This window comes from Amycolatopsis pretoriensis, from assembly GCF_900107925.1.
GTDB lineage: Bacteria > Actinomycetota > Actinomycetes > Mycobacteriales > Pseudonocardiaceae > Amycolatopsis > Amycolatopsis pretoriensis.
Window position 1 is genome coordinate 779,683 of record NZ_FNUJ01000005.1, and the last position, 49,242, is coordinate 828,924.

Sequence of the window (49,242 nt, forward strand, 5' to 3'; positions counted from 1 at the left end):
ACGGCCGCGAGCAGCTCCTCGCACTCCTCGGCGGTCGGCCGGTGCTGGACGTCCGGGTGCAGCAGCACGGCCAGGACGCTCGCCAGCGGCCCGGACTGGCGCGGCGGGATGATCTGTCCGGCCGCGACCGCGTGCAGCAGGCTCAGCGTGTTCTCCGACAGCCCGAACGGCGGCTGGCCCTCACAGGCCGCGTACAGCGTCGAACCGAGGGAGAAGACGTCGGACTCCGGGCCCGGGTCGCCGCCGATGGCGACCTCGGGGGCCAGGTAGGCGGGGGTGCCGGCGATCATCCCGGTCTTGGTGACCGTGACGTCGTCCTTGGCGCGCGAGATGCCGAAGTCGGTGATCTTCACGGTGCCGTTGGCGGCGAGCAGGATGTTGCCCGGCTTGATGTCGCGGTGCACGATGCCGACCGCGTGCGCCTCGCGCAGCGCCGCGGCGACCTGGGCGCCGATGCGCGCCACCTCGGTCGGCGGCAGCGTGCGGCGTTCCTGCAGCACGGCGGCCAGGCTGGTGGAGTTGAGGTACTCCATGATCAGGCACGGCTGCCCGTTGTCGTCGGTGACGACGTCGAACACCGAGATCGCGTTCGGGTGGTGCAGGCGGGCGGCGATGCGGCCCTCACGCATCGTCCGCTGGCGCGCGTCCTCGGCGTCGTGCTCGTCCAGGTGCGGCTGCAGGAGCAGCTGCTTGATGGCGACCGTGCGGCCCAGGACCTCGTCGTGCGCCTGCCAGACGGCCCCCATCGCGCCCGTGCCGATCCGGCCGACGATGCGGTACCGACCGGCGACCAGACGACCCTCGTCGCTCACGCGACCTCCCTTTGGGCTCCGACTTCACCAGGGCGTGAGGATCGGTGCCTGGTGACGCGGCCACGCGCACGCCGCTTCGCTGGAGCGTATGCACATGTCGTGGGCTGTGTGCCGGCTTCACTGAGACCGGCCCGTGACAAGGCTAGGCGCTCACTCTGCGCACACGAATCCGGTACAGGCACTTGAACCACGGGTGAAGGGGTGATCGCCGAGGGCTACATGTACTGGGCCGAGACGAGCTCGGCTTCGGTGATCAGCCCGCCGCTGTCGGCGACCCGGAACAGCTGGGTCACGCGGACCAGGGCGCCGTCCGGCCGGTGCAGCGTGGCGACCGCGAGGATCGAGCCGTCCGGCTTGATCTGCGTGTCGGCCTCCTGGACGTCGATGGCGTCCATCGAGCTCCAGGTGCGGACCAGCTCGCCCGCCGCGCCGTCGGCCAGGGTCGGGCTCAGCAGCGCCAGCGCGCCCGTCGAGTCCTTCGCGATGGCGGCGTAGAAGTCCTTGACGGCCTGGATCTTCCGGGCGGCGCTGCGTGCGTCGGCGGCCTTGTCCGGCACCGCCTGCGCGGTCGCCGCCGCGGCTTCGGTCCGCGGGCTCCCGCCGGTCGACTCCGACGCCGACGGCGCGCCACCGGAGTGCGTGCCGGGCGCGGGCGTGCTGGGCTGCTCGGGCGCACCGCCGCCGGCCTGGTGCTGCGGGACGGCGAGGCCGCCGAGCTCCGCGGCGCCGCTGAAGCCGGCGGGCGTGGACTGGCCGCCTTCGGACACCGCGCGGTGCGCGCTGGTCAGCATCGGCGCGGCGACCACCGCGCCGGCGACGAGCGCCCCGGCGGCCACGAGCCCGGCCAGCTTGGCGCGGCGGACGAAGCGGCTCTCGGGCTCGCCGTCGTCTTCGGCTCGTTCCGGCTCACGGACGGGTTCCGGGCGCGGCGGCAGGAACTTCTGCGGATCGCGGAAGACCTGCTCGAGATAGTCGCGGTCGGCGTCGCCGACGCCGTCGAGTATCTCGGCCGGGATCACGTCCTCGACGCGGACGGCGTTGGGTACCTCACGCCGTGTGCGCTGCCGATCAAGCACGAATGTCCTCGCTCTGGGGTTCCGGGGACGGTCACTCGGCCGTTCGGCCGGGTTCCCGTTGGTCCGGGTGGCCGACTCGTGGCCGGTTCCGGATCCGCTGTCGTCAGGTAACCCTGTGCGGACGGGCACCACCAGGCTCTGTCGCCGGAATGCCGTCGCGATACGACGAGCGGCAGCATATGTCACCCACCCGGACCAGGGGTAACCGTTCGGCGCACCGCACGTGCATCGGAACGGGCGAACCGCACGTGCAGGATCGGTTACTGGCCGTCAGCGGCGATCTTGTCGCCGTCCCCGAACGTCAGCGTGCGCTCCTCGATCGTCTTGGAACCGTCGGTGTGGGTGATCTCGACGGTGTTGACCGTGACGCCGCGTTGCTGGTCGATGCTGATCTTGCGGACCTCGAAGTAGGCGACGCCGGCGTACCGGTCGGCGAGGGCCTGCGGACCCTGGTCGTGCAGCTCACCGGTGGTCACCGCGGACGCCGCGGCGGGATCGGTGGTGACGGTGTTGAAGAACTTCTCCGAGTTGTCGCCCATGGTCTGGGCGTCCGGCGGGAAGGAGTACCACCACGGCGACTTGACCGGGGTTTCGCGCTGGGCGGGCGTGACGGGGGGCTTCTGCGGCCGCGCGCTCGTCCCCGGCGTGGCCGTGCCGGTCGTGCCCGGCGCGGCGCTGCTGTCGTCGGCGGGCGGCGGGGCGGAGCCGTCGACGGGGCCGGCGCCACCGCCGCTGGTCCGCCCGGCCGGCTGGTCCGGCGAGGACGAGGTGTCCGGGCCCGGCGCGGACCCGCCCTGCCGGGACGTCCGCTCGCCGGGGCCGGTGGGGTCGATGACGGTGGGCGCGCCCTGGTAACCGGGCCACGCGCCCTGCACGGCCTGGTCCGCCGCCGGTTTTCCGACCAGGTAGGACCCGGCGAACAGCAGCCCGACGACCACGGCGCCGGACGCGCCGGTCGCGAACCAGGCCGCCTTCTTCCAGGTCTTGGGCGGGGTCACGGAGGCGGGCACGGAGCCGATGGTGAAGCCACCGAGCCCGTCGAGCGGCGGCGCGGCGTAGATGAGGACGTCGTCGTCTTCGGTGTCCGCGCGCCGGGGCTGCGGGGAGGCCAGCGAGACGCGGGTGCGCCGCGCGGCCTGGTCGGCGGGGGATTCGGTGGCGGGCTCGGCCTCGTCGTCGAGGGGGAGGTCGCCGTGTGCGGCGGGGAAGAGCGGGGGCGCGGGCCGCCGGTCGCGCGGCTGGGGCAGCGACGGCTGGGGGAGCGTGCCGGACACCGGCTGCTCGAAGGACCCCGGTTGCGCGACGGGCAGGGACCCGGACACCTGCTGGGGCAGGGTGCCCGGCTGCGCGTAGGGGAACGACCCCGGGATCGGCTGGGGCCGGGCGCCCGGCCGCGCGTAGGGGAACGACCCCGGCAGCGTCCCGGACCTCGAGTAGGCCTGCGGGACGGGATCCGCTCCCGACCGCGGCTGGGCGAGGGGGAGCGACCCGGACACGGGCGGGTCGACCGGCGCTTGGCCGGCCGCGTGCCGCCGTCCCGCGCGGTTCGGGGGCAGCGGCGGGGTCCAGCTCTCCGTGCCGCCGAGCCGGTGCCGCCCGGGATGCGCGGGCGCGCCGCCGCGTCCGTGGAACTCCGTGCCGTGGGTCATGTCGGTTCGACCACCCGGCGGCCCGGCTCTGATGCCGTTGGGGGGCAACAGAACCCGATCGGAGCATCCTCACGCGCGGAATCGCGTTCGGAATCCTGCGCAAATGCACGCGCATGCGAGACCGGACGCGCGGGGCCAGTGCCCCCGCGCGTCCTCCGGGCTCCGCCCGACCCGAACGCAAGGGTCCTCACGGCGTCAACCCTAGGAGCATCCGGCGTAGAAAGTCCCGCCCAAACCTGCAAGTTGCACAGGTTTCACTCGGTCGGGCGCGACCGATCGGGGGAGGGTGACGCTGCGCAGTCTCACCCAGCGCCATCGGCCCAGTTCAGGGAGTTCAGCCTCCCGTGCGGTAACGGTCGCGCGTGGACTGCAGCGCCTTCGTCGCCACCACACCGCTACCGGCGGCGACGAGAATCGCCACGATGTCGAGCGTCGGTCCCCCGGCCGTGAGCAACCACGCGAACAGAGACGCCGCCGTGGTACCACCGGCCACGGCCCAGCGGCTGCGGACGTACTGCCCGACCGGGGCGCCACTGGCACCGCGCTTACCCGCCGCGTTGTTCAGCATCGCCAGATACCCCACATGGCCCAGCGCGGCCAGCACGCTCGCGAGCGCGACGATGACGGCGATGAGGTTCACGAGCCAGTCCATGACCCCAGTCTGCCCGCAGCGGGGCCACCGGTGCCTCAGGGAAGACCCGGAATTCGGACAACCGTTACCGGCCGAGCTTGCCCCGGCCCAGCTCCAGCAGCGCCATCGCCAGCTGACGGCCTTCCGGGCCCAGCTCGCGGTAGCGCGCGAGCACGTCCATCTCGCGGTTGTAGACGATCCGCGTCCCGCCGGCGGCCATCCGCGCGGCCCCGATCGTCTTGGACACCTCGACCCGGCGCTTCACCAGCCGCAGGATCTCCTTGTCCAGCCAGTCGATCTCTTCGCGGAGCGACGCGATTTCGTCCGCGGTGGGCGTGTGCTCGGCGGGCTGGCCGTCGGCGTTCGTCGCTTGTGCGTTCATCGGGACCTCTCCCTCGGTGCCCGGACCCGGCCCCTGGGACGGCGACAGCCCCGGGTCCGTGGACTCCGGGGCTGGCGTGATGGCGGTTCGGGCACTACGCGATCACGGGAGCCGGAGTCCGGGTCCCGTAAAAAAATCGCTCTGCGTGGTGCCGCATGCGCTCAGTATGGCACAGCCGTCCCGGGGCGCTCCCGGAACGAGCGCACCCGGGCATGAACGAAGAGGCTGACGGCCAGCCAGAACACCGGGAACGCGGGCCAGAAGAAGCCGGCGCCCAGCACCGCCCACCGGACGACGAGCAGCACACCCAGCGCCACCACGACGGCGAGGTGCAGCCGCAGCGCGGGGTGCCGTCGCAGCGCGGCGCGGGTGAGCGGGAAACCGGGCCGGGGCGGGGCGGGCCGCGGCAGGTCGGTGGTCAACGCGGCCAGCTCGTCGGTGAACCTGGCGGCGTAGACGTGGGTGAGGCGCTCTTCGACCTCTTCGAGGGTGAGCCGGCCTTCGGAGCCGGCGGTCTGGACGGCGGAGGCGACGCGTTCACGGTCGGCGTCGGCGGCGCGGATGCGGTGGTCTTCCATGTCCGCCGATGCTCCGCGCGGACTTCCCGCGGCGCGTCGGACGTCAGGCGACACCTCGCGCTACGCCCGGCGCGGTAGCCCGGGATCGCCCGCCTCGGCACGCTTCCGCCGCCCTCCTACCCGCCCGGGGTAGCGTGGACAGACGATGGACACCCTCTTCGATCTCCCCGCCGAGACCCCCGCGCGCAAGCCCGCTTCCGGCGGGCAGGCCGATCTGCTCGACGACCTGAACCCGTCCCAGCGCGAAGCCGTCACCCACGCCGGTGGTCCGCTGCTGGTGGTGGCGGGCGCGGGATCGGGCAAGACCCGGGTGCTGACCCGCCGCATCGCCTACCTGCTCGGGCAACGCCGCGTGCACCCCGGCGAGATCATGGCGATCACGTTCACCAACAAGGCGGCCGCGGAGATGCGCGAGCGCGTCGCGGCGCTCGTCGGGCGGCGCGCGAACGCCATGTGGGTGTCGACGTTCCACTCGATGTGCGTGCGGATCCTGCGTCGTGAGGCCAAGACGCTCGACATGTCGTCGAACTTCTCCATCTACGACTCCGACGACACCAAGCGGCTCATCACGCTCGTGGCGCGGGACCTCGACATCGACCCGAAGCGCTACGCGGCCCGCACGCTCGCCGTGCACATCTCGAACCTGAAGAACGAGCTGACCGACCCGGAGACCGCGTCGGCCAACGCGGCCAACGACCTGGAGCGGCGCGTCGCCGAGGTCTACGTCGAGTACCAGCGGCGGCTTTCGCTGGCCAACGCGTTCGACTTCGACGACCTCATCATGCGGACTGTTTCGCTGCTGCAGGCGTTCCCGGCCGTCGCCGAGTACTACCGCCGGCGGTTCCGCCACGTGCTGGTCGACGAGTACCAGGACACGAACCACGCGCAGTACACGCTGGTCCGCGAACTCGCCGGGACCGCCCCGAACGAAGCGGGCATCGACCCGGCCGAGCTGGTCGTCGTCGGTGACGCGGACCAGTCGATCTACGCCTTCCGCGGCGCGACGATCCGCAACATCGAAGAGTTCGAGCGGGACTTCCCCAACGCGCACACCATCCTGCTGGAGCAGAACTACCGCTCCACGCAGACGATCCTGTCCGCGGCCAACGCCGTCATCGAGCGGAACCCGAACCGCCGCGCCAAGCGGCTGTGGACGGATTCGGGCGAGGGCGAGAAGATCGTCGGCTACGTCGCGGACAACGACCACGACGAAGCCGCGTTCGTCGCGGGGGAAATCGATTCGCTGGCGGAGAAGGGCGAAGCCGACTACTCCGACGTCGCCGTCTTCTACCGCACCAACAACCAGTCCCGCGTCTTCGAAGAGATCTTCATCCGGCTCGGCCTGCCGTACAAGGTCGTCGGCGGCGTGCGGTTCTACGAGCGGCGCGAAGTCCGCGACATGATCGCGTACCTGCGCGTGCTGGCGAACCCCGACGACACGGTCAGCCTGCGGCGCGTGCTGAACGTGCCCAAGCGCGGCATCGGCGACCGCGCGGAGGCCGTCGTGGCGACGCACGCCGAGCGCGAGCGGATTTCGTTCGCCGCGGCGCTTCGCGACGCCACCGAAGACAAGGTGCCGCTGCTGAACCCGCGCTCGGTCAAGGCGATCAAGGGGTTCGTCGCGATGCTCGACGAGCTGGGCACGCTGGTTTCCGAAGGCGCCGAAGTGCACGACGTCCTCGAAGCCGTGCTGGACAAGACCGGCTACCGCATCGAGCTCGAAGAGTCCGACGACCCGCAGGACCACACGCGTGTGGAGAACCTGGACGAGCTCGTCACGGTCGCCCGCGAATTCACCGAGATCACCGCCGAGGTGGCCGCGGACGAGAACGCCGAGCTGGTCGTCGAACCCGGCGTGCCGGCACCGGGTTCGCTGCCCGCGTTCCTGGAGCGCGTGTCGCTGGTCGCGGACGCCGATTCGGTGCCTTCGCCCGACGGCGGCGAGGAAGGCGACGGCGGCGCGGGCGTGGTCACGCTGATGACCGTGCACACCGCGAAGGGCCTGGAGTACCCGGTGGTGTTCTGCACCGGTTGGGAGGACGGCGTTTTCCCGCACATGCGCGCGCTGGGCGACCCGACCGAACTCGCCGAGGAACGGCGGCTGGCGTACGTCGCGATCACGCGGGCGCGGCAGCGGCTGTACGTCTCGCGCGCGATCACGCGCTCGGCGTGGGGCCAGCCTTCGATGAACCCGGCTTCGCGGTTCCTGGACGAGCTGCCGGGCGACCTCGTCGACTGGCGGCGGCTGGAGCCCTCCAGCGCGGGGTTCGGGTTCGGTTCCGGTTCGCGTGGCGGCGGCACGCCGCGGGCGGCGACCACGTGGGGCGGCCGGCGGACTTCGTCGCCGGCGTCCTCGGGCACGCCGTCGTTCGGCAAGGGCTGGAAGGACACGGTGGCGCTGAAGCTGGACGTCGGCGACCGCGTCAGCCACGACAAGTACGGCCTGGGCACGGTGATCTCGTGCGACGGCGTCGGCCCGCGCGCCACGGCGACGATCGACTTCGGCGCGGCCGGCAAGGTCCGCCTGATGCTGATCGGCAGCGTCCCGATGGTGAAGCTGTAACACCCGTCCGAGTGAACCCGGCGCCGATCCCCCCGATCGGCGCCGGAATCGTCGTACCCCGCCGGTAGAACTGACCCCGTCATCGAACACGAGTTCGACGGAGGGGGAGACCCGGTGTGGACGTGGTGCTGTTTCACCTGCTGGCCGAAGGGGTACAGAAATACCTGCGAGGAGTCCTGGGGTCGAGGGTTCCGGATCGGGGTCCGGGCCTTTCGGGGGCTTCAGGAAATCCTTCGCGTGCGGGAGCGGAGGCGTGCCGGCTGGCCGCCGCCTGGCGAGCGCTGCTCAGGCAGCACGAGCTGGGAGCCGACGGCCGATGTGTCACCTGCGGCCGGGGACGCCGCTGGACGACACGTCGAGCCGCGCGTGTCCGCTCCGCGGGGGGCGCAGGGGAGAGCGTGGCCTGGGGCTGGCTGCCGGTGCGCAGGTCCGCGGAGCTGTGCACGGTGTGGCAGGTCGCGGTGGCGTACTTCATCCGGCGGTTGCCGGGCGGGCAGCGGTAGCCGTTTCCGGGCGCTGAGGCCGGTTCTGGCGGCTTGGGCCGGGCCGGGAAGGGTTCCGGGCGGCGGGAGAGGTCTGGACCGGTCTGAGGAGTCTCCGGCTCGCGGGCGTCCCGCGTTGATCCAGCAGTACCGGATGGCCGTCCGTCGTGGCGTGAACCGGCGCTTCCGCGGTGTCCCGGCCGGAGCGGATGCTCACCGAACGAGGGGCGTCGTCGGCCCTCGGTGGCGAATCATGGCTCTACAGCCGGGTTTTCGTGCGTGGTGTCCCGTAAGTGCGGGCCGCCGGTGGGGAGCGAACGGATCAGATCACGATGCCGCGCGCGGCGAGCCACGGGCGGGGGTCGATCTTCTTGGTGCCGTTCTGCCAGACCTCGAAGTGCAGGTGCGGGCCGGTGCTCTGGCCGCGGTTGCCGATCTCGGCGATCTGCTGGCCGCACTTGACCTTCTGGCCCTCCTTGACGGAGAAGCTGTTCATGTGGCCGTAGACCTGGATCGTGCCGTCGTCGAGCTGCACGCGGACCCAGAGGCCGAAGCCGCTGGCCGGGCCGGCCTCGATCACGGTGCCGTCGGAGGCGGCGTAGATCGGGGTGCCGATCGAGTTGGCGATGTCGATGCCGAGGTGGCTCGTGCCCCACCGGGCACCGAAGCCCGAGGTGAAGGTCCCGTGGGCCGGGAGGCAGGTCTTGGGGCGAGCGGCTTCTTCGGCGGCCTTCTTGGCGGCGTCGGCTTCGCGCTGCTCACGGGCCTGCGTGATGGAGGCGCTGTCGGAGAGCTTCGCGGCCTCGGCGGAGGCGTCGACGGCGTGGCCGGTCGGCAGGAGCTCGGGGGCGCCCCCGGTGCCCGCACCTCCCGCGGTGAGCGACGCGCTGGCGTCCTGGCTGTTGGCCAGCGGCGTGTAGGCGGCGTCGGAGTCGGTGACTGTCTTGAGCGTCGAGCCCGCAGCGGCAGCGGCGAAGGCACCGGCCGCGACAGCGGCAACCACGACACGGCCGCGAAGGGCCGAAGAGGGCGGGGCGATGCGGTGCGCACCCCGGACACGAACGACCGCACCTTCGAGTGCGTCCTTCAGTGCCGGGGAAGGAGCTTGGCCGCCGGGGGAGCGGTGTGAAGCCAAGACAGGGCCTTCCATCGTCGGGGAGCCGGGTCGAGGACTGCGGGCGGGGGAACCCGGTGAGCCAACCTCGGGGGTGGTTCGCTCGTCGTCCTACTTCGTGACCTGACTGTAATGGGGACCGGGGGACAGTAACCAAGGGGCACCGCTGTAAGCAAGATCTGCCCCCGGCGGCGGCCGATCGGGTGGACGAGATCTTGCGTTCACCTGTGGCAATTACCCAAAGTTAGACAGGGTTTACTGCTTTGGTTGTGACTTGCCTTACAGCTCTTGCGGGCGGTTATGGACCTACTGAAGGGCGGAGGGGCCGGAGGGGCCGGAATAAGGGTTTGCCAGGGGATGTTTAAGCATCTTCGACGCGCAGATCGCACTCGGCGGGCTTCGGCACCGCTCAATGACGCGAGCCTCGAGGGGTCAGGTCGAGCGGAAAGTTGACCGTTCGTCGACGCACGCGAACCGTTCACCGACTCGCACGTGTAGACGGCTCGGTGGCGCCAGATTTGTCCGAATTCCGAGACGCTTTCGACTCCGCCTACGGCCTCAGGCCGATTACGACGGGTCTCGGAGGCCTGCGGCTAACCCGGTCCCGCTCGGCCACCCGCAGCCCACTGCGGGCTTCGGCCGCCCGGCCGATCAAGGCGGGCTTCGGCGCAAGCCCGCGGGCTTGCCCGGTCCCGTTCGGCTACTCGCGCTCCACTGGGCCTCAGTCGGCGGCCGCAGGCCGACCGTGGCGGGCCTCGGCTGCCGGCCGATCCAGGCGGGCTTCGGCGCCCGGCCGATCCAGGCGGGTTTCGGCGCAAGCCCGCGTGCCCGCGGCTAACCCGGTCCCGCTCGGCCACCCGCGGCCTCCAGCCTCGGCCGCCCGGCCGATCAAGGCGGGCTTTCCGCGCCGCCCGCGGGCCCGGGGCCCGCCCGGTCCCGTTCGGCTACTCGCGCCCCGCTGGGCTTCGGCTGGCGGCCGAAGGCCGACCGTGGCGGGCTTCGGCCGCCACCCGCGGCCAACTGGGGCCTCGGCCGCCGGCCGATCAAGGCGGGCTTCGGCGCAAACCCGCGTGCCCGCGGCTCACCCGGTCCCGTTCGGGCGGCCGTCGCCGGCCGCAGGTCGATGCGGTCGGTCTCGGCGCAGCCGTGTCCCGCTCCCCGTCGCCCTCCCCGGCCACTCGGCGACTCGCGCCCCGCTGGAGCATCCGCCGCAGCCGGACCTTGCTAGCGTCGCGGGCAATGCCCCCACGCTCAGAGCCCCCGGCCGGCGACACCCCCGGCTCGCCGGCCTCCCCGCAGGACCCCGCGGCCACCCGTCCCACCGGCAAGCGGAAGCCTCCTCGCGCTCAGACTTCCCGGCACGTCCCGGCCGAAACCCCCGAGCCACCAAAGGGTGAAGCCGCCGGTCAGGCCGGTTCGGAGCCGGCGCCCACCGAGCCCCCCGCCGACCCGGCGCCAAGCCGCACCGCTGCCCCCAGGGACACCCGGGCTGGTGCCGCGACCACCGCGACCCGCTCCGAAGGTGCCTCCACGACCGGCGCCGCGGCCCGCCCCGCGACCACCGCGACCGGCTCCGATGGCGCCTCCGCGACCGGCGCCGCGGCCCGCCCCGCGACCACCGCGACCGGCTCCGAAGGCGCCTCCACAGCCGCCGCGGGCCGCCCCATGACCACCGCGGGCCGCCCCGAAAACTCCTCCACGACCGCTGCCGCGGCCCGCCCCGCGGCCACCGCGACCCACCCCGAAAACTCCTCCACCACCGCCGCCGCGGCCCGCCCCGAAGGGGCCTCCGCCGCCGCGGGCCGGCCGGGAGGCGCCGCCCCAGCGGCTACCCCAACCCACCCCCGAGGCCCCGCGACCGACCACCCCGACCCCGTCCCCACCTGGGCCGAGGACGACATCCCCAAACCGACCGTCCCCGTCGCCCTCACCGCCCTCGGCGCCCTGGCTCTCACCGTCGCGGCGATCGTCCACATCTCGCCGGCCGCCGCCCCCGGGTTCACCAGCTGGCCCTGGCTCGCCCTCCTCGCCTTGGCCCCCGCCGCGGCCGCCGCCGGGCTCGCCTCCCGGCGACCCGGCCTCGCCAACGGTCTCGTCCTCGGCCTCGCCGCCCTCGCGCCCGGCCGGCTGGTCCTCGACCTCCAGTTCGCCGTCAACGGCCCCCTCGCCATCCGGCCGGAGCTCTACTTCCCGGACCGCTTCATCGGCGGCTCCGCCGTCGGCGCCGGGTTCTGGCTGCTCGTCGCCGGGCACCTGCTCACCGGGGCCGCCGGCGTCGCAGCCGCGCGGGCCGGCCGGAGCTACGAAGAACCCGAACGGCGACGCTGGCGCCTGCTCGCCCCCCTCCTCGCCGTCACCGCGTCGGTCGGGCTGCTCACCGCTCCCGTCGGCTCCGACAACGGCTTCCTCCTCGCCCGCGCCGCCTTCGAAGGACCCTGGCCCGCCCTCGGCGGCTACCTCCTCCTCGCCGCCGCCCTGCCGCTGGCCGCCGCGCTCGCGCTCGCCGCTCCCTCCGAACGCACCGGGCGGGGCATGCTGCTCGGCCTCGCCGCCGGTGCCGCGGCGGTCGCCGTCCCCCCGGTTCTCGCCGGCCTCCTGCGAGACGACCTGCACGTCACCTGGGGACCCGTCCTCGCGCTCGCCGCGACCGCCCTCGTCGGCGGCCTCGCCTTCACCCGGCTCAGCGAAAAACCGCAGGACACCGAACGCGACGTCACCATCCCCGGCGTCTTCTGGTGGCGCCTGACGACCGGGCTGCTCGGCCTCGCCACCGCCGTCGCCGCCCTGGTCGGGACCTTCGCGCCGCAGGTCGCCGTCAGCGCGCTCAACCCCGGCGCCACCACCCCCAGCACCGCCGCCGCCGAAAGTCCCGCGCGGTGGTTCCTGCTCGTCGCCGCCCTGCTCGTCGCCGTGGTCGCCGCGCTCACGCTCGTTCCGGGGACCGCCGGGAAAGCCCGGCCCGTGCTCGGCGTGACCTGGGCCGGGATCGTCCTGGCCGGCACCGCCGTCCTCAACACCGCGCTCACCGCCACCCAGGCGGGCAACCTCGCCGGCTTCGGCGGGGCGGACGTCGGCGCCACCCCCGTCTTCACCTACGACCTCGGCGCCGGCGCCGCCTGGACGTTCGCCGCGCTCGTGCTGGCCGCCCTGACCGCGCTCGCCGCCGTCGGGACCGGCGTCGTCGAACGCGAGGACGCCGGCGAGCGCACCGAGGCCGGCAAAGACGTACTCACCCCCGTCGTCGCGGGCGCGGTGCTGGCCGTCGCCGGGTTCGGGCTCCCCGTTTTCAACGTGCCCGGCTACGTCGCTCCCGGCCTCTGGTCGAACCTCGACACCCCGTCGTGGGGACTCTGGACGACCGTCGTGGTCGTCGTCGGGGCCGCCGCGCTCGCCGTGCGGTCGCGGCCCAAGCCCGCGGCCGCTCTCCTGACCGGCGCCGCCCTGCTGGCCGCGCTGCACGCCGCGGAACTGCCGCTCGTCGGCGGCGGCCTCGGCGACGCGAGCCCGGCGACCGGCTTCTGGCTGACCCTCGCCGCCGCGGCCGCGCTGCTCGTCGCGGCCGGCCTGTCCGCCGCCGGGGGACGCCGTGGCGCGTGAGCGCCTCCGGGTGCTCCTCGTCGAGTTCGGGACGCCCGACCCGGCCGCCGTCGCGTTGGGCCGCGTCCTGCGCGACGAAGGCATGGAAGTCGTCCACGCCGGCCCGCTGGACACCCTCGAGCAACTGCGGAGCACCGCCGAGCAGGAGGACCCGGACGCCGTCGGCGTGCTCGGCGACGGGCCGCCGCCCGGGCTCGCCGAAGCGTTGAACGGCGTTCGCGTCTTCTCCGGCAGCGACCTCGGGGACCCCGGAAAAGCGGTGGAATGGTTGCGCGGTGGGCGGTCTCACACCGTGGACGTACCGCCTGACCGCGCACGGTGACCGACTTCACCAGGTGCGGAGTCCCCTGCGTCTGCGCAGGTCGCTAACCTCGACTGGTCCGACAGCGCGGTCCGGCAACGGACCACCACAGTGGCGTGTCGTCAGGAGACTGGAGTAGTGGACCTCTACGAGTACCAGGCGAGGGATCTCTTCGCCGCCCACGGAGTACCGGTTCTGCCGGGCTCGGTGGCTAGCACCCCCGAAGAAGCCAAGACCGCCGCGGAGCAGATCGGCAACCAGGTCGTCGTCAAGGCGCAGGTGAAGGTCGGCGGCCGCGGGAAGGCGGGCGGCGTCAAGCTGGCCCAGACGCCCGACGAGGCGAAGGAGAAGGCGGAAGCCATCCTCGGCCTCGACATCAAGGGCCACATCACGCGTCGCGTGCTGGTGGCCGAAGCCTCGGACATCGCGTCCGAGTACTACTTCTCCTTCCTGCTGGACCGCGCGAACCGCACGTTCCTGGCGATGGCGTCCTCCGAGGGCGGCATGGAGATCGAGCAGCTCGCGGTCGAGCGGCCGGACGCGCTCGCGAAGATCCCGGTCGACGCGATCGCCGGCGTCGACAAGGCGAAGGCGCTCGAGATCCTGAAGGCCGGCAACTTCCCGGCCGACATCATCGACGAGGCCGCCGACGTCGTCGTGAAGCTCTGGGAGACCTTCGTCTCCGAGGACGCCACCCTCGTCGAGGTCAACCCGCTGGTCCGCGACCCGCAGGACAAGATCATCGCCCTCGACGGCAAGGTCACCCTCGACGAGAACGCGGACTTCCGCCAGCCGGGCCACGAGGCCCTGGTGGACAAGGACGCGGAGAACCCGCTCGAGGCGAAGGCCAAGGCCAAGAACCTCAACTACGTCAAGCTCGACGGCCAGGTCGGCATCATCGGCAACGGCGCGGGCCTGGTCATGTCCACTTTGGACGTCGTGGCGTACGCGGGCGAGAAGCACGGCGGCGTGAAGCCGGCGAACTTCCTCGACATCGGCGGCGGCGCGTCGGCCGAGGTCATGGCGGCCGGGCTGGACGTCATCCTCAACGACACCGACGTGAAGAGCGTCTTCGTCAACGTCTTCGGCGGCATCACCGCCTGCGACGCGGTGGCGAACGGCATCGTCGAGGCCCTGAAGATCCTGGGCGACGAGGCCTCCAAGCCGCTGGTCGTCCGCCTGGACGGCAACAACGTCGTGGAGGGTCGCAAGATCCTGGCGGACGCGAACCACCCGCTGGTCACCGTGGTGGACACAATGGACAACGCGGCCGACAAGGCTGCCGAGCTCGCCGCGGCAGGTGCGTGAGATGTCGATCTTCATCAACGAGAACAGCAAGGTCATCGTCCAGGGGCTCACCGGCTCCGAGGGCATGAAGCACGCGACCAAGATGCTGAAGTCCGGCACGAACATCGTGGGTGGCGTCAACGCCCGCAAGGCCGGCCAGACCGTCACCATCGAGGGCAAGGACCTCACCGTGTTCGGCACGGTCGAGGAGGCCATCAAGGAGACCGGCGCCGACGTCTCGGTCATCTTCGTGCCGCCGAAGTTCGCGAAGGACGCGGTCATCGAGGCGATCGACGCCGAGATCCCGCTGGCCGTCGTCATCACCGAGGGCATCCCGGTACACGACTCGGCCTACTTCTGGGCGCACGCCGTTGCGAAGGGCAACAAGACCCGGATCATCGGCCCGAACTGCCCCGGCGTGATCAGCCCGGGCAAGTCGAACGCCGGCATCATCCCGGCCGACATCACCGAGGCCGGCGCCATCGGCCTCGTGTCGAAGTCGGGCACGCTGACCTACCAGATGATGTACGAGCTGCGGGACATCGGCTTCTCCACCGCCGTCGGCATCGGCGGTGACCCCATCATCGGGACCACCCACATCGACGCCCTCGCGGCGTTCGAGCAGGACCCCGAGACCAAGGTCATCGTCATGATCGGCGAGATCGGCGGCGACGCCGAAGAGCGCGCCGCGGCGTACATCAAGGAGAACGTGACGAAGCCGGTCGTCGGTTACGTCGCGGGCTTCACCGCGCCCGAGGGCAAGACCATGGGCCACGCGGGCGCCATTGTGTCGGGCTCCTCCGGCACGGCCGCCGCGAAGAAGGAGGCCCTCGAGGCCGCCGGCGTCAAGGTCGGCAAGACCCCGAGCGAGACCGCCGTCCTCGCGCGTGAGCTGTACAACAACCTCGGCTGAGTCCGAGGCGTAACTCCTGGTGAGGCCGGGCACCCGTGTGGGTGCTCGGCCTCACCTGGTTTGGGGACGAAACCTCCTGAGGTATTCACGCGTCTGATGGGTCGGTGGCTCCGGAGTGCGCTAGCGTTCTGCGCACACGAGCCGCCTTGTCTTCCCGGGTGTCCTGGTACCCCGGAGTGCCGGTCGAACCGACAGGAGTGCATCCGATGACCTTCCCCAGCGGTGGGCCTGGCTACCCCCAGCAGGGTGGCGGCCAGCAGCCCCCCGGACCGCCGTCCAGTGGCTTCCCGGCGCAGCAGCCGCCGCCCCACTCGCACCAGGCGCCGGCGGGGGGTGTCGCGAACCTGACGCACAACCTGCCGCTGATGCTCTCGCTCGGCGTCGCGGTCTTCGGCATCGTCCAGTACTTCCTCGGCTTCTCCGACTCCGGTGACGTCGGCCTCGGCGGCGTGTTCCTGCTGGGCGGCGGCCTGCTCGCCGCGATGTACGCGCTGCCCAAGGGCCCGAAGACGCTGCCGTTCGCGGCGCTGTTCAGCGTCCTCGGCGCGCTCTACGTCCTCGACCAGCTGATCGGGATGCAGACCTCGCCCGGCATCGTCACCGTCATCCTGATCCTGGGCATCCTGCAGATGGCCGCCGCGGTCGCCGCGCTGCTGATCGACCAGGACGTGCTCAAGCCGCCGACGCCCAAGCCCGCCGCCGCGCCCTACAGCGGCCAGTACGGTCAGCCCGGCCAGCAGCAGTACGGCCAGCAGGGGCAGCAGGCCCAGCCGGGTCAGCAGTTCGGCCAGCCGGGCCACGGGCCGGTGACCCCGGGCGGCGACGCGCCGTTCGGGCAGGGCCAGTACGGCTCGCCGAACCCGCCGTCGACCACGCCGCCGCCGGGTCAGCAGGCCACGACGTACGCGCCGCAGCAGGGCTCGTTCTTCCAGCAGCCGCCGTCGGACAACCCGGGCACGCCGCCCGGCGGGTTCGGCAAGTCGAACTGACGCGACACCCGCGACACCCGCTGTGACGCCGTCTGTCACAGCGGGTGTTTTGCACTCCGGGGGTTACTCGACCGGGTGGGTTAGCTTCCCCACGCCGGCCGGCGGCGGCGTGGCTCACCCGGTCGGACCAGCCCGGATGTCAGGGTGCGGATCATGGATCTGCTCACCGACTCCCGCGAGGAGCCGGTGGGCGACCTCGGACCCGACGTCGGACTCACCCGGGCGGCGCGGGTGCGGGTGTTGCTCGCCGCCGCCCTCGGCCCGCTGGTCACCGGCTACGCCGCCGTCGCGACCGTGCTGACGCTGGTCACCCTCACCGCCGAACGCACCGTCTTCTCCGCCACCGGCGTGCTGCTGGCGGCCGGCCCCGGCTGGCTCGCCGCGCACCAGGTGCGCCTCGACCTCGGCGGTCACCCGATCGGTGTGCTGCCGCTGCTGCCGACGCTGGGCGCGCTCGCGCTGGCCGCGCGGACGGCATCCGGCGCCGCGACACGCCTCGGCTGCCGTTCGCCCCGCGAAGCGCTGCCGGTGTTCGCCACGATCACCCTCGCGCACGCGTTGTTCGGGCTGGTCGTCGCACTCGGCGCGCAGGGCTCGCCGGTCACGGCCAACCCGCTGGTCGCGTTCGCCGTGCCCGGCCTGCTGGCCGCGGTGGCCGCGGGCGCGGGCATCGCCTGGTGCTGCGGGCTGCCCGACGTCGTCGCCGAGCGCCTCGACCCGCTCGCCCTGCGCGGAGTCCGGGCCGGCGCGCTCGGGCTCGCGGTGCTGGTGGCCTGCGGCGGGGTCGTGTTCACCGTCGCGACCGCGCTGTCCTGGCGGACGGTCGCCGACATGTACGAGCCCGCGTTCGGCAGCAGCTTCGGGATGTTCCTGCTTTCCGTCCTCTACCTGCCCAACGCCGTCGCGGCCACGCTGTCGTTCGTCACCGGGCCGGGGTTCTCGATCGGCGACCTGTCCGTCGGGATGTTCGGCTACCGCGGCGGCGCCGTGCCCGGCGTCCCGCTGCTCGGCGGCCTGCCCGAGCACCACGCGGCGTGGTGGCCGGCGTTGCTGGTGCTGCCCGCGGCGACGGGGGCGCTGGTCGGGTGGTCGCTGCGCAAGGTGGCCGCCGACCCGGCGCAGCGCATCCGCGCGGTCGCGGTGGCCGGCGCGGTCGTCGCGCTCGGCTGCGTCCTGCTGGGCACGCTGTCCGGCGGCCGGCTCGGCGACGGCCCGTTCGACCCGGTGAGCGTCCCGGTCGGCGTCGCGTCGGTCGTCGCGTTCTGCTGGATCGTCATCCCGGGCTCGTTCGTGGCGTTCTTCGCCGGCGAGCACGAGCCGCCGGCGCCGCCTCCCGAAGCGCTCGAAGACAACGAAGCCTTCGAAGACGCCGACGAGGTCGACGCCGAAGAAGCCGCCGAAGCCGTCGAGGAACTCGAGGCATCCGAAGCGTCCGAAGAGGACGAAGCAGAGCCCGAAGAACCCGAAGAACCCGACGAGGACGCGGCACTTTCACGTGAAAGTGCCGCCGTCGAGGACGCGGAGCTTTCACGTGAAAGCTCCGCCGAGCCGGACGAAGCTGTGACCGGAGGCACCGAGACCTGCGGCGACGTCGAGCCGGACGAGACCGACCGTTAGGGTTGTCGTGACCTGGTGAAGCGCCGTGCGCACCGGCTGCGCACCGCCCGCGGCAAGGAGCCCGCTCTGTCTCAACGGTTGGAGCTGCCCACCCCGGTGAAGCTCGTCGTCCTCGCGTCGGGCTCCGGCACCCTCCTGCAGGCGGTGCTGGACGCCACCGCGCGGTCCGGCTTCCCGGCCAAGGTCGTCGCCGTCGGCGCCGACCGCACCGGCATCGAGGCGCTGACCCGCGCCGAGCGCGTGAGCATCCCGTCGTTCACGGTCCGCGTCGCCGACCACCCCGACCGCGCCGCCTGGGACAAGGCGCTGACCGAAGCCGTCGCGGCCTACCAGCCCGACCTGGTCGTCTCCGCCGGGTTCATGAAGATCCTCGGCGAACAGTTCCTCGGCCGGTTCACGGTGGTCAACACGCACCCAGCGCTGCTCCCGTCTTTCCCCGGGATGCACGCGGTGCGTGACGCTCTCGAAGCCGGCGTCAAGGTCACCGGCTCGACCGTGCACTTCGCGGACGCCGGGGTCGACACCGGGCCGATCATCGCCCAGGAGGCCGTCGTCGTGGAGCACGACGACACCGAAGACGTCCTGCACGAACGGATCAAGGCCGTCGAGCGCAGGCTTTTGGTGGAAACGATCGAGCGACTCGGCCGCGGTGGCTGCACCGTGGACGGACGAAAGGTGACATTTCGTGAGCACTGACCTGGGACGGCGGCCGGTCCGCCGGGCGCTGATCGGCGTCTCGGACAAGGCGGGCCTGCTGGACCTCGCGACCGGCCTGCACGCGGCCGGCGTCGAGATCGTCTCCACGGGCGGCACGGCGAAGGTCATCGCCGACGCCGGTGTCCCGGTCACGCCGGTCGAAGACGTCACCGGCTTCCCCGAGTCGCTCGACGGCCGGGTCAAGACGCTGCACCCGCACGTGCACGCCGGGCTGCTCGCCGACCAGGGCAACCCCGACCACGTCGAGCAGCTGCGCAAGCTGGAGATCGCGGCGTTCGACCTGCTGGTCGTGAACCTGTACCCGTTCGAGCAGACCGTCGCGTCCGGCGCGAGCCCCGAGGACTGCGTCGAGAACATCGACATCGGCGGCCCGGCGATGGTCCGCGCGGCGGCGAAGAACCACGGAAGCGTCGCGGTCGTCGTCGACCCCGCCCGCTACGGCTGGGTGCTCGAGCGCGTCGCCGACGGCGGCTTCGACCTGACCGACCGCAAGCGCCTCGCGGCCCAGGCGTACGCGCACACGGCGTCGTACGACATCGCCGTCGCTTCGTGGTTCTCGAACGTCTACGCGCCTGCGGACGACTCCGGCTTCCCCGAGTTCTCCGGCATCAGCTGGGAACGCGGCGAGGTGCTGCGCTACGGCGAGAACCCGCACCAGAAGGCCGCGCTCTACAAGGGACACCGGGCCGGCCTGGCCCACGCCGAGCAGCTGCACGGCAAGGCCATGTCCTACAACAACTACGTCGACACCGATGCCGCCCGCCGCGCCGCGTTCGACTTCGCCGAGCCGGCCGTCGCGATCATCAAGCACGCCAACCCGTGCGGCATCGCGGTCGGCACGGACATCGCGGAGGCGCACCGCAAGGCGCACGCGTGCGACCCGGTTTCGGCCTACGGCGGCGTCATCGCGACGAACCGGCCGGTCAGCCGCGAGGCCGCCGAGCAGATCGCCGAGGTGTTCACCGAGGTCGTGCTGGCGCCGGACTTCGACGCCGAAGCCCTGGAAATCCTGCAGCGCAAGAAGAACATCCGGCTGCTCAAGCTGCCGGAGATCGCGCAGCCGGCCCCGATCGAGTTCCGCCAGATCTCCGGCGGCGTGCTCGTCCAGACCGTCGACGCGATCGACGCTTCGGGTGACGACCCGGCCAACTGGACGCTGGCGACCGGTACCCCGGCCGACGAGCAGACCCTGCGCGACCTCGAGTTCGCGTGGCGCTCGCTGCGCGCGGTCAAGTCGAACGCGATCCTCCTCGCCGCGGACGGCGCGACCGTCGGCGTCGGCATGGGCCAGGTCAACCGCGTCGACTCGTCGCGGCTGGCGGTCTCGCGGGCGGGCGACCGGGCGAAGGGCTCGGTCGGCGCGTCGGACGCGTTCTTCCCGTTCCCGGACGGCCTGGAGGTGCTGGTCGAGGCGGGCGTCCGCGCGGTCGTGCAGCCCGGCGGCTCGGTCCGCGACCCCGAGGTGATCGCGGCCGCGGAGAAGGCGGGCGTCACGATGTACCTGACGGGAACGCGCCACTTCGCGCACTGATCCCGCGCGCTTCGAGAGGGAGGGCTCGATGCAGCAACCACCGCCTTACGGGCAGGGACAGCCGGGCTACGGGCAGCACTATCCCCAGCAGCCCGGCTACCCGCCGCCGCAGGGTTATCCCGGTTACGGCTACGGCATGCCGATGCCGCCGCCGAAGAAGAAGCGGACCGGGCTGGTCCTCGGGATCGTCGGCGCGGTGGTCGTGCTGCTCGGCGTGGGCATCCCGGGCGCGATCTTCGCGAGCGAGTACTTCTCGAGCACCGGCGCGGCACCGTCGTCGTCGCCGGTGCCCGCCGAGTGCCAGGTCCCGGCCCAGACGCTGGAGAAGGCGGGCTTCCCGAGCTTCGCGCTGGGCGGCCCGGGGACCGCGAACGTGCCGGGTCTGAAGCAGGTCAACTGCAGCTGGAAGCCCGGCACCGACGAGAACGTCCGCGACGCGACGTTGAGCGTCCGCCTCACGGCGTACTCCGGGGAGGGCGCGCGCGAGTCGGCGAACCACCTGTACCAGCCGATCGCGCCGGCGGTCCCGCCGACGGAGGTGAAGGGCGTCGGCGACAAGGCGCTGCTGGTCCGGCTGGTGACGCAGAGCGCGTTCAGCGGGTCGGAACTGCACATCCTGAAGGGGACGACGGTCGTCATCGTCGAGGTGTCCGGCTGGGACAAGGGCTTCTTCTCGAACTCGCCGATGCCCCAGCAGGAGACTGACGACGCGGTGAAGGCGGTCGGCACGGAGGTCGTCAAGAAGCTGGGACGCTAGGCGGGTGCGGGCAGCGTCTTGCAGAGCGCGACCGGGAACTTCGGCTCCGCCGCCCGGATGTCCGTGCACCCGGCCGTCCTGACCTGCGCGAACGACGTCCAGCCCGCGTCGCTCCAGCGGAACACCGCGCGGGCGGGCGGGTCCGTCTGGCGCACCAGGAGGTCGAGCACCAGCCAGCCCGGGTCGCAGGCGCGGGTGGTGCCCGCGCTCTCGGCGCCCGTCGCGGACACCGCGGCGCCGATCCACGCCGGGTCGCAGTGGTCGGCGGGCGGGGCGCACGTGCCCTGGGGCGCGCAGTGGCCCCAGCCGGCGCCGAGCTTGTGCCAGGCGTTGCCGTTGTCGCCGTTGAGGACCACCGTGCGGTCCGCGACCGGTGACGACGTCGTCAGCCGCAGCTCCGCGGGCACCTTGTCCTGGCAGCCGCCCGACGCGGGCCGCGTCGAGTAGACGACGTCCGCGCGGACGTCGGTCTTGGTCTCCACGACCTGCTCGATCCGCGGCTCCCGGACGCAGCCGGGGTCCTTGCCGGGCAGCGCGACCTGCACGAACAGGCTGGCGTCGTCCTGGCCGGGGCGGATCCCGGTGACGTCGGCGCGGAACGAGCGCCATTCCGCGCCCATCGTCGTCGGCCCGGGCGCCGCGGCTCCCGCGCCGGGCACCCCGCCGCCCGCGGTCAGCACGACGGCCGCCACCGCACCCGCCGCGACCAGCGCTCCGGCGACCCACAGAACCGGCCGTTTGGTCATCGCCCACCCCCAGAAGTCCACCGGGCAATCTAGCCGACGCCGCAGCGTCAGGCGGGCGTACCGGGTTTTTAGCGGTGTGTGACGTCCTTCTCGAGGTAGACCGCGCCGCTGATGTGCCCGCCGGCGTCGGGCGCGTCGGTGAGCCGGTAGCCGGCGCGCTGGTAGAGCGTGATGTTCCGGGTGCTGCGGGCCCCGGTGAAGAGGGCGAACCGCCGCGCTTCGGCGGGCACGCGCGCTTCGGCGTGTTCGAGCAGCCGCCGGCCGAGCCCGCGCCCGGCGAGGTCCGGCGCGACCATCAGGCGCCCCAGCTCCCATCGGTCGCCTTCGAGCCGGGCCCGCACGGCGCCGACCAGCCGGTGGTCCTGGCGCAGCACCCACACCGACCAGGTCTTCGTCCAGTCGCGGACGTCTTCGAGGGTCTCGTGCAGCGCGGGGATGTCGAGGGTGTCGTTGAGGACGGCCTCCTGGACCCAGCAGCAGCGTTGCAGGACGAGCAGTTCCGGGCAGTCTTCGGGCCGGGCTTCGGTGAGCTCCACGGGAGTGTGTCTAGCGAGCGGGGTTCGGCGCGGGCAACTTCATTACCTTGGCGGGGTGACCGATCTCTCGCGCTGGACGCTTGGGGGTTTCGCGCCGCGTCTCCTCCCAGGGCTCGCCCGCCAGCAACCCGACCCGCGACGCCAGGTCCGGCACCCGCGCCCCTTCCACACCTTGTTCGCCAAGCCGACGAGCAGGTCCTCGACCGTCACGGACCACGACCGTGCGTCCCGGCGAACCGCGCCAAACAACCGCGTCGCGTTCCAGGGCTCTTACCCCACTAGTGGGTGACTTGACACCTCGGGTGGTTCGCGGTTGACTTGTCCACGTCGAACAAGTGTTCGACGTGGAACCGCCGCCTTCCCCGCGGCGAACCAGTGCCGTCGGTCGTGTTTTGGGAGAGGCCCGACCGCCGGCCTAGTCCGTGGTGGGGAGGTGCGTGCGGTGACCGCTGTGGTGGCGCCGCCGGTGGCCCGGCTGGCGGCCCTGCCCGGGGTCAGCACGGCGAGCCGGGTCGCGGCCCAGGCCGAGCGCGCGCGGGTGACGGGAAGGGTGCTCCCGGTCGCCCCGGCGCTGGCCGAGCTGCTGCCCGCTGCTGGTCTCCGGCGCGGGAGCACGGTGGCGGTCCACGGGGGAACGTCGCTGCTGCTCGCGCTGCTTGCGGAGGCCACGGCAGCCGGCTCGTGGGCGGCCGTGGTCGGCATGCCGTCGCTGGGGCTGGCGGCGGCGGCCGAGTACGGCGTGGACCTCGGCCGGGTGGCGCTGGTGCCCCGTCCGGGGGCCGAGCTCCCGGCGGTGGTCGCGGCACTGCTCGACGGGGTCGACGTGGTGGCGGTCCATTCGGAGACGGTCCAGACAGCCGTGGCGCGGCGGTTGTCTGCCCGGGCCCGGCACCGAGGGGCGGTCCTGCTGTCGTTCGGCGCATGGCCGGGGGCGGATGTCGAGCTGTCGTGCCGGTATTCGGCGTGGGCGGGGCTCGAGGGCGGGTACGGGCACCTGCGTGAGCGGGAGGTGACCGTCCGGGCGCGTGGCCGGGGGGCCGCGGCTCGGCCGGTGACGGTCTCGTTGACACTGCCCGGCCCGGCCGGTTCTGGCGTGGGTCGTGCCGGTTCGGGTGCTACTGCCGGCTTGGTCTCCACGCCAGTCGCTTCGCCACTTTCCGGGCGCGCCGCCGCAGGTTCGCCCCTCCGCGAGGAGGCGACCGCATGACGGCAGCCGATCCACTGTGGACAGCGGCGCACGCACCCGCGCTCCTGGAGCCAGGCCGCCCGCGCGAGCCACGCCGGGTCTCGTCGCTTGGCGAGCCGCATGGCCGTCCCCGCGTTGCCGGCGCCGTGCTGTCGGCGCGCGAGCCGCGCCGATTCTCGCTGGCCATGTGGGGAGGCTGCGTGACCGTCCCCGCGCAAGTGCTGTGCTGTCCGCGCGCGAACCAGGCCGACCCTCGCTATCCGCGTGGGGAGGTCGCATGACCGTCCCCGAGCAACGGCGACCCGCCGACCTCGCCACCCGGATGCTCGTCCTCTGGTGCCCGGACTGGCCGGTCGTCGCCGCTGCCGCCGTCGGTGGCGTTCCCGTCACCTCGCCCGCCGCCGTCTTCAGTGCGAACCGGGTCGTCGCGAGCAATGCCGGCGCCCGGCGCAATGGCGTCCGGCGGGGGATGCGGCGGCGGGAAGCGCAGTCGAACTGTCCGGACCTGGCCGTCTTCCCCGCCGACGACGGCCGGGACGCTCGGCTCTTCGAAGCCGTCGCCCGGGCCGTCGAAGGCCTCGTTGTCGGGGTCGAGGTCGTGCGCCCGGGGCTCGTCGCCGTCCCCGTCGACGGTGCCGCCGCGTACTTCGGCGGCGAGCACGCCCTCGTCGAACGGCTCGTCGACGAAGTGTCCGCCGCGGCCGGCGTCGAATGCCAGGTCGGCGTCGCCGAAGGGCTCTTCGCCGCGACGCTCGCCGCGCGCTGCGGGGAGTTCGTCGAACCCGGGCGCGTCGCCGAGTTCCTCGCCCCGCTGCCCGTCACCGAGCTCGACCAGCCCGGGGCCGAGCGCGCCGAACTCGTCGACCTGCTGCGGCGCCTCGGCTTGCGCACCCTCGGCGCGTTCGCGGAACTGCCGGAACGCGACGTCGTCAACCGGTTCGGCGCCGCCGGCGTGCTGGCCCACCGGCTGGCGCGAGGCCGCTCCGAACGGCCGCCGCTGCGGCGGAGCCCACCGCCCGAGCTGACGCTCACCGAAGAATTCGACCCGGTCGTCGAGCGGGTCGACGTCGCCGCGTTCCTCGCCAAGGGCCTCGCGACGCGGTTCTGTGCCGCGCTCGCCGGGCACGGCCTGGCCTGCACCCGGCTCGGCATCTACGCGGTCACCGAAGAGGGCGAACACCTCGGCCGCGCGTGGCGGTGCGCCGAACCGCTGACGCCCGCGGGCGTCGCCGACCGCGTGCGCTGGCAGTTCGAAGGCTGGCTGCGCGCGGCACCGGGGCAGCGTCCGACGTCCGGCGTGGCGCGGCTGCGGCTGGAGCCCGAGGAGGTCGTCGAGGGGCGGTCGCTGCAGCTCGACCTGTGGCAGAACGGCGGTTCCGAGGAGGAGGACGAACGCGCGGCGCGTGCGTTCGTGCGCGTCCAGGGCCTGCTCGGGCCGGAGGGAGTGGTGACGCCGTTGCTCGACGGCGGTCGCGACCCGGCGGGCCGCGTCCGGCTGGTGCCGTGGGGCGACCCGCGCGAGCCGTCGACGCCCCCGGACGCGACGTGGCCCGGACGGCTCCCCTCTCCCTCCCCGGCGACGGTCCTCGACCGCCCGGTGCCGGCCCAGGTGTTCGACGCCGGGGGAAGCCCGGTCGGCATCTCGCCGCGCGACCAGCTGACGGCGGTCCCGCACGGCCTGAGCATCACCGGCGGCCCGCGGCGGGCGGTCGTGGGGTGGGCGGGGCCGTGGCCCCTGGCGGGCGACCGCCGAAGACCGGGCCCGCCCCGCGCGCGGCTGCAGCTGCTGCTCGAGGGCGAACCGGACGGGCCGCCCGAGGCGGGGCTGCTGCACTGCGCGGGCACGGAAAATCCACTGTGGACGGTCGAGGGAGTGTACGACTGAGCATGGACGAGGACTACGCACGCAAGCTCCGGGCTTGGTTGAAGTCGGAACCGGAGGCAACCCCGCGCCGACCGGAGGAAGAGCGCGAGTGGCTGCGCGAAGTTCCGGCGCCCGCGCCCGAGGGTGGATGGAGCACCGGCGACCGGCCGCCGGGCCAACCGCGCGCCGCCGACGAGCCGCTGCCGGCCCCCGCATCGGACGAGCGGTGGACGGTCCGCGGCCGGCTGCCGCGGGAACCGGTGGAGGAACTCGAGGAGGAGTGGGTGTGCCCGGTGATCGCGCTCCCGGTCCCGCGAGCATCGGAGGAGAACGGCTGCCGCATGAGCGCGCCCGACGAGCGACGCTCCCGAATCCGTCGCCGGCCCGTCGAGGGGACGGCTGACCAGCCCGGCGTGACCGAAACCGCCGAGTGCTCCCGGGACCGGCGGCTGCCTGGGGAGGTGCCCGGCCAGCCTGGCGCGAGCGAAACCGCCGAGTGCTCCTGGGACCGGCGGCTGCCCGGGGAGGCGCCCGGCCAGCCCGGCGTGAGCGAAACCGCCGAACGGACCAGGGACTGGCGGCTGCCCGGGGAGGCCCTCGGCCGGCCCGGCGTGAGCGAAACCGCCGAGCGCTCCCGGAACCGGCGGCTGCCCGGGGAGGCGCCCGGCCAGCCCGGCGTGAGCGAAACCGCCGAGCGGACCCGGGACCGGCGGCTGCCCGGGGAAGCCCCCGGCCGGCCCGGCGTGAGCGAAACCGCCGAGCAGAGTCCGCAACTCTGGCACCCCGAGGGCGAACCCATCATGAGCGATGCCGAAGCCCGCAGCCGCTGGAACCACCCCAGCAACTGGCATCGCCGCCGGCGAGCCGCGCGAACCGACCCTGATCAGCCCGGGAGCCACTGAATGGGCTGGAACAACCCACCCGTCCCCTGGAAGGACCTCGCCCGCACCCTCGCCGGCGGGGCCCCTCCCGGTGATCACGGCGACAGCCCCGCCTGGGGCCGCCGCCGGGAGGCCTACCAACGACCGCAAGACCTCCCCACCCGGCGCAACGACGACGGCGGCGAAACCGTCCGCGTCCCCTATGCCGAACTGCACTGCCACTCCAACTTCAGCTTCCTCGACGGTGCCAGCCACCCCGAGGAGCTCGTCGAAGAAGCCGCACGCCTGGGGCTCGACGCCATCGCCCTCACCGACCACGACGGCATGTACGGCGTCGTGCGCTTCGCCGAGGCCGCGCGGGAACTCGGCGTCAACACCGTCTTCGGCACCGAACTCAGCTTCGGCCTCGCCAACCCCCAGAACGGCGTCGCCGACCCCGAAGGCGAACACCTCCTGCTCCTCGCCCGCGGGGACCAGGGCTACCGGGCCCTCTGCCGGGCCATCACCGCCGGCCAGATCCACGAAAACGCCGAAAAGGGCCGGCCGATCTACGACCTCGGCGCCGTCGCCGAGGAGGTCGCCGGGCAGTGCGTCGTGCTTACCGGCTGTCGCAAGGGCGCCGTGCGCTCCGCTCTCGTCATGGACGGCCCGAGAGCCGCCGCCGAGCAACTGAAAAACCTCATCGACCGCTTCGGCCACGACAACGTCTACGTCGAGCTCACCGACCACCGCCAGCCGCTCGACAGCACGCACAACGACGTCCTCACCAAACTCGCCGAAGAGCTGCACCTGCCGACCGTCGCCACCACCGCCGCGCACTACGCGCGTCCGGAACGCGCCCCGCTCGCCGATGCCCTCGCCGCCATCCGCGCCCGTCGCGGCATCGACGAACTGGAGGGCTGGCTCCCCGCGGCCGGCACGGCGTTCCTGCGCAGCGGCGCCGAAATGGACGTCCTCTTCCGGCGCTACCCCGGTGCCGTCCGCCGCTCAGCCCTGCTGGGCATGGAATGCGCGTTCCCGCTCAAGCTGATCGCTCCGAAACTGCCGCCCTTCGACGTCCCCGGGGACCACACCGAGACGACCTACCTCCGCCACCTCACGCGCGAAGGCGCGAAGGAGCGCTTCGGAGGCAAAGACCACGAAGAAAAAGCCAAGGAGCAGATCGAGCACGAACTGGCGATCATCGAACAGCTCGGCTTCCCCGGCTACTTCCTGATCGTCTGGGACATCGTCCGGTTCTGCAAGGAGAACAACATCCTCTGCCAAGGCCGCGGATCGGCCGCGAATTCGGCCGTCTGCTACGCGCTCGGCATCACGAAGGTCGACTCGGTGGCCAACGAGCTGCTCTTCGAACGCTTCCTCGCCCCGGACCGCGACGGCTACCCGGACATCGACCTCGACATCGAGTCCGACCGCCGCGAGGAAGCCATCCAGTACGTCTTCGAGAAACACGGCCGGCTCAGAACCGCCCAGGTCGCGAACGTCATCACCTACCGCGCCCGGTCCGCCGTCCGCGACGCCGCCCGCGCGCTCGGCTACTCGCCCGGCCAGCAGGACGCCTGGAGCAAGCAGATCGACCGCTGGGGTTCCTTGCGCAGCACCGAAAAGGACCACGACCACGACATTCCGGACGAAGTCGTGCAGCTCGCCTTCGCCCTCGAGGACTTCCCGCGCCACCTCGGCATCCACTCCGGTGGCATGGTCATGTGCCACGAGCCGGTGAGCCAGGTCGTGCCGGTGGAGTGGGCGCGGATGGAGAACCGCAGCGTCATCCAGTGGGAGAAGGAAGACTGCGCGGCCGCCGGGCTCGTCAAGTTCGACCTGCTCGGCCTCGGGATGCTCTCGGCGCTGCACTACATGCTCGACCTCGTCGAGGAGCACAAGGGCGAAAAGGTCGACCTCGCCGAGCTGGACCTCACCGACCAGAAGGTCTACGACATGCTCTGCCGCGCCGACGCGATCGGCGTGTTCCAGGTCGAAAGCCGCGCGCAGCTGGCGACCCTGCCGCGCCTGCAACCCCGGGAGTTCTACGACCTCGCCGTCGAAGTCGCGCTCATCCGGCCGGGTCCGATCCAGGGCGGCTCGGTGCACCCGTACATCCGCCGCAAGCAGGGCCGCGAGGAGTGGAGCTACGACCACCCGCTGCTGGAAAAGGCGCTGCACAAGACCAAGGGCGTGCCGCTGTTCCAGGAGCAGATGATGCAGATCGCGCTGGACGTCGCGAACTTCACCGCGGCCGAGGCCGACCAGCTGCGGCACGCGATGGGCTCGAAGCGGTCGGACCGGAAGATGGACCGGCTGCGGCAGCGCTTCCTCGAGGGTGCCGCCGTGAACGGCGTCGAAGACGAGCTCGCGCAGAAGATCTTCCTGAAGCTCAAGGCGTTCGCGAACTTCGGCTTCCCGGAGAGCCACGCGCTGAGCTTCGCGCACCTCGTGTTTTCCAGCGCCTACTTCAAGCTCTACCACCCGGACGCGTTCCTGGCGGGCCTGCTGCGCGCGCAGCCGATGGGTTTCTACTCACCGCAGTCGCTGGTCGCCGACGCGCGGCGCCACGGCGTCACCGTGCACGGCCCCGACATCAACCGCAGCCTGCCGCACGCCACCCTCGAAGCCGGCGCCGGGCGGTTCCACGACGTGCGCACCGGGCTGAGCACCGTCCGGATGATCGGCGAGGACGTCGCGAAGCGGATCGTCGCCGAGCGGCTCACCGACGGCGACTACACCGACATGGCCGACGTCGCCCGCCGCGTGCGGCTGACGACCCCGCAGATCGAGGCGCTGGCCACGGCCGGTGCGTTCGCCGGGTTCGGCGGCGACCGGCGGCAGGCGCTGTGGACCGCTGGCGCCGTCGCCGGGGAACGCCCGGAGAAGCTGCCGGGCCTGGTCGGCGCGCAGGCCCCGACGCTGCCCGGGATGGACGGCCTCGACCTCGCGGCGGCGGACGTCTGGGCGACGGGCGTGTCGCCGGACAGCTACCCGACCGAGTTCATCCGCGACCGCCTCGACGCGCTCGGCGTCGTCCCGGCGAACGGCCTGGCCGACCTCGACGACGGCGCGCGCGTGCTCATCGGCGGCGCCGTCACCCACCGCCAGCGCCCGGCGACCGCGGGCGGGGTCACCTTCCTCAACATCGAGGACGAGACGGGGATGGTCAACGTGATCTGCACGCTCGGCCTGTGGCAGCGCTACCACCGCGTGGCGCGCGCCAGCCCGGCGCTGCTGATCCGCGGGGTGGTGGAGAAGGCCGACGGCGTCGTGAGCGTGCTCGCCGACCGCGTCGAGGCGCTGCCGATGCGGATCAAGGCGAAGTCGCGCGACTTCAGGTGAGGGGTCGCCGGACGATCGTGACGATCTCCGGGCTTTCGTCGGTCACCGGCGTGCGGTCCCAGTAGCCGTACTGCTCGTCGACGACCAGCCCGGCCTCCTCGATGAACGTCGAAAGCGCTGCGACGTCGAGGAAGCGCAACGTACTTTCGCTGTACTGCGGCGCGTCCCAGGCCGGGCTTTCGTACGTCGTCCTGAAGCTGACGTACCCGTTCTCGAACGGCCCGGCGTCGTTTCACGACCGCACTTCGCCGGCCTCCCAGACGTTCGACGGCGTCCAGCGTTCCCAGGCACGCCGGGCCGGGTTGCGCGTCTCGAAACCGAACCGGCCGCCCGGCTTCAGCGCGCGGTGGACCGCCGCGAACGCCGTGCGCAGCTCGTCGTCGGTGAGGAGCACCTGGAACGCGTGCCCGGTCATCACGGCGAAGTCGAACTCGCCGTCCCAGGACGCGGTCGACAAATCGCCGAGCACCCACTCGACGTCGTCCCGGCGACGGGCCTGGAGGAGCATGCCCTCGGCGGGGTCCAGCCCGACGAGCCGGCCTTCGTGGCCGGACTCGCGCGCCCAGTGCAGCAGGGAACCGGTGCCGCACCCGACGTCCAGCACCGCGTCCGCGGCCATGATCATCGGCAGGTAGAACGCGAAGTCGCCGCTGCTCTCGCGCGGGTTCAGCGCGTCGTAGAGCGAAGCGAGGTACGGGTCGACGTAGTCGTGGTCGGGCACGGCGCCACCGTAGTGAGCGGGCCGGGAAAGATCACGCGGTTTTCGGGCCCAGGCCGAGCAGTTCGGGCCGCGCGGCCAGCTCTCGCCAGTACGCACCGGGGTCGGGCAGCAGCCGTCGCCGGTCCAGGTCCAGCAGGCCGGACACGCTGGCGACGTCGGCGACGAGCGTGCCGTCCGGCGCGTGGAACTTCTGCGTCACCCGCGAGGTTTTGCCGGTGCCCCAATGGAATTCGCACCCGACCGTGACCTCGCTGCCGGGTACGAGCTCGCGGTGGAACCGCACGGTCGTCTCCAGGTTCACCGGGCCGATCCGGCGCACGGCCAGCTCGCCGAGGTCGATCCCGGCTTCCTGGACGCACACCCAGCGCGCGTGGTCGGCGTAGGCGAGGTAGGCCGGGCCGCGGACGTGCCCGTTGACGTCGAGGTCGTCAGCGCGCACCGCGATAGTGATTCGGAACATGCGCCCGATCCTGGCGCGCGGGCCACGCGGACGTCTGGAACTTTTCGGCCACCCGCACGAGCGCGGCGGGGGAAGAACCGGAGAGGCGGCGACACTCGCGGCCGAGGTGCGACTGGTCGGCGTACCCGAGCCCGGCCGCGACGCCGGCCAGCGACGCCCGCCCGGCCGCGAGGGGCTCCAGGAGACGCAGGAACCGCTGGAACCGCCGGACGCGGTGCAATTGCTTCGGTCCGGCGCCGACCGCGTGGACGAAGTGGCGCCGCAACGAGCGTTCGCTGATCCCCACCGCGAGGTCGGACGTCCGCGTGGCCGTGCCGAGGGCTTGGACCGCGGCCAGCACCCGGCGGTCCGGCGTCCCGTCCCGGCGGGCGACGAGCGATTCCAGGATTCCGCGCTGCGCTTCGGGAACAGCCGACGCGAGCTGTTCTTCGGCGAGCCGGGCGGGCGCGCCCCAGAGGTCGCTCAGCCTGGTCACCGGGGCCAGCTCCGGCATCGACGTGCCGAGCACGGAAGCCGCGGCACCGCACCGCAACCGCACACCGACCCGCGACGACGCTGCCGGCACCCACAGCCGCAGGGGAGCGCCGACGGTGACGACGACCGTGAGCGCGTCGCCGTCCCAGACGAGGTCCGCGCAGCCGTCGGGCAGCACGCGCAACGGCCGCGCCCAGCCGGTGCGCCCGTGCCAGCCGCAGGCCACCACGTCGGCCAGCGCGGCGGGTGGCGCGTATTCGCGGTACACCGACCGGGCCGCCACCGGCCGCAGCGGAACTCCCATGAGCCCAGTATGCAGCGGTCAGGAACTGTCCTATTTCGATCTTACGGTGGGACCACACCGAACCGGAGGAGAAAACATGGTTCCCGAGGGCTACACGACCGTCACGCCGTGGATCATCGGCCACGACACCGCCGCCCTGATCGACTTCTTGAAGCAGGCGTTCGCCGCCGAGGAAATCGCCCGGGTCGTCGGCGACGACGGGAAGATCGGCCACGCGGAGGTCCGCATCGGCGACGCGGTCGTGATGGCGTTCGACTCGCCCGCCGGCTGGGCCGAGACCCCGGCGTTCCTGCGGCTTTACGTGCCGGACAGCGAAGAAACGCAGCGTCGCGCGATCGAAGCGGGCGCGACCGAGGTGACGCGCCAGACGGTGTTGTTCTTCGGCGACCGCGTCGGCCGGGTACGCGACCCCTTCGGCAACCTGTGGTGGATCCAGACCCGCCTGGAGAACCTGGACGAAGCCGAGCTGGCCCGCCGGGCACAGCTGCCGGAGTACGTCGAGGCGATGAACTACGTCCAGGGTGCGTTGCCCTGATCGACGGTGTGGCACCCTGGGGGCCGTGCTGGAGACGGGGGAGGACTACCGCGAAGCGGTGTTGTCCGGGCAGTGGTGGGAAAAGCGCCGGTTCACCGGCTGTGACTTCACCGGGGCGGACCTGAGCGGGCTGCGGACCCGGGGCTGCACCTTCGACGACTGCGTGTTCACCCGGGCGGATCTCTCGCGCTCGCGGCACGACGCGTCCGCGTTCCGCTCGTGCACCTTCGACCGCACGGTGCTCGTCGAAAGCCGCTGGACGTCGTGCTCGCTACTGGGCTCGTCGTTCACCGAGTGCGGCTTCGGCGGCATCGCGCTCACCGAGTGCGACCTCTCGCTGGCCTCGCTCGCGAAGGCGCGGCTGCGCCGGCTGGGCCTGTCCGGGCTGCGGCTGCGCGAAGCCAACCTGACCGAGGCCGACCTGACCGGCGTGGACCTGCGCGGCAGCGACCTGACCGGGACCCGCCTGCAGGGCGCCAAGTTCGAGGGCGCGGACCTGCGCGGTGCGCGGCTCGACGCGAACGCCCTGGTCCAGGCCAACCTGCGGGGCGCCGAGGTCGACGTCGAGACCGCCATCGCGTTCGCCGCCGCGCACGGGCTCGTCATCCGCTGAAAACGACGAAGGCCCCGGCAGTGCCGGGGCCTTCGCAGCGGGACTCAGTCGATCGGGGGTTCGCCCGGGTCGAGCTCGATGAGGTCGCCCTCGGCGAGCAGCTCCTCGATCGACGCCGGCAGGAGGTACGCCGACCCGCCGCCCGGCTGGTTGAACCACGGGATCGCGACGCCGGCCAGCGTCTCCAGCGGCCGCTGCACGCGGTAGACGTGGTACGGCCGGTTCACCCACTCGGGCACCAGCGACCGCTCGGCGAACGGTGTGCCCGCCGCGTACGTCAGGTTGCCGGTCGGCCCGCCGAAGCGGTCCAGCTCGCTGCCCGCGGGCAGCTCGCGCAGCTCCTTGCCGCGGAACAGTGTCAGCGGCGGCTCACCGGCCATCGGCCCGATCGGCCACTGCTGCTGGCCACCACCACCCCCGCCGTTGACGGCCGGGCGGACCGGCTCCTCACGACGCGGCGGCGCCGGCGGGGCGGCCGGTGCGGCCGGCGGCACGAGCGGGGCACCCGGCGGCACGGGAGCGGCCAGGACGGTCGGCGCCGACGGCGGCTCACGCCGGGGCGGCGCGGGGGCCGCGGGCGGCGGACCGGCCTGCTGCTGCGCGAGCGGCGGCGGCCCGGCCGGGACCGGCGCGGGCGGGCCGGGCGGACGCGGCGGGGCCGGCGGTTCGTCGTCCTCGAGGTCGCCGAAGAGCTCCTCGGCGCTCGTGAACGCCGTCTGCTCCTGCGGCGGCACCGGGTCCGGCTTGCGGACCGGGTACGACCCGGTCGCGACCTCCGGCGACAGCGTCGCGACGACCCGCTGCGGGACCGGTTCCGGCTCGGGCTCCGGTTCGGGCTCCGGTTCCGGCTCGGGCACGTGGCCCTCCGGGTTGAGCAGCAGCTTGCCGAGCATGAACGCGGCCGCGTCCTCGGCGTCGCCGAACACCGCGGGGTTGCTGAGCTTGCCGTCGTACCAGCCGACGCGCCAGCCCTCGTCGACCTCCTCGACGCTCCAGCCGTGCTCGGCGGGCTCGCCCAGCTTGTAGCCGCTTTCGGGCACCTCGAGCTCGTCCAGCTTGGCCTGCAGGCCGGCGAGCACCGGGTGGTCCGGGGTCTCGCGGCGCAGCGCGCGGCGGCCCGAGCGGGGCGCCGGCTCGGCAGCTTCGGGCGCCGGGGGTTCCGGCACCGGCAGCACGCCGGGCACCTCGGGCTGGGTGATCATGGTCGGCGGGCCGGGGTCGAACGCCGGCTGCTCTTCGCGCCGCGGCGGCTGGAACCCGGCGTGCGCGGGCTCCTCCTGGTGTGGCCGGCCGGGCTCGAAGGCCGCGTGCGCGGGCTCGTCCGGTCGCGGCTGGAACCCGGGCGGCTCCTCGTCGTGGGCCTGGAACCCGGCGGGCTCCGGCTCATCCTCCTCGCGGTGTGCGGCGGGCTCGTCGTCCCGGTGCTGGCCGGCGTCGAACGCGGGGTGCTCCTCGTCCTCGGCGTGCGACGGCTCGGTGTCGTGCGGGGCGTCGAAGGCGGCGCCGTCGTGCGGCTGCTCCTCGTGCCCGATCGGCTGGTCGGGGACGTACTCCGCGGTCTCCTCGAGGTCGGGCACCCGGCCCGGCTCCGGCGACGTGCCGTTAGAGCCCGCGGCGTGCTCGGGGTGCTCGTACTCCTCCTCGCCGTAGGAGTCCTCCTCGGCGAAGCGGTCGTCGAACTCCCGGTCGTCGTAGGCCTCTTCGGTGAACTCCGCCTCTTCGGCGTAGCCGTGCTCCTCAGCCGGGGCCTCGGGGGCGTGGGCCGCCTCCACCGGCGCGGGCGGCTCCTGGTGCTGCGGCGGCACGGCGGGCGCGACCAAGGTCGGCGGCGGACCCTGCGGCGCCTGCTGCTGCGGCGGCGGGCCCTGTGGGGGCGGACCCTGCGGCGGCGGACCCTGCGGGGGCGGGCCGGCCGGGCGCTGCTGCTGCGGCGGCGGCTGGTTGCCCCGGGTCAGGTACGCGCCGGCGGCCTGCAGGGTCGGCTCGTCGACCGGCGGCAGCGCGAAGCCGACCGCCCGGACGTGCTCGACCAGGTCCAGCTCCGGGGAGACGCCGTACTTGCGCAGGTAGAAGTTGACGGCGGCGGGCCAGATCCATTGGCCGTCGCTGTGGAACGCGACCGGCACGGTGGCCTCGGGCGTCGCGGCGAGCCGGTCGATGTCGTACCCGCGTTCGGTGACGACCAGCGGCGCGTGGTCCAGGTACTCCAGCAGCCGGTCCTGCTCCTCGACCTCGAGGTCGGGGCGGTTGATCACCGGGCGGCCGGCCGGGCCGATCGTGTCGAAGATCCGGGCGATCCGGAAGTGCGGCCCCGGCTGCTCCGGGCCGAGCCCCGACATCCGCCGGATCAGCCACTCGGGCACGTTCTCCTCGGTGCGCGGGAACATCCGCAGCTCGTCGGAGTAGGCCTGCGGCGGCGGCGCGAGGTTCCACACCGGCTCGTCGCGGTTGTACTCGAGGTTGTAGCTGGACGGGTGGTCCAGCTGGTAGCGCGCGTTGAACCACGTTCCGCGGCCGTCGCGGTACATGCCCCCGCGCAGCCTGCCGAAGAGGGTCGCGATGTCGTGGGTGGCGAGCCACTCGTGCACCGTGCCGTCTTCGGTGACGATCTCGCCGGTCAGCTCGTGGTACCTCCCGACGGCTCGGTACTCCGCGGAGACCTTGCGCCAGTCGCGCGGGGCGGCACGCAGCAAGGCAAGTCCGATCTGCTTGACCAGGGTGTCCTGCTCGGTCGCGTTCAGCTGCGTCGTCGGTTGTGCCACCCGCACATTTTGACTGTTCGCGCGCGCGTGTGCACCCCGCATGTGGGTTTTGCCGCTCGACGACCCGGCGGCACCCGGTCTGACCTCGCGTGATGCGAAGTGCGGTAGATCACAGCTTGATCGCGGCGAGCGTCGCGAATGGACCGTGTGGGGTAGCGGCCAGTCTACGGGCAGCGACCACCCACGCCTGGAAGCGACGCGCGGGGGTCGCTTTGCCAGAATGGGGCCCGTGACGGCGAAGATTCTCGACGGCAAGGCCACCAAGAACGCCATTTTCGCGGAGCTCGAGCCGCGCGTCGCGGCGCTGGCCGCGAAGGGGGTGACGCCGGGGCTGGGCACCGTCCTGGTCGGCGACGACCCGGGGTCGCATTCCTACGTTCGGATGAAGCACGCGGACAGCGGCAAGATCGGGGTCAACTCGATCCGCCGCGACCTGCCGGCCGACATCACCCAGGAAAAGCTCGAAGCCGTCATCGACGAGCTGAACGCCGATCCGGCGTGCCACGGCTACATCGTCCAGCTGCCGCTGCCAAAGCACCTCGACGCGAACCGCGTCCTGGAGCGCATCGACCCGGAGAAGGACGCCGACGGCCTCGCCCCGGTCAGCCTGGGGCGGCTCGTGCTGGGCCAGCAGGGGGCGCTGCCCTGCACGCCGTACGGGATCATCGAGCTGCTCAAGCGCCACGGCGTCGAGCTGAACGGCGCGCGCGTCACGGTGGTCGGCCGCGGGATCACCGTCGGTCGCACGCTGGGCCTGCTGCTCACCCGGCGGAGTGAAAATTCGACCGTGACCCTGTGCCACACCGGCACCCGCGACCTCGCCGCCGAAGTCCGTCGCGCGGACATCGTGGTCGCCGCGGCCGGGGTGCCGGGGATCATCACGCCGGACATGGTGGCGCCGGGCGCGGCGGTGCTCGACGTCGGCGTGTCTCACGTGGACGGCAAGCTCACCGGCGATGTTCACCCGGACGTGTCAGAGGTGGCGGGCTGGATCTCGCCGAACCCGGGCGGCGTCGGCCCGATGACGCGGGCGATGCTCGTGAGCAACGTCGTCGAAGCGGCCGAGCGCGCGGTCCAAGGTCTTCAGGGCCGATGACGATGACGGAAGACCGGCGGGACGTCCACGACCGCCGGAGCAGGCAGCCCCGGTTCACGCAGCTGCCGTTCGCGGCGGTGCTGCTGGTGGCGGCCGTGGCGGCGCTGCGGATCGTCCAGTACCACTGGCGGGAGGGCGCGGCGCTGGTCGGCGCCGCGCTCCTCCTCGCCGCGGTGCTGCGGGCGGTGCTGCCGACCGCCAAGGCCGGGCTGCTCGTGATCCGCGGCAAGGTCGTGGACATCGTGACCTACACCGGACTGGCGGCAGCGGTGCTGTACGTGGCCTTGACGATCATCGGCGGTCCGTTCGCGTCTTCTTAGGACGCCATCGCGAGCTCACGTCGTTCGGCTTTGGCCTCGCGGCGGTCCAACGTGCCCGAAACGATCGCGAGCGACAGCCCGAAGACCGCGAGCAGTGCGCCGACCCAGTTCGGGGCCACCAAGCCGAGCCCGCCCGCGATGACCAACCCGCCGAGGTACGCCCCGATCGAGTTGGCGATGTTGAACGCGGACTGGACGGCGGCCGACACCAGGGACGGTGTGCCGCCCGCCTTCTCCATGATCCGCGCCTGCATCATCGGGCCGATCATGAACCCGGCGACGCCGACGAAGAAGATCGTGATCGCCGCGCCGACCTTGCCCTGCGCCGTGATCGTGAAGATCCCCAGCACGCACGCCAGCGACAGCAGCGCCGCGTACAGGCCCGGCATCAGCGCGCGGTCGGCCAGGCGGCCGCCGAGCAGGTTGCCGATCGTCATGCCGACGCCGGCCAGGGACAGCAGCAGCGTGACGTTCGACGGCGAGTAGCCGGCGACGTCGGTCAGCATCGGCGTGATGTAGGACAGGCAGGCGAACACGCCGCCGAGCCCGAACGTGACGATCGCCAGCGCCAGGTGCACCTGCGGCCGCTTGAACGCGCCGAGCTCGCCCCGCAGCGACGCGTCGGCGGGCCGGCCCTGGTGCGGGACCAGCTTCCAGATGGCCGCCGCGGCGACCAGGCCGATCACCGCCACCACGCCGAAGGTGGCGCGCCAGCCGACCTGCTGGCCGAGCAGCGTCCCGAGCGGCACGCCGATGACGTTCGCCAGGGTCAGCCCCAGGAACATCAGCGACACGGCCTTCGCGCGCTGGCCGGGTCCGACCAAACTGGACGCGACGACCGCGCCGGCGCCGAAGAACGCGCCGTGCGGCAGGCCGGCGAGGAACCGGAACGCGACACCGAACTCCTGGTTCGGGGAGAGCGCGAACAGGGCGTTGCCCAGGGTGAACAGGCCCATCATGGCCAGCAGCATGGTCTTGCGCGGCAGCCGGACGGCGACCGCGGTGAGCAGCGGGGCGCCGACGACGACGCCGAGGGCGTAGGCGGAGATGAGGTAGCCGGCGGTCGGGATGTCGACGCCGAAGTCGGCGGCCGCCTGGGGCAGCACGCCCATCATGACGAACTCGGTGGTCCCGATGCCGAAAGCTCCGATGGCGAGCGCGAGCAGCGCGACGGGCACGGCACTCCTTCCAGGGTTGAGAAATCGATTACTTGGCCGATCTCGTGGTCGGGGTCACTGGATCGGTTCAGTGAAGCTTCAAAAGGAAAGGCAGCCGCATGGCCCCAGCGCCGTGAGCTGCCTACGCCCAGTCCAACAAGCGAGCGGGGTCGTTGTCATCCCGATATCGGGTGACGATCCACACCGTAACGGCGGAGTCAGCGCTGAGCGGCCAGAACGCCGTCGAGCAGGCCGGGGAAGAGCGCGTCGAGGTCGTTGCGCCGCAACGAGTTGTACCGGGTCGTCCCCTCCTGGCGGCCGGCCACGACGCCGGCCTGGCGCAGGATGCTCAGGTGGTGGGTGATTGTGGACTTGGTCACCGGCACGGTCAGCGCGCCGCACGCGAGTTCGCGGTCCGCCGCCGCGAGCTGGCGCACGATGCCCAGCCGCACCGGGTCGGCGAGCGCGCGGAGCACGCCTTCGACGGTGATCTCGTCCAGTTCGGGGTGGACGATCGGCGGCAGTGCGGCGGTCTTGGCCATGAGCCCAGTGTACGTCTTGTACGACGCCGATCGAAATTGTCGGAGTGACGTAGTACGGTGGTCGTCGAACTACGACGTTCATCGAACCAATCGCCCGCTCCGCTTGGGGGACCCACCCATGTCCACACCCTCGTCCTCGAGGATCTCGGTGCTGGCCTTTGGCGCGTTCGGCGTCGGGACCAGCGGCTACATCGTCGCCGGGCTGCTGCCCGCGCTGACCGGGGAGCTGCACGTCTCGGCGACCGCCGCGGCGCAGCTCGTCACGGCCTTCGCCATCGCGTACGCGATCGGCTCGCCGCTCTTCGCCGCCGTCACCGGCACGTGGGAGCGCCGGACGCTGCTGGTCGCCGCGCTCGTCGTCACCGCCGCCGGCAACCTCTTCGCCGCGCTCGCGCCCGGCTACGGCACGCTCCTGGTGGCCCGGGTGGTGACCGCGATCGGCGCCGCGGTGTTCACCCCCGCGGCGAGCGCCGTCGCGGCCGAGCTGACCAGCCCGGAACGCCGGGGCCGCGCGGTCGCGCTCGTGTTCGGCGGCCTGACCGTCGCGCTGATCTTCGGCGTCCCGCTGGGCAGCCTGATCTCCCAGCACCTCGGCTACCGGACGGCGTTCGCGCTGGTCGCGGCGTTCTCGCTGGCGAGCGCGCTGGCCGTGCGGGTGGCGCTGCCGTCGGTCGCCGCGCCGCCGCGGGTGAGCCTGGCCGAGCGGTTCGCCGCGGGCCGCGACCCGCGGGTGCTCGTCATGCTGGCCGTGACGGTCCTCGGCTGCCTTGCCGCGTTCATGGTCTACACGTTCGTGTCACCGCTGCTGGCCGCGACCGCGGGTCTCCACGGCACGGCGGTCACGGTCCTGCTCTTCTGCTACGGCGTCGGCGGCGCGGTCGGCAACTTCGCCGCCGGCCGGGCGACCGACCGCTGGGGTTCGCGCGCGCCGCTGCTGATCGTGACGGCCGCGATCACCGTCGTGCTGGCGCTGCTGCCGATCGCGACGACGACGCCGATCGCGGCGGGGGTCGCGCTGTTCGTGTGGGGCGTGGCGACGTGGTCGTTCAGCCCGCCGGTGCAGCACCGGCTGATCGAGCTGGCCCCGGGCCACGCCGGCCTGGTGCTCTCGCTCAACGCGTCGGCGATCTACCTCGGCGTCGGCCTGTCCGGCGTGGTCGGGGGCGCGGTGCTCGACTCCGGCGGCCCGCTGGTGCTGCCCGAGGTCGCGGCCGCGCTGACGCTGCTCGCGCTGCTGCTCGTCGGGGCGGCGTGGGGTCGGGTCCGCGAGCCGGTCGCCGCTTAGCCGTCGTGGGCCTGGACTTCGCAGTCGGGCCCGGGGTAGACGAGTCCTTCGTGCCCGTCGGCGAACCGCACCAGGTAGGGCGGACCGCCGTCGGGCCCGCGGACTTCGAGGATCTCGCCGCGCTGCTCGGCCGATCCGACGGTACGGCCGTGTACCTGGATTTCGTCTCCCACTCCTGCGTGCATGGCCTTCACCTCCGTCTCCAGAGTAGGAGCGCCGTTCGCCCGGTGAACCCGGCGAACGGGTTGGAATCCCGGCATGATCAAGGAAATCGGAGGCGCCGCGCCTCGGCGCCGGTGAGCCCCGCGGTGGTGGGCAGTCTGGTTCTGTGCAAACTCGCTGGCCTGCCGTGAGAAGGTCGAAGCGTGGTCGAAGTGGTGGAGACGGTCGCGGGCCGCGGCGGCGAGCTGGTCCTGCGCCGCGACGGCGAAGCGTACGAAGTGATCGAGAACGGCGTGTTCCTGATGGACACGCGCAACGGCGAGTCCGAGCGCCTCCTGGTGACCGGCGCGGTGACCGCGGGAGCATCGGTGCTGATCGGCGGTCTCGGCGTCGGCTTTTCGTTGCGCGCGGCCCTCGACGCGGGCGCGGGATCGATCGTGGTCGTCGAGCGCGAGCCGGCGGTGATCGCGTGGAACCGGTCCGGTCCACTTCGGACAGTGCACGGCGAGTCGCTCGCCGACCCCCGCGTGACGGTGGTGGAGGTGGACTTGCTGACGTGGCTGGCTTCGACGTCCGATCGCTTCGACGTGGTGTGCCTGGACATCGACAACGGTCCAGAGTGGACGGTCACGGAAGGCAACGCGCGGCTGTACTCGGTTGAGGGCTTGACGCGGCTGTCGTCGTTGTTGAACGCGGGTGGCGTGCTGGCGGTCTGGAGCGCGGGCGCGGCCCCGGCGTTCACTTCGCGGCTGCGCGCGCACTTCGGCGACGTGCGCGAGGTGCCGGTGGAAGTTCCGCGCGGTGAACCGGACGTGCTGTGGTTCGCGCGGAACTAGCGGTCGCGGAGAACGCGGCCTGGTGCGCCCTCGTCTGCGGCGGTCGGCTACGAACACGGCGCCGAGGCGCTGGGCCCGCTGCGCGTCTGGGTGCGTTAGCCCGTCTTGGCCGCGGCCTTCGCGGCCTTCTTGAACGCCCGCACCTCGGCGAGCGTCTCGGCGCTGGTGACGTCGGCGATCGACCGGCGTGACCCGCGGTCGCCGTACGCGCCCGCTGCCTCGCGCCAGCCCTTCGGCTGGATGCCGCGCTGCTTGCCCAGCAGGGCCAGGAAGATCCGGGCCTTCTGCTCGCCGAACCCCGGCAACGCCCGCAACCGCTTGAGGACCTCCGGGCCGTCCGGCTTCGGGCGCCCGTCGAGCCAGAGCCCTTCGGTGCGGCCTTCGTAGTTCTCGATGATGTGCTCCGCGAGCGCGTGCACGCGGCGTGCCATCGACCCGCCGTACCGGTGGATGGCCGGCGGCACCACGCACATCTCGACGAACTTCTCGACGTCGGTCGCGGCGATCTTCGCCAGCGAGAAGCCGTCCATGCGATCGGCGATCTTCCGCGGCCCGGCGAAGGCGTGCTCCATCGGGAACTGCTGGTCGAGGAGCATGCCGACGAGCAGGGCGAACGGGTCGTCGTTGAGCAGCTTGTCGGCGGCCGGGTCGCCGGTCAGGTGCAGTTCGCGCAGCATGCGGTCATCTTGACACAACCGGGCTCAGCGGGTTCTCGCGTACCGCGACGGGGTTGTCCCCAGGTACCGCTTGAAGTGCCGCGTCAGGTGGGCCTGGTCGGTGAACCCGGAGGCGACCGCCACTTCGGCGGCCGGCGAGCCGTCGAGCAGCAGCCGGCGCGCGCGGTCGACGCGGCGGCCCGTCAGGTAGCGGTGCGGCGGCAGGCCGAACCGCGCTCCGAAGCAACGGACCAGGTGCGCCGGGTGGGCCCCCAGCGTCGACGCCGCTTCGGCGAGGGTCAGGGCGTCCGGCAGACGAGCGTCGAGGAGGTCCCGGAGGTCGTCGGCCAGTCCGCGCTTCGGTTCGTGGCGGGCGGGCCGCCCCAGGTGGGTGTGCAGCCGGTCGGCGACCAGCGCCAGCCGGCTCTCGGCCTCCAGCGCGTCGCCGGGGTGGACGAGCGACTCGTGCAGCTGGTGGATCCGGGTGCGCAGCACGCTGTCGGCGACGCTCGGCCGGTCGACCGCCGCGCCGATCAGGTCCTCGCCCAGCACGGACGCGTCGAGGTACAGCACGCGCTTGCGGAAGCCGTGGCTGGTGGCGGCCCGCCCGTCGTGCGCGACGTTCGGCGGCAGCAGCGTCACGGCCGGCCCGAGCGCGCCATGGTGGTGGCGGTCGAGGTCGTAGCGGATGACGCCGTCGTCGACGATCAGCAGCGTCCACGTGTCGTGGGTGTGCAGCGGGTACGCGTGCGTGGTGAAGCGCGCGTGGAAGACCTCGGCGATCCCGGGGACCGCCGGCCGCCAAGCTTCGACGTGCGCCATGTCAAGAACGTACAAGACGCGCGGGTGGCCGGCGGGCGAGTCTGTCCGGCATGAGTTCCTTCGACACGAAGATCGCCGTCCTGCTGCGCGACGACCTGGCGTCCTGGCAGCGGCTCAACGTCACCGCGTTCCTGGTGAGCGGAATCGCCCACGTGACGCCGGAGCTGATGGGCGAGCCGTACTTCGACGCCGACGAGACCGAGTACCTGCCGATGTTCGGCCAGCCGGTGCTGGTGTTCAGCGGTACCGGCGACGTCCTGACGGCGGCGCACGCGCGGGCCCTGAGCCGCGGGCTGCGGTTCTCGATCTTCACCGACGAGCTGTTCCACACGGGCAACGACGCCGACAACCGGGCGGCGGTCCGCGCGGTGCCGGGGGAGAAGCTGGCGCTGGCCGGGCTCGCGGTGCACGGCCCGAAGAACGCGGTGGACAAGATCTTCAAGGGTGCTTCGCTACATAGCTAGACGTCTCACGAGGGTGACGGGTTGCCCATCTGGGAAAAGCGTGGTGAACAGCGCAAACACCTCCTGCGGGGCACGAGTTCGCTGCCAAGATCGGTGGCAGTGCCGCACAGAGCGGCTCGGACTTGGGGAGGTTCCGTGAATTCACTTCGTCGTGCGTGCGTGGTCCTGACGGCGGCGGCCGGGCTGGGCGTGGCGCTCGTGCCGGTCGCGTCGGCGGACCCGGTGCAGACGGTGAGCTACACCTCGGAGGACGGCGCCTGGCCGTTGCAGGGCAGCGCGAACTACGCGGCGCCGGGCGACGAGATCAACGTCTGGGAGTACGACGGCAGACTGAAGATCGACGTCCAGTCGGGCTTCAAGGACCTGCGCGTCGAGCTGAGCGCGCCGGCGGGCGAGACCCTGCACACCGGCACGTACACCGGCGCGCGGTTCCGCGGCCAGAGCGACCCGGCGCTGTCCACACCGGGGATCTTGGTGGTCACCGGCAACTACGGCTGCGGCGACGACTACGCGGACTTCACGATCGACCGCCTCGACGCGACCGGCGCGGACGTCACGTTCGTCCAGCACTGCGGCAGCCCCGACGGCCCGGCGACGCGCGGCGAGGTCCACTTCACACGCTGAGCCGTTCAACGGGCGGCAGCACGCCGGTGGTCACCCAGGTGACCCAATCCGCAGGCTCGAACACGCAGTTCCCGGACCACACCCGAGTCGCGTGGCGGCCGAGGAGCCGCACGTCGCGCCAGAGGGCGTCGTCGGCGTCTTGGCGCTCGAAGGTGACCCGGTCCGCGTGGGTCGTGCAGAAGACACCGGTGGTGGAGGTCGCCAGCCGGTCCCGGCGCTGGAGGAACCAGCCGTCGGGATCGGCTGGCGTGCCCGCGTCGCCGCCCAAGGTTCGCCAAACCACGCCTGGGCCGAGCGGCGGAATCTCGGCGATGCCGAAGGTGCAAACGTTTGCGGACGGCGCGGGGAGCACCGGCCGCGGCTCGACCCCCAGCGACGTCAACTCGAAGGCGGCGGCCGTCACCTGGATCCGGAGCGGGGCGAAGAACTCGATCGTGCGCCGGCCGTCGTGGTCCCACCACGTCGGCTCCTCGATGCAGTGCTCCGCGACCGGAGGCTCGCTCATGGCCAGCTCGGCCGGGTCGGCGCTCAGCTCGAAGACCTCGACGACCGAGACCTCGCCCGGCACGAGCCGGTACTCCACGTACGCCTCGAGCCGCAGCGAAACCCGGCTGCCGTCCGTGGTGATCGCGGTCAGGTGGCCGTCGGCGAACCGCTCCAGGTTCACGGGGCCGTGGCGTGCACCAGGAACACGCTCCGCACCCGGTCGCCGCCGTCGACGGTGAACGTTCGGGCCGTCACGTCCACAAAACCCGCCGACGAGGCCAGGGCACCCGCCCCGGCCTCGTCGAGCGGGAACGCCAGGTCCCGCGGCACGAACTCCGCGAACGGCCCCGAAGGCTTGAACCGCGCCCCCGACACGACCGAAAACGCCAGCCGTCCGCCTGGTTTCAGCACCCGCAGCCAGTCCTCGAACGCGACCGCTCCCAGGAAGTGCAGCGAGGACGCGCAGAGCACGACGTCGGCCGAGCTGTCCGGTGCGGGCATCGGCACCGCCGGCCCGACCCGCCACTCGATGACGCCCGCCGGATCCGAGGCCGCAGCCTTCGCCGTCGCCCGCGCGACCATCGCCGGCGACAAGTCGACAGCCAGCACGCGCGCCGGCTTCAGCCCCAGCGCCGCGTACGCCGCGAAGCCCGTCCCTGTGGCGACGTCCAGCACGAGCTCCGGCGCGGACGGCAACGGCGAAACCAGCGCATCGGCCACCAGAGCGTGAAAGTCGTCTTCGTCGTAGTGCTCGGCGGTCTCGTCGAAGAAAGCGGCACGGGTTTCGTCGGTCACCGATCCAACCTAGCCGGGACCACCAGCGATTTTCAGCCGCCGGCGGCCCGCGAACCCCAGGTCCGCGCGGTGGTACCAGCCCAGCTCGTGGTCACCTTCGAGCCAGCACAGCAGCACGTCTGTGCCGTCGAGCTCGGCCGGGAAGTCGACCAGCAGCGGCGCGAACCCCCTGAGCTCGGCGCCGGCGTGCTGGACCGTCGTCATCAGGTCGTCGAGGCGCGCCTGGGCGGCCTTCCACTCGGGCAGCCCGCCCAGCTCGGTGGCCCGGCCGCCGGGGCGCAGCGACGCCGCGAGCTCGGCCGCGTCGGCGCGGACGCGCACCAGTTCGTCGAGGACCGGCCGCAGCCGCGCCAGTTCGTCGCGTGCCTCCGCGACGGTGAACAAACCCATCGACCGATGATCCCACCGGCCCGGTTCAGGCCTCGCGCCGCCGCCGGACCAGCGCGTTGGCCAGCCCGCTGCCGACCAGCAGGAAACCCACGCCGAGCAGGCCGCCGATGAACAGGAAGTCCATGACGCCGTACGCGATGTCGCTCTTCGGCATCAGGTTGACCAGCTTGAACCCCCACTCCGGCACGGCCATCGCGGCGACCCCGGGCAGCACGCCGTAGATCAGGCCGCCGAGGATCGGGCCGGCCGCCGACAGCGCCCCCATAGCGGCGACGACCAGCAGCAGGATCGCCCCGCCGGCGAGCAGCGCGATGCCCAGCGGGTCGCGGTTCGTGCTCAGCGTCGCCTGGATCAGCTGCTGCTGGCGCAGCCCGCCCCAGCTCAGCAGCCCCAGTGCGACCGGGGTGAGCAGCAGCCCGCCCAGCGCGCTGACCAGGTGGGCGACGCCGCGGCGCGGCCGTTCGTCGAGCGCTTCCGTCGTGTCGTCGTAGTCCTCGTAGTCGTCTTCGTACTCGGCGTACCGATGGGTCGACATGGCCGTCACCTCCCGCATGATGAGTTCACGGGTGGCATCGTGCCCTGGTTCACCCCTTCGCGCGACGGTCGCTCGGCGAGCGGTCGAATCGGGCGAACGGCGGTACCGCCCCGTGAGCCGCGCCACAAACGGCGGGTGGAGACTTGATACCGACCACTACTGGAACCATCCAGCTCCGTCAAGCAGTACGCTTGTACCGCTACCGGCGAGACTTAGAGAAGAACGCGAAGATCCGCGGAAGGAGCACCGCTGCTCATGGCCAAGATCAAGGTCCAGGGCACCGTCGTCGAACTCGACGGCGATGAGATGACCCGCATCATCTGGCAGTTCATCAAGGACAAGCTGATCCACCCGTACCTGGACGTGAACCTGGACTACTACGACCTGGGTATCGAGGAGCGGGACCGCACCGACGACCAGGTCACGGTCGACTCCGCGAACGCGATCAAGAAGCACGGCGTCGGCGTCAAGTGCGCCACGATCACCCCGGACGAGGCGCGCGTCGAAGAGTTCGGCCTCAAGAAGATGTGGCTGTCCCCGAACGGGACGATCCGCAACATCCTCGGCGGCGTGATCTTCCGCGAGCCGATCGTCATCCAGAACATCCCGCGCCTGGTGCCGACGTGGACGAAGCCGATCATCATCGGCCGCCACGCGCACGGTGACCAGTACAAGGCCACCAACTTCAAGGTGCCCGGCCCGGGCAAGCTGACCGTCAGCTACACCCCGGACGACGGCTCCGAGCCGATGGAGTTCCAGGTCGCGCAGTTCCCCGAGGGCGGCGGCGTCGCCATGGGGATGTACAACTTCAAGAAGTCGATCGAGGACTTCGCGCGCGCGTCGCTGCAGTACGGCCTCGACCGCGGCCTGCCGGTCTACCTCTCCACCAAGAACACGATCCTCAAGGCCTACGACGGCCAGTTCAAGGACGTGTTCGAGGAGATCTTCCAGAACGAGTTCAAGGCCGACTTCGACGCCAAGGGCATCTCCTACGAGCACCGCCTGATCGACGACATGGTCGCCGCGGCGATGAAGTGGGAGGGCGGCTACGTCTGGGCGTGCAAGAACTACGACGGTGACGTCCAGTCCGACACGGTCGCGCAGGGCTTCGGCTCGCTCGGCCTGATGACGTCGGTGCTGCGCACGCCGGACGGCCGGACCGTCGAGGCCGAGGCCGCGCACGGCACGGTCACCCGGCACTACCGCCAGCACCAGCAGGGCAAGCCGACGTCGACGAACCCGATCGCGTCGATCTACGCCTGGACCCGCGGCCTCGAGCACCGCGGCAAGCTGGACGGCAACCAGGAGCTGATCGGCTTCGCCAACAAGCTGGAGCAGGTCGTCGTCGAGACGGTCGAGGCCGGCCAGATGACGAAGGACCTCGCGCTGCTCATCAGCAAGGACCAGCCGTTCCAGACGACCGAGGAGTTCCTCGCGACGCTGGACGACAACCTGGCGAAGAAGATCGCCCAGGGCTGAGTCGTTCGAAGGGGCCCTCTTCCCGGTTTGCCGGGAAGAGGGCCTTTTCGTACACCGTGCGTCACCGGTGGGTGATGCGGACTGGCGCCTCCGGGTGGTTGCTGCGTCCGGCGCTGTCGGTGCGGGTAAAGGATTGCCTACCCTTGGCGGGGGACGGGCTCGCGGTTGGAGGAAGGCATGTCGAAGAAGACTCTGATCATCTTGGGCGCCATCGTCCTGGTCGTCATCGTCTACGTGACGAACACGAACAAGCAGGCTTCGGGGGCGTCGGCCACCGGCTGCAAGGTGACGGTGACCGCGGACGTCCTCAACGCCCGCGAGACGGCCGACGGCAACGCGAAGGTCGTCGGCAAGTACCTGCGCGACGCCCAGTTCGACGCGCTGCCGGGCGTGCAGAACGGCTTCCGGAAGGTGGCCGACGACAAGTGGGTCGCCGCCGCGTTCACCGAGCCGGTCGCCGGTTCCGCCTGCTGAGTCCCTACACGCCGAGCAGGTCCGCCGCGAGGGTCACGACGCCGAAGGCCGCGGCCGACAGGCCCAGCGTGCGAGCGCGCTTCGGGTCGCGTTTCGCGGCGGCCCGCCAGTAGAGGCCGATGCCGATCGCGAGCATCAGCAGTTCGACGACGGCCGAGACGGCGGGCAGCCGCCACAGCCCGAAGCCGAACGTGGGCAGGTCGCCGGCGTTGCCGGGCAGGATCGGCAGGTCGGCGCGGTGCACGACGAGGTCGAGCACCCAGTGTGAGAAGGCGACCCCGCCGAGGATCAGCCCGGTTTCGCGGCCGAGCCATTTGCTTGCCACGGCCCCGAAGAGCGCGGCGAGGACGAGCGCGCCGACGAGGGAGTGCGTGTAGTCGGCGTGGATGACACCGCCGCCGTAGCCCGCGCCGTCGACGGTCTCGATGCCGCTGAGGTAGAGCGGCACGAAGACGACGTCGAGCCAGGCGGTGGCGAGCATGAGCGTCCACACGGGAATCGCGGGGCGGCCGGCCTTGACGGCGGCGGCGAGCCCGAAGTGGCCGGCGATCATCTGCGGGCGTCCGTCCAGGGGAACCGGGCGTCGAGCACGCCGAGCCCGACGGTGAAGAGGAGGACGGCGAGGATGAAGCTCATTTCTTCTCCTGATCCGAGTAGTCGTCCAGGCCCTGGACGAGCATGGTTTTGAGGACTTCGAAGCTCCGGTCGACGTCTTCGGGGCGCCCGAAGCCACCGGATGCTTCGAGTCCGGCGAACCCGTGCACGGCGGCGCGGAGGCAACGGGTCGCATGCACGGCCTGGGCGTGGCCGAAGTCGTAGGGGCGCAGGACGGCGAAGACGACCTCGGCGACGGCGTGGGTGGCCTTGCTGAGTTCGGTGTCGGTTTCGTCGGGGGCGGTGGCGAGTGCGTGGGTCCGGTGAGGGTGGCGCCGCAGGTAGTCCCGGTAGGCATCGGCCACGGCGCGGACGGCGTCGGCCCCTTCCCTCCCGGTGGCGGCTCTCGTCAGGGCCTCTGCCATTTCCTTCACGACCCGGAGGTCGATCAGGCGTCGCAGGTCGGCGAGGTTCTTGACGTGCTTGTAGAGCGAGGGCGCGGCGACTCTGGCGCGTTCGGCGACCTTGGCGAGGGTGAGGGCCTCGGGGCCGGATTGGTCGATGATCTTGAGGGCGAAGTCGACCACGGTGTCCGTGGTCAGGCCGGCTCTAGGGGACATCGGGTTGGCTACTTGGCATAGCTTTAAAGCTAATATCCGTAGCTTATGGGGTCAAGGGCCGGTTTTTGTCGGTGGTGGGTGTTAGAACTTCCGTGGGTCGACGATCGGAGGTGACCGCGACGCCCGGGGCCGGGTGACAACTGAATGCGGCGTGGGTTCGAGGTGTGTCCGCGGGGTCTCCAGGGGGAGTTCCGCGGGCAAGGGACTTCGGGGGCCGTGCGGCGGAGCCGGAGGGGTTGAGCCTGGGGAACGCGCTTGGACGGGGGTCCGGGCGTGGGGCGAGATCCCTTCGGACCCGCTGGGCGGCGGGCTGCTGAGGTGGGCTTTGTTCGGGGCCGCTGGTTGGCAAGCCGCTGCCGGCGCTGGTGGGTGGCGCGGCGTTCGTGGGCGACCCGGCGGCCGACCGGATCGACCTCTGGTGCGGATCGGGGGTGTGAGCGAAGCTCTTCCGAGCCGAGCCGAGCCGAGCCGAGCCGAGCCGAGCCGAGCCGAGCCGAGCC

49 protein-coding genes (1 of these 49 only partly in view) are annotated in these 49,242 nt (G+C 72.2%); 24 read left to right on the top strand and 25 right to left on the bottom strand.

What is annotated here, in order from left to right; genetic code table 11:
• From BLV96_RS25655 to BLV96_RS25680, 6 genes are all read right to left on the bottom strand, one after another.
• A protein-coding gene (locus tag BLV96_RS25655; protein WP_086672792.1) for a serine/threonine-protein kinase crosses the window boundary here: on the bottom strand, positions 1–812 show its 5' end (the start). Its footprint begins 817 nt before the window's first position; 812 of the gene's 1,629 nt are visible here — the first part of the coding sequence; the start codon lies at positions 810–812; its stop codon lies off the left edge, out of view.
• A gap of 215 nt (positions 813–1,027) precedes the next feature.
• Entirely contained in the window at positions 1,028–1,888 is an 861-nt protein-coding gene (locus BLV96_RS25660; protein ID WP_086672790.1) for a hypothetical protein, read from the bottom strand.
• A gap of 260 nt (positions 1,889–2,148) precedes the next feature.
• Entirely contained in the window at positions 2,149–3,537 is a 1,389-nt protein-coding gene (locus BLV96_RS25665) for a hypothetical protein (RefSeq protein WP_091389507.1), read from the bottom strand.
• Positions 3,538–3,871: 334 nt separating this feature from the next.
• Positions 3,872–4,189: a hypothetical protein gene (locus BLV96_RS25670; protein WP_086682533.1), complete on the bottom strand. Its 318-nt coding sequence runs from the start codon at positions 4,187–4,189 to the stop codon at positions 3,872–3,874.
• Between the two features lie 64 nt (positions 4,190–4,253).
• A complete protein-coding gene (locus BLV96_RS25675; protein WP_086682537.1) occupies positions 4,254–4,550 on the bottom strand; it encodes a chorismate mutase in 297 nt (98 codons plus the stop codon).
• A 161-nt stretch (positions 4,551–4,711) separates the two neighbouring features.
• Positions 4,712–5,128, bottom strand: coding sequence for a DUF1707 SHOCT-like domain-containing protein (locus BLV96_RS25680; protein ID WP_086682541.1), 417 nt, complete (start codon positions 5,126–5,128; stop codon positions 4,712–4,714).
• Between the two features lie 145 nt (positions 5,129–5,273).
• Between BLV96_RS25680 and pcrA the strand changes: the two genes are divergently transcribed.
• Entirely contained in the window at positions 5,274–7,691 is a 2,418-nt protein-coding gene (gene pcrA, locus BLV96_RS25685) for a DNA helicase PcrA (protein WP_086682544.1), read from the top strand.
• A gap of 804 nt (positions 7,692–8,495) precedes the next feature.
• On the opposite strand, the gene BLV96_RS25690 is transcribed toward pcrA, so the two are convergent.
• Entirely contained in the window at positions 8,496–9,176 is a 681-nt protein-coding gene (locus BLV96_RS25690) for a M23 family metallopeptidase (protein WP_086682547.1), read from the bottom strand.
• Positions 9,177–10,952: 1,776 nt separating this feature from the next.
• Here BLV96_RS25690 and BLV96_RS25700 point away from each other — a divergent pair.
• The 9 genes from BLV96_RS25700 (at position 10,953) to BLV96_RS25740 (ending at position 20,996) form a co-directional block, all read left to right on the top strand.
• Positions 10,953–12,884: a hypothetical protein gene (locus BLV96_RS25700; RefSeq protein WP_244180456.1), complete on the top strand. Its 1,932-nt coding sequence runs from the start codon at positions 10,953–10,955 to the stop codon at positions 12,882–12,884.
• Entirely contained in the window at positions 12,874–13,206 is a 333-nt protein-coding gene (locus BLV96_RS25705) for a hypothetical protein (RefSeq protein ID WP_086682284.1), read from the top strand. The genes BLV96_RS25700 and BLV96_RS25705 overlap by 11 nt, the downstream gene beginning before the upstream one ends.
• A 117-nt stretch (positions 13,207–13,323) precedes the next feature.
• Complete coding sequence (gene sucC, locus BLV96_RS25710; RefSeq protein ID WP_086682287.1) at positions 13,324–14,493, top strand: ADP-forming succinate--CoA ligase subunit beta; 1,170 nt, start codon at positions 13,324–13,326, stop codon at positions 14,491–14,493.
• A gap of 1 nt (position 14,494) precedes the next feature.
• Entirely contained in the window at positions 14,495–15,385 is an 891-nt protein-coding gene (sucD, locus tag BLV96_RS25715) for a succinate--CoA ligase subunit alpha (RefSeq protein ID WP_086682291.1), read from the top strand.
• A 206-nt stretch (positions 15,386–15,591) separates the two neighbouring features.
• Positions 15,592–16,374 carry a DUF5336 domain-containing protein gene (locus BLV96_RS25720; protein ID WP_086682294.1) on the top strand — a complete coding sequence of 261 codons (783 nt, stop codon included), beginning with the start codon at positions 15,592–15,594 and terminating at the stop codon, positions 16,372–16,374.
• Positions 16,375–16,518: 144 nt separating this feature from the next.
• The gene (locus tag BLV96_RS25725; protein ID WP_086682297.1) at positions 16,519–17,991 is read left to right on the top strand and encodes a cell division protein PerM; all 1,473 of its coding nucleotides are present in this window, start codon (positions 16,519–16,521) and stop codon (positions 17,989–17,991) included.
• Between the two features lie 78 nt (positions 17,992–18,069).
• Positions 18,070–18,687, top strand: a complete 618-nt coding sequence (gene purN / locus BLV96_RS25730; RefSeq protein ID WP_086682300.1) for a phosphoribosylglycinamide formyltransferase — start codon at positions 18,070–18,072, stop codon at positions 18,685–18,687.
• Positions 18,677–20,239: a bifunctional phosphoribosylaminoimidazolecarboxamide formyltransferase/IMP cyclohydrolase gene (gene purH / locus BLV96_RS25735; protein ID WP_086682303.1), complete on the top strand. Its 1,563-nt coding sequence runs from the start codon at positions 18,677–18,679 to the stop codon at positions 20,237–20,239. Before purN ends, purH begins: the two co-directional genes overlap by 11 nt.
• 28 nt (positions 20,240–20,267) lie before the next feature.
• The gene (locus tag BLV96_RS25740) at positions 20,268–20,996 is read left to right on the top strand and encodes a hypothetical protein (RefSeq protein ID WP_086682306.1); all 729 of its coding nucleotides are present in this window, start codon (positions 20,268–20,270) and stop codon (positions 20,994–20,996) included.
• On the opposite strand, the gene BLV96_RS25745 is transcribed toward BLV96_RS25740, so the two are convergent.
• Both BLV96_RS25745 and BLV96_RS25750 read right to left on the bottom strand, forming a co-directional pair.
• Positions 20,993–21,742 carry a hypothetical protein gene (locus BLV96_RS25745; RefSeq protein WP_086682310.1) on the bottom strand — a complete coding sequence of 250 codons (750 nt, stop codon included), beginning with the start codon at positions 21,740–21,742 and terminating at the stop codon, positions 20,993–20,995. The two genes, BLV96_RS25740 and BLV96_RS25745, sit on opposite strands and share 4 nt — an antisense overlap.
• 68 nt (positions 21,743–21,810) lie before the next feature.
• Positions 21,811–22,278: a GNAT family N-acetyltransferase gene (locus BLV96_RS25750; protein WP_086682314.1), complete on the bottom strand. Its 468-nt coding sequence runs from the start codon at positions 22,276–22,278 to the stop codon at positions 21,811–21,813.
• A 442-nt stretch (positions 22,279–22,720) separates the two neighbouring features.
• Here BLV96_RS25750 and BLV96_RS25755 point away from each other — a divergent pair, with 442 nt between their 5' ends.
• From BLV96_RS25755 to BLV96_RS25770, 4 genes are all read left to right on the top strand, one after another.
• Positions 22,721–23,485, top strand: a complete 765-nt coding sequence (locus tag BLV96_RS25755; protein WP_086682317.1) for a hypothetical protein — start codon at positions 22,721–22,723, stop codon at positions 23,483–23,485.
• Between the two features lie 256 nt (positions 23,486–23,741).
• Complete coding sequence (locus tag BLV96_RS25760) at positions 23,742–25,349, top strand: DNA polymerase Y family protein (RefSeq protein WP_482746376.1); 1,608 nt, start codon at positions 23,742–23,744, stop codon at positions 25,347–25,349.
• A 2-nt stretch (positions 25,350–25,351) separates the two neighbouring features.
• Positions 25,352–26,230 carry a hypothetical protein gene (locus BLV96_RS25765; RefSeq protein ID WP_086682320.1) on the top strand — a complete coding sequence of 293 codons (879 nt, stop codon included), beginning with the start codon at positions 25,352–25,354 and terminating at the stop codon, positions 26,228–26,230.
• Entirely contained in the window at positions 26,231–29,536 is a 3,306-nt protein-coding gene (locus BLV96_RS25770; RefSeq protein ID WP_086682323.1) for an error-prone DNA polymerase, read from the top strand.
• Here BLV96_RS25770 and BLV96_RS50795 read toward each other — a convergent pair.
• The 4 genes from BLV96_RS50795 to BLV96_RS25785 all read right to left on the bottom strand — a co-directional run bounded on the left by BLV96_RS50795 (position 29,529) and on the right by BLV96_RS25785 (position 31,495).
• A complete protein-coding gene (locus BLV96_RS50795) occupies positions 29,529–29,675 on the bottom strand; it encodes a hypothetical protein (RefSeq protein WP_244180457.1) in 147 nt (48 codons plus the stop codon). The two genes, BLV96_RS25770 and BLV96_RS50795, sit on opposite strands and share 8 nt — an antisense overlap.
• 93 nt (positions 29,676–29,768) lie before the next feature.
• The gene (locus tag BLV96_RS25775) at positions 29,769–30,257 is read right to left on the bottom strand and encodes a class I SAM-dependent methyltransferase (RefSeq protein WP_244180458.1); all 489 of its coding nucleotides are present in this window, start codon (positions 30,255–30,257) and stop codon (positions 29,769–29,771) included.
• Between the two features lie 31 nt (positions 30,258–30,288).
• Entirely contained in the window at positions 30,289–30,717 is a 429-nt protein-coding gene (locus BLV96_RS25780) for an acyl-CoA thioesterase (RefSeq protein WP_086682326.1), read from the bottom strand.
• Positions 30,686–31,495 (bottom strand): helix-turn-helix domain-containing protein, encoded by an 810-nt coding sequence (locus BLV96_RS25785; RefSeq protein WP_086682329.1) that lies wholly within the window; start codon positions 31,493–31,495, stop codon positions 30,686–30,688. Before BLV96_RS25785 ends, BLV96_RS25780 begins: the two co-directional genes overlap by 32 nt.
• Positions 31,496–31,571: 76 nt before the next feature.
• Between BLV96_RS25785 and BLV96_RS25790 the strand changes: the two genes are divergently transcribed.
• Both BLV96_RS25790 and BLV96_RS25795 read left to right on the top strand, forming a co-directional pair.
• On the top strand, positions 31,572–32,030 hold the full coding sequence (locus BLV96_RS25790) for a VOC family protein (protein WP_086682332.1): 459 nt from the start codon (positions 31,572–31,574) through the stop codon (positions 32,028–32,030).
• 25 nt (positions 32,031–32,055) lie between these two features.
• Positions 32,056–32,643 (top strand): pentapeptide repeat-containing protein, encoded by a 588-nt coding sequence (locus BLV96_RS25795; RefSeq protein ID WP_086682335.1) that lies wholly within the window; start codon positions 32,056–32,058, stop codon positions 32,641–32,643.
• A 44-nt stretch (positions 32,644–32,687) separates the two neighbouring features.
• Here the strand turns inward: BLV96_RS25795 and BLV96_RS25800 are convergent, their stop codons facing one another.
• Positions 32,688–35,411: a glycohydrolase toxin TNT-related protein gene (locus tag BLV96_RS25800; protein WP_086682338.1), complete on the bottom strand. Its 2,724-nt coding sequence runs from the start codon at positions 35,409–35,411 to the stop codon at positions 32,688–32,690.
• A 223-nt stretch (positions 35,412–35,634) separates the two neighbouring features.
• Here BLV96_RS25800 and BLV96_RS25805 point away from each other — a divergent pair, with 223 nt between their 5' ends.
• Both BLV96_RS25805 and BLV96_RS25810 read left to right on the top strand, forming a co-directional pair.
• Positions 35,635–36,501 carry a bifunctional methylenetetrahydrofolate dehydrogenase/methenyltetrahydrofolate cyclohydrolase gene (locus BLV96_RS25805; RefSeq protein ID WP_086682395.1) on the top strand — a complete coding sequence of 289 codons (867 nt, stop codon included), beginning with the start codon at positions 35,635–35,637 and terminating at the stop codon, positions 36,499–36,501.
• A complete protein-coding gene (locus tag BLV96_RS25810) occupies positions 36,498–36,821 on the top strand; it encodes a DUF3017 domain-containing protein (RefSeq protein WP_086682341.1) in 324 nt (107 codons plus the stop codon). The genes BLV96_RS25805 and BLV96_RS25810 overlap by 4 nt, the downstream gene beginning before the upstream one ends.
• On the opposite strand, the gene BLV96_RS25815 is transcribed toward BLV96_RS25810, so the two are convergent.
• Together BLV96_RS25815 and BLV96_RS25820 are read right to left on the bottom strand one after the other, a co-directional pair.
• Positions 36,818–37,999 (bottom strand): MFS transporter, encoded by a 1,182-nt coding sequence (locus BLV96_RS25815; RefSeq protein WP_086682344.1) that lies wholly within the window; start codon positions 37,997–37,999, stop codon positions 36,818–36,820. The two genes, BLV96_RS25810 and BLV96_RS25815, sit on opposite strands and share 4 nt — an antisense overlap.
• 197 nt (positions 38,000–38,196) lie before the next feature.
• Entirely contained in the window at positions 38,197–38,520 is a 324-nt protein-coding gene (locus BLV96_RS25820) for an ArsR/SmtB family transcription factor (protein WP_086682347.1), read from the bottom strand.
• 118 nt (positions 38,521–38,638) lie between these two features.
• On the opposite strand from BLV96_RS25820, the gene BLV96_RS25825 reads away from it, so the two are divergent.
• Complete coding sequence (locus BLV96_RS25825) at positions 38,639–39,805, top strand: MFS transporter (protein ID WP_244180459.1); 1,167 nt, start codon at positions 38,639–38,641, stop codon at positions 39,803–39,805.
• On the opposite strand, the gene BLV96_RS25830 is transcribed toward BLV96_RS25825, so the two are convergent.
• Positions 39,802–39,990 (bottom strand): DUF1918 domain-containing protein, encoded by a 189-nt coding sequence (locus tag BLV96_RS25830; RefSeq protein WP_086682399.1) that lies wholly within the window; start codon positions 39,988–39,990, stop codon positions 39,802–39,804. The genes BLV96_RS25825 and BLV96_RS25830 overlap by 4 nt on opposite strands.
• Before the next feature lie 180 nt (positions 39,991–40,170).
• Here BLV96_RS25830 and BLV96_RS25835 point away from each other — a divergent pair, with 180 nt between their 5' ends.
• Complete coding sequence (locus tag BLV96_RS25835; protein WP_086682354.1) at positions 40,171–40,803, top strand: spermidine synthase family protein; 633 nt, start codon at positions 40,171–40,173, stop codon at positions 40,801–40,803.
• Positions 40,804–40,898: 95 nt separating this feature from the next.
• Here the strand turns inward: BLV96_RS25835 and BLV96_RS25840 are convergent, their stop codons facing one another.
• Together BLV96_RS25840 and BLV96_RS25845 are read right to left on the bottom strand one after the other, a co-directional pair.
• Positions 40,899–41,480 carry an HhH-GPD-type base excision DNA repair protein gene (locus tag BLV96_RS25840; protein WP_086682357.1) on the bottom strand — a complete coding sequence of 194 codons (582 nt, stop codon included), beginning with the start codon at positions 41,478–41,480 and terminating at the stop codon, positions 40,899–40,901.
• Between the two features lie 24 nt (positions 41,481–41,504).
• Positions 41,505–42,281 (bottom strand): helix-turn-helix transcriptional regulator, encoded by a 777-nt coding sequence (locus tag BLV96_RS25845; protein ID WP_086682361.1) that lies wholly within the window; start codon positions 42,279–42,281, stop codon positions 41,505–41,507.
• 50 nt (positions 42,282–42,331) lie between these two features.
• Here BLV96_RS25845 and BLV96_RS25850 point away from each other — a divergent pair, with 50 nt between their 5' ends.
• Complete coding sequence (locus BLV96_RS25850) at positions 42,332–42,745, top strand: DUF2000 domain-containing protein (RefSeq protein ID WP_086682364.1); 414 nt, start codon at positions 42,332–42,334, stop codon at positions 42,743–42,745.
• A gap of 135 nt (positions 42,746–42,880) precedes the next feature.
• Positions 42,881–43,369, top strand: coding sequence for a hypothetical protein (locus BLV96_RS25855; RefSeq protein ID WP_244180460.1), 489 nt, complete (start codon positions 42,881–42,883; stop codon positions 43,367–43,369).
• On the opposite strand, the gene BLV96_RS25860 is transcribed toward BLV96_RS25855, so the two are convergent.
• From BLV96_RS25860 to BLV96_RS25875, 4 genes are read right to left on the bottom strand one after another with little or no spacing between them, the layout of a single operon-like run.
• Entirely contained in the window at positions 43,359–44,036 is a 678-nt protein-coding gene (locus BLV96_RS25860; protein WP_086682370.1) for a hypothetical protein, read from the bottom strand. The genes BLV96_RS25855 and BLV96_RS25860 overlap by 11 nt on opposite strands.
• Positions 44,033–44,650 (bottom strand): class I SAM-dependent methyltransferase, encoded by a 618-nt coding sequence (locus BLV96_RS25865; RefSeq protein ID WP_086682374.1) that lies wholly within the window; start codon positions 44,648–44,650, stop codon positions 44,033–44,035. Before BLV96_RS25865 ends, BLV96_RS25860 begins: the two co-directional genes overlap by 4 nt.
• A gap of 9 nt (positions 44,651–44,659) precedes the next feature.
• On the bottom strand, positions 44,660–45,040 hold the full coding sequence (locus tag BLV96_RS25870) for a DUF2203 domain-containing protein (RefSeq protein WP_086682377.1): 381 nt from the start codon (positions 45,038–45,040) through the stop codon (positions 44,660–44,662).
• 25 nt (positions 45,041–45,065) lie between these two features.
• Positions 45,066–45,575 (bottom strand): hypothetical protein, encoded by a 510-nt coding sequence (locus tag BLV96_RS25875; protein WP_086682402.1) that lies wholly within the window; start codon positions 45,573–45,575, stop codon positions 45,066–45,068.
• A 255-nt stretch (positions 45,576–45,830) separates the two neighbouring features.
• Here BLV96_RS25875 and BLV96_RS25880 point away from each other — a divergent pair, with 255 nt between their 5' ends.
• Together BLV96_RS25880 and BLV96_RS25885 are read left to right on the top strand one after the other, a co-directional pair.
• Positions 45,831–47,054 carry an NADP-dependent isocitrate dehydrogenase gene (locus BLV96_RS25880; protein ID WP_086682380.1) on the top strand — a complete coding sequence of 408 codons (1,224 nt, stop codon included), beginning with the start codon at positions 45,831–45,833 and terminating at the stop codon, positions 47,052–47,054.
• A gap of 177 nt (positions 47,055–47,231) precedes the next feature.
• Positions 47,232–47,528 carry a hypothetical protein gene (locus BLV96_RS25885; protein WP_086682383.1) on the top strand — a complete coding sequence of 99 codons (297 nt, stop codon included), beginning with the start codon at positions 47,232–47,234 and terminating at the stop codon, positions 47,526–47,528.
• 4 nt (positions 47,529–47,532) lie between these two features.
• Here BLV96_RS25885 and BLV96_RS25890 read toward each other — a convergent pair whose 3' ends face one another.
• Together BLV96_RS25890 and BLV96_RS25895 are read right to left on the bottom strand one after the other, a co-directional pair.
• Complete coding sequence (locus BLV96_RS25890) at positions 47,533–48,081, bottom strand: permease (RefSeq protein ID WP_086682386.1); 549 nt, start codon at positions 48,079–48,081, stop codon at positions 47,533–47,535.
• Between the two features lie 79 nt (positions 48,082–48,160).
• Positions 48,161–48,742 (bottom strand): TetR/AcrR family transcriptional regulator, encoded by a 582-nt coding sequence (locus BLV96_RS25895; RefSeq protein ID WP_086682389.1) that lies wholly within the window; start codon positions 48,740–48,742, stop codon positions 48,161–48,163.
• Positions 48,743–49,242 lie beyond the last annotated feature (500 nt).

Bases quoted from the DNA above. Each gene is read 5' to 3' on its own strand.
- BLV96_RS25780 (WP_086682326.1), bottom strand. From the start codon at position 30,717: ATGTTCCGAATCACTATCGCGGTGCGCGCTGACGACCTCGACGTCAAC.
- BLV96_RS25845 (WP_086682361.1), bottom strand. From the start codon at position 42,281: ATGGCGCACGTCGAAGCTTGGCGGCCGGCGGTCCCCGGGATCGCCGAG.
- BLV96_RS25680 (WP_086682541.1), bottom strand. From the start codon at position 5,128: ATGGAAGACCACCGCATCCGCGCCGCCGACGCCGACCGTGAACGCGTC.
- BLV96_RS25765 (WP_086682320.1), top strand. From the start codon at position 25,352: ATGGACGAGGACTACGCACGCAAGCTCCGGGCTTGGTTGAAGTCGGAA.
- BLV96_RS25840 (WP_086682357.1), bottom strand. From the start codon at position 41,480: ATGCTGCGCGAACTGCACCTGACCGGCGACCCGGCCGCCGACAAGCTG.
- BLV96_RS25785 (WP_086682329.1), bottom strand. From the start codon at position 31,495: ATGGGAGTTCCGCTGCGGCCGGTGGCGGCCCGGTCGGTGTACCGCGAA.
- BLV96_RS25825 (WP_244180459.1), top strand. From the start codon at position 38,639: ATGTCCACACCCTCGTCCTCGAGGATCTCGGTGCTGGCCTTTGGCGCG.
- sucD (WP_086682291.1), top strand. From the start codon at position 14,495: ATGTCGATCTTCATCAACGAGAACAGCAAGGTCATCGTCCAGGGGCTC.
- pcrA (WP_086682544.1), top strand. From the start codon at position 5,274: ATGGACACCCTCTTCGATCTCCCCGCCGAGACCCCCGCGCGCAAGCCC.
- BLV96_RS25740 (WP_086682306.1), top strand. From the start codon at position 20,268: ATGCAGCAACCACCGCCTTACGGGCAGGGACAGCCGGGCTACGGGCAG.
- BLV96_RS25890 (WP_086682386.1), bottom strand. From the start codon at position 48,081: ATGATCGCCGGCCACTTCGGGCTCGCCGCCGCCGTCAAGGCCGGCCGC.
- BLV96_RS25880 (WP_086682380.1), top strand. From the start codon at position 45,831: ATGGCCAAGATCAAGGTCCAGGGCACCGTCGTCGAACTCGACGGCGAT.
- BLV96_RS25875 (WP_086682402.1), bottom strand. From the start codon at position 45,575: ATGTCGACCCATCGGTACGCCGAGTACGAAGACGACTACGAGGACTAC.
- BLV96_RS25670 (WP_086682533.1), bottom strand. From the start codon at position 4,189: ATGGACTGGCTCGTGAACCTCATCGCCGTCATCGTCGCGCTCGCGAGC.
- BLV96_RS25760 (WP_482746376.1), top strand. From the start codon at position 23,742: ATGACCGTCCCCGAGCAACGGCGACCCGCCGACCTCGCCACCCGGATG.
- BLV96_RS25870 (WP_086682377.1), bottom strand. From the start codon at position 45,040: ATGGGTTTGTTCACCGTCGCGGAGGCACGCGACGAACTGGCGCGGCTG.
- BLV96_RS25895 (WP_086682389.1), bottom strand. From the start codon at position 48,742: ATGTCCCCTAGAGCCGGCCTGACCACGGACACCGTGGTCGACTTCGCC.
- BLV96_RS25720 (WP_086682294.1), top strand. From the start codon at position 15,592: ATGACCTTCCCCAGCGGTGGGCCTGGCTACCCCCAGCAGGGTGGCGGC.
- BLV96_RS25700 (WP_244180456.1), top strand. From the start codon at position 10,953: ATGACCACCGCGGGCCGCCCCGAAAACTCCTCCACGACCGCTGCCGCG.
- BLV96_RS25885 (WP_086682383.1), top strand. From the start codon at position 47,232: ATGTCGAAGAAGACTCTGATCATCTTGGGCGCCATCGTCCTGGTCGTC.
- BLV96_RS25820 (WP_086682347.1), bottom strand. From the start codon at position 38,520: ATGGCCAAGACCGCCGCACTGCCGCCGATCGTCCACCCCGAACTGGAC.
- BLV96_RS25810 (WP_086682341.1), top strand. From the start codon at position 36,498: ATGACGATGACGGAAGACCGGCGGGACGTCCACGACCGCCGGAGCAGG.
- BLV96_RS25770 (WP_086682323.1), top strand. From the start codon at position 26,231: ATGGGCTGGAACAACCCACCCGTCCCCTGGAAGGACCTCGCCCGCACC.
- BLV96_RS25745 (WP_086682310.1), bottom strand. From the start codon at position 21,742: ATGACCAAACGGCCGGTTCTGTGGGTCGCCGGAGCGCTGGTCGCGGCG.
- BLV96_RS25665 (WP_091389507.1), bottom strand. From the start codon at position 3,537: ATGACCCACGGCACGGAGTTCCACGGACGCGGCGGCGCGCCCGCGCAT.
- BLV96_RS25830 (WP_086682399.1), bottom strand. From the start codon at position 39,990: ATGCACGCAGGAGTGGGAGACGAAATCCAGGTACACGGCCGTACCGTC.
- BLV96_RS25790 (WP_086682332.1), top strand. From the start codon at position 31,572: ATGGTTCCCGAGGGCTACACGACCGTCACGCCGTGGATCATCGGCCAC.
- BLV96_RS25850 (WP_086682364.1), top strand. From the start codon at position 42,332: ATGAGTTCCTTCGACACGAAGATCGCCGTCCTGCTGCGCGACGACCTG.
- BLV96_RS25675 (WP_086682537.1), bottom strand. From the start codon at position 4,550: ATGAACGCACAAGCGACGAACGCCGACGGCCAGCCCGCCGAGCACACG.